Annotated in this window: 56 protein-coding genes (1 of these 56 only partly in view); 4 read left to right on the top strand and 52 right to left on the bottom strand. The window is 64.7% G+C overall.

The window, feature by feature from the left end:
* On the bottom strand, window positions 1–1859 hold the 5' portion of the coding sequence (gene glmS / locus LOC57_RS01255; RefSeq protein ID WP_227912821.1) for a glutamine--fructose-6-phosphate transaminase (isomerizing). Its footprint begins 28 nt before the window's first position; the window shows 1859 of its 1887 coding nt (coding positions 1–1859); it begins with the start codon at window positions 1857–1859; its stop codon lies beyond the left edge, outside the window.
* A 124-nt stretch (window positions 1860–1983) separates the two neighbouring features.
* Between glmS and coaA the strand changes: the two genes are divergently transcribed.
* On the top strand, window positions 1984–2964 hold the full coding sequence (gene coaA, locus LOC57_RS01260; RefSeq protein WP_442860699.1) for a type I pantothenate kinase: 981 nt from the start codon (window positions 1984–1986) through the stop codon (window positions 2962–2964).
* Between the two features lie 18 nt (window positions 2965–2982).
* Here the strand turns inward: coaA and glmM are convergent, their stop codons facing one another.
* From glmM to LOC57_RS01430, 35 genes are all read right to left on the bottom strand, one after another.
* On the bottom strand, window positions 2983–4347 hold the full coding sequence (gene glmM / locus LOC57_RS01265; protein WP_227912819.1) for a phosphoglucosamine mutase: 1365 nt from the start codon (window positions 4345–4347) through the stop codon (window positions 2983–2985).
* A gap of 341 nt (window positions 4348–4688) precedes the next feature.
* Window positions 4689–5186, bottom strand: coding sequence for a 30S ribosomal protein S9 (gene rpsI, locus LOC57_RS01270; RefSeq protein ID WP_227912818.1), 498 nt, complete (start codon window positions 5184–5186; stop codon window positions 4689–4691).
* 39 nt (window positions 5187–5225) lie between these two features.
* Complete coding sequence (rplM, locus tag LOC57_RS01275; RefSeq protein WP_146361130.1) at window positions 5226–5669, bottom strand: 50S ribosomal protein L13; 444 nt, start codon at window positions 5667–5669, stop codon at window positions 5226–5228.
* A gap of 306 nt (window positions 5670–5975) precedes the next feature.
* Window positions 5976–6905, bottom strand: coding sequence for a tRNA pseudouridine synthase A (locus LOC57_RS01280; RefSeq protein ID WP_227912817.1), 930 nt, complete (start codon window positions 6903–6905; stop codon window positions 5976–5978).
* A 38-nt stretch (window positions 6906–6943) separates the two neighbouring features.
* The gene (gene rplQ / locus LOC57_RS01285) at window positions 6944–7492 is read right to left on the bottom strand and encodes a 50S ribosomal protein L17 (RefSeq protein WP_229957665.1); all 549 of its coding nucleotides are present in this window, start codon (window positions 7490–7492) and stop codon (window positions 6944–6946) included.
* Window positions 7493–7557: 65 nt separating this feature from the next.
* A complete protein-coding gene (locus tag LOC57_RS01290; protein WP_227912815.1) occupies window positions 7558–8568 on the bottom strand; it encodes a DNA-directed RNA polymerase subunit alpha in 1011 nt (336 codons plus the stop codon).
* A gap of 181 nt (window positions 8569–8749) precedes the next feature.
* Window positions 8750–9151 carry a 30S ribosomal protein S11 gene (gene rpsK / locus LOC57_RS01295; protein WP_049829160.1) on the bottom strand — a complete coding sequence of 134 codons (402 nt, stop codon included), beginning with the start codon at window positions 9149–9151 and terminating at the stop codon, window positions 8750–8752.
* A 65-nt stretch (window positions 9152–9216) separates the two neighbouring features.
* A complete protein-coding gene (gene rpsM, locus LOC57_RS01300; RefSeq protein WP_146361124.1) occupies window positions 9217–9594 on the bottom strand; it encodes a 30S ribosomal protein S13 in 378 nt (125 codons plus the stop codon).
* A gap of 200 nt (window positions 9595–9794) precedes the next feature.
* A complete protein-coding gene (gene rpmJ / locus LOC57_RS01305) occupies window positions 9795–9908 on the bottom strand; it encodes a 50S ribosomal protein L36 (protein WP_012397712.1) in 114 nt (37 codons plus the stop codon).
* Window positions 9909–9992: 84 nt separating this feature from the next.
* Complete coding sequence (gene infA, locus LOC57_RS01310; protein WP_055239372.1) at window positions 9993–10214, bottom strand: translation initiation factor IF-1; 222 nt, start codon at window positions 10212–10214, stop codon at window positions 9993–9995.
* A gap of 283 nt (window positions 10215–10497) precedes the next feature.
* Window positions 10498–11322 (bottom strand): type I methionyl aminopeptidase, encoded by an 825-nt coding sequence (map, locus tag LOC57_RS01315; RefSeq protein ID WP_227912814.1) that lies wholly within the window; start codon window positions 11320–11322, stop codon window positions 10498–10500.
* A gap of 66 nt (window positions 11323–11388) precedes the next feature.
* The gene (locus LOC57_RS01320) at window positions 11389–11961 is read right to left on the bottom strand and encodes an adenylate kinase (protein ID WP_227912813.1); all 573 of its coding nucleotides are present in this window, start codon (window positions 11959–11961) and stop codon (window positions 11389–11391) included.
* Entirely contained in the window at window positions 11958–13268 is a 1311-nt protein-coding gene (gene secY / locus LOC57_RS01325; RefSeq protein WP_227925090.1) for a preprotein translocase subunit SecY, read from the bottom strand. The genes LOC57_RS01320 and secY overlap by 4 nt, the downstream gene beginning before the upstream one ends.
* A gap of 247 nt (window positions 13269–13515) precedes the next feature.
* Complete coding sequence (rplO, locus tag LOC57_RS01330; protein ID WP_227912811.1) at window positions 13516–13971, bottom strand: 50S ribosomal protein L15; 456 nt, start codon at window positions 13969–13971, stop codon at window positions 13516–13518.
* A gap of 1 nt (window position 13972) precedes the next feature.
* Window positions 13973–14185 (bottom strand): 50S ribosomal protein L30, encoded by a 213-nt coding sequence (gene rpmD, locus LOC57_RS01335; protein ID WP_227912959.1) that lies wholly within the window; start codon window positions 14183–14185, stop codon window positions 13973–13975.
* Window positions 14186–14187: 2 nt separating this feature from the next.
* Window positions 14188–14871, bottom strand: coding sequence for a 30S ribosomal protein S5 (rpsE, locus tag LOC57_RS01340; protein ID WP_227912810.1), 684 nt, complete (start codon window positions 14869–14871; stop codon window positions 14188–14190).
* Between the two features lie 29 nt (window positions 14872–14900).
* Complete coding sequence (gene rplR, locus LOC57_RS01345) at window positions 14901–15284, bottom strand: 50S ribosomal protein L18 (RefSeq protein ID WP_227912809.1); 384 nt, start codon at window positions 15282–15284, stop codon at window positions 14901–14903.
* A gap of 2 nt (window positions 15285–15286) precedes the next feature.
* Window positions 15287–15823 carry a 50S ribosomal protein L6 gene (gene rplF, locus LOC57_RS01350; protein WP_227912808.1) on the bottom strand — a complete coding sequence of 179 codons (537 nt, stop codon included), beginning with the start codon at window positions 15821–15823 and terminating at the stop codon, window positions 15287–15289.
* An 18-nt stretch (window positions 15824–15841) separates the two neighbouring features.
* Window positions 15842–16240, bottom strand: a complete 399-nt coding sequence (gene rpsH / locus LOC57_RS01355; protein WP_146361106.1) for a 30S ribosomal protein S8 — start codon at window positions 16238–16240, stop codon at window positions 15842–15844.
* 90 nt (window positions 16241–16330) lie between these two features.
* The gene (gene rplE, locus LOC57_RS01360; RefSeq protein ID WP_227912807.1) at window positions 16331–16900 is read right to left on the bottom strand and encodes a 50S ribosomal protein L5; all 570 of its coding nucleotides are present in this window, start codon (window positions 16898–16900) and stop codon (window positions 16331–16333) included.
* The gene (rplX, locus tag LOC57_RS01365) at window positions 16900–17259 is read right to left on the bottom strand and encodes a 50S ribosomal protein L24 (RefSeq protein ID WP_227912806.1); all 360 of its coding nucleotides are present in this window, start codon (window positions 17257–17259) and stop codon (window positions 16900–16902) included. Before rplX ends, rplE begins: the two co-directional genes overlap by 1 nt.
* A gap of 3 nt (window positions 17260–17262) precedes the next feature.
* Window positions 17263–17631 carry a 50S ribosomal protein L14 gene (gene rplN / locus LOC57_RS01370; protein ID WP_055239356.1) on the bottom strand — a complete coding sequence of 123 codons (369 nt, stop codon included), beginning with the start codon at window positions 17629–17631 and terminating at the stop codon, window positions 17263–17265.
* 390 nt (window positions 17632–18021) lie between these two features.
* Window positions 18022–18327, bottom strand: coding sequence for a 30S ribosomal protein S17 (gene rpsQ / locus LOC57_RS01375; protein WP_146361100.1), 306 nt, complete (start codon window positions 18325–18327; stop codon window positions 18022–18024).
* Window positions 18324–18653, bottom strand: coding sequence for a 50S ribosomal protein L29 (gene rpmC, locus LOC57_RS16405; protein ID WP_269437386.1), 330 nt, complete (start codon window positions 18651–18653; stop codon window positions 18324–18326). Before rpmC ends, rpsQ begins: the two co-directional genes overlap by 4 nt.
* 2 nt (window positions 18654–18655) lie before the next feature.
* A complete protein-coding gene (rplP, locus tag LOC57_RS01385) occupies window positions 18656–19072 on the bottom strand; it encodes a 50S ribosomal protein L16 (RefSeq protein ID WP_146361096.1) in 417 nt (138 codons plus the stop codon).
* A complete protein-coding gene (gene rpsC / locus LOC57_RS01390) occupies window positions 19073–19915 on the bottom strand; it encodes a 30S ribosomal protein S3 (RefSeq protein WP_227912805.1) in 843 nt (280 codons plus the stop codon). It abuts the gene before it with no gap.
* A complete protein-coding gene (gene rplV / locus LOC57_RS01395) occupies window positions 19916–20281 on the bottom strand; it encodes a 50S ribosomal protein L22 (RefSeq protein ID WP_227912804.1) in 366 nt (121 codons plus the stop codon). It abuts the gene before it with no gap.
* 38 nt (window positions 20282–20319) lie between these two features.
* Window positions 20320–20601: a 30S ribosomal protein S19 gene (gene rpsS, locus LOC57_RS01400; RefSeq protein WP_104052734.1), complete on the bottom strand. Its 282-nt coding sequence runs from the start codon at window positions 20599–20601 to the stop codon at window positions 20320–20322.
* 12 nt (window positions 20602–20613) lie between these two features.
* Window positions 20614–21453 (bottom strand): 50S ribosomal protein L2, encoded by an 840-nt coding sequence (gene rplB, locus LOC57_RS01405; protein WP_146361090.1) that lies wholly within the window; start codon window positions 21451–21453, stop codon window positions 20614–20616.
* Window positions 21454–21483: 30 nt separating this feature from the next.
* Window positions 21484–21789 carry a 50S ribosomal protein L23 gene (rplW, locus tag LOC57_RS01410; protein ID WP_066295939.1) on the bottom strand — a complete coding sequence of 102 codons (306 nt, stop codon included), beginning with the start codon at window positions 21787–21789 and terminating at the stop codon, window positions 21484–21486.
* Window positions 21786–22400, bottom strand: coding sequence for a 50S ribosomal protein L4 (rplD, locus tag LOC57_RS01415; RefSeq protein ID WP_227912803.1), 615 nt, complete (start codon window positions 22398–22400; stop codon window positions 21786–21788). Before rplD ends, rplW begins: the two co-directional genes overlap by 4 nt.
* A 4-nt stretch (window positions 22401–22404) precedes the next feature.
* Window positions 22405–23061, bottom strand: a complete 657-nt coding sequence (gene rplC, locus LOC57_RS01420; RefSeq protein WP_227912802.1) for a 50S ribosomal protein L3 — start codon at window positions 23059–23061, stop codon at window positions 22405–22407.
* 16 nt (window positions 23062–23077) lie between these two features.
* Window positions 23078–23386: a 30S ribosomal protein S10 gene (gene rpsJ / locus LOC57_RS01425; protein WP_146361073.1), complete on the bottom strand. Its 309-nt coding sequence runs from the start codon at window positions 23384–23386 to the stop codon at window positions 23078–23080.
* A gap of 591 nt (window positions 23387–23977) precedes the next feature.
* A complete protein-coding gene (locus LOC57_RS16410; protein WP_269437385.1) occupies window positions 23978–24109 on the bottom strand; it encodes a hypothetical protein in 132 nt (43 codons plus the stop codon).
* Window positions 24110–24141: 32 nt separating this feature from the next.
* Window positions 24142–28554, bottom strand: a complete 4413-nt coding sequence (locus LOC57_RS01430) for a hypothetical protein (protein ID WP_229957667.1) — start codon at window positions 28552–28554, stop codon at window positions 24142–24144.
* A gap of 765 nt (window positions 28555–29319) precedes the next feature.
* Here LOC57_RS01430 and aroA point away from each other — a divergent pair.
* From aroA to LOC57_RS01445, 3 genes are read left to right on the top strand one after another with little or no spacing between them, the layout of a single operon-like run.
* Entirely contained in the window at window positions 29320–32376 is a 3057-nt protein-coding gene (gene aroA, locus LOC57_RS01435; RefSeq protein ID WP_229957669.1) for a 3-phosphoshikimate 1-carboxyvinyltransferase, read from the top strand.
* A gap of 45 nt (window positions 32377–32421) precedes the next feature.
* Window positions 32422–33693 carry an acyl-CoA dehydrogenase family protein gene (locus LOC57_RS01440; RefSeq protein WP_229957671.1) on the top strand — a complete coding sequence of 424 codons (1272 nt, stop codon included), beginning with the start codon at window positions 32422–32424 and terminating at the stop codon, window positions 33691–33693.
* Window positions 33693–35741 carry an oxidoreductase gene (locus LOC57_RS01445; protein ID WP_229957673.1) on the top strand — a complete coding sequence of 683 codons (2049 nt, stop codon included), beginning with the start codon at window positions 33693–33695 and terminating at the stop codon, window positions 35739–35741. The genes LOC57_RS01440 and LOC57_RS01445 overlap by 1 nt, the downstream gene beginning before the upstream one ends.
* 50 nt (window positions 35742–35791) lie before the next feature.
* On the opposite strand, the gene tuf is transcribed toward LOC57_RS01445, so the two are convergent.
* The 16 genes from tuf to rpoB form a co-directional block, all read right to left on the bottom strand.
* Window positions 35792–36982 (bottom strand): elongation factor Tu, encoded by a 1191-nt coding sequence (tuf, locus tag LOC57_RS01450; RefSeq protein WP_227892319.1) that lies wholly within the window; start codon window positions 36980–36982, stop codon window positions 35792–35794.
* A 219-nt stretch (window positions 36983–37201) separates the two neighbouring features.
* Entirely contained in the window at window positions 37202–39316 is a 2115-nt protein-coding gene (gene fusA / locus LOC57_RS01455) for an elongation factor G (RefSeq protein WP_227912797.1), read from the bottom strand.
* 117 nt (window positions 39317–39433) lie between these two features.
* Window positions 39434–39904 carry a 30S ribosomal protein S7 gene (gene rpsG / locus LOC57_RS01460; protein WP_227903869.1) on the bottom strand — a complete coding sequence of 157 codons (471 nt, stop codon included), beginning with the start codon at window positions 39902–39904 and terminating at the stop codon, window positions 39434–39436.
* 1 nt (window position 39905) lies between these two features.
* On the bottom strand, window positions 39906–40280 hold the full coding sequence (gene rpsL, locus LOC57_RS01465) for a 30S ribosomal protein S12 (protein WP_104052742.1): 375 nt from the start codon (window positions 40278–40280) through the stop codon (window positions 39906–39908).
* A gap of 362 nt (window positions 40281–40642) precedes the next feature.
* Window positions 40643–41434: an IclR family transcriptional regulator domain-containing protein gene (locus LOC57_RS01470; RefSeq protein WP_227912796.1), complete on the bottom strand. Its 792-nt coding sequence runs from the start codon at window positions 41432–41434 to the stop codon at window positions 40643–40645.
* Window positions 41435–41454: 20 nt separating this feature from the next.
* A complete protein-coding gene (locus LOC57_RS01475) occupies window positions 41455–42111 on the bottom strand; it encodes a 3-oxoacid CoA-transferase subunit B (RefSeq protein ID WP_227912795.1) in 657 nt (218 codons plus the stop codon).
* A complete protein-coding gene (locus tag LOC57_RS01480) occupies window positions 42108–42791 on the bottom strand; it encodes a 3-oxoacid CoA-transferase subunit A (protein ID WP_229957675.1) in 684 nt (227 codons plus the stop codon). The genes LOC57_RS01475 and LOC57_RS01480 overlap by 4 nt, the downstream gene beginning before the upstream one ends.
* A 33-nt stretch (window positions 42792–42824) precedes the next feature.
* Entirely contained in the window at window positions 42825–44024 is a 1200-nt protein-coding gene (locus tag LOC57_RS01485; RefSeq protein WP_229957677.1) for a thiolase family protein, read from the bottom strand.
* Between the two features lie 76 nt (window positions 44025–44100).
* On the bottom strand, window positions 44101–44505 hold the full coding sequence (pcaC, locus tag LOC57_RS01490; protein WP_227912792.1) for a 4-carboxymuconolactone decarboxylase: 405 nt from the start codon (window positions 44503–44505) through the stop codon (window positions 44101–44103).
* Window positions 44506–44508: 3 nt separating this feature from the next.
* Complete coding sequence (locus tag LOC57_RS01495) at window positions 44509–45315, bottom strand: alpha/beta fold hydrolase (protein ID WP_229957679.1); 807 nt, start codon at window positions 45313–45315, stop codon at window positions 44509–44511.
* Complete coding sequence (locus LOC57_RS01500; protein WP_229957680.1) at window positions 45312–46748, bottom strand: lyase family protein; 1437 nt, start codon at window positions 46746–46748, stop codon at window positions 45312–45314. Before LOC57_RS01500 ends, LOC57_RS01495 begins: the two co-directional genes overlap by 4 nt.
* Window positions 46749–46750: 2 nt before the next feature.
* The gene (gene pcaG, locus LOC57_RS01505; protein WP_229957682.1) at window positions 46751–47317 is read right to left on the bottom strand and encodes a protocatechuate 3,4-dioxygenase subunit alpha; all 567 of its coding nucleotides are present in this window, start codon (window positions 47315–47317) and stop codon (window positions 46751–46753) included.
* A complete protein-coding gene (pcaH, locus tag LOC57_RS01510; RefSeq protein ID WP_229957683.1) occupies window positions 47317–48135 on the bottom strand; it encodes a protocatechuate 3,4-dioxygenase subunit beta in 819 nt (272 codons plus the stop codon). The genes pcaG and pcaH overlap by 1 nt, the downstream gene beginning before the upstream one ends.
* Window positions 48136–48260: 125 nt before the next feature.
* Entirely contained in the window at window positions 48261–49457 is a 1197-nt protein-coding gene (locus LOC57_RS01515) for a 4-hydroxybenzoate 3-monooxygenase (RefSeq protein WP_229957685.1), read from the bottom strand.
* Between the two features lie 161 nt (window positions 49458–49618).
* Window positions 49619–53509 (bottom strand): DNA-directed RNA polymerase subunit beta', encoded by a 3891-nt coding sequence (locus tag LOC57_RS01520; protein WP_227912786.1) that lies wholly within the window; start codon window positions 53507–53509, stop codon window positions 49619–49621.
* Window positions 53510–53697: 188 nt separating this feature from the next.
* Window positions 53698–57198, bottom strand: a complete 3501-nt coding sequence (gene rpoB, locus LOC57_RS01525) for a DNA-directed RNA polymerase subunit beta (protein WP_227912785.1) — start codon at window positions 57196–57198, stop codon at window positions 53698–53700.
* Window positions 57199–57671: the final 473 nt, after the last annotated feature.

Consider the following 57671-nt stretch of genomic DNA (forward strand, 5'->3'; position numbering starts at 1 on the left):
TTGCGCGGCTGGTCCACATCGAAGCCCTTGGCCGTGGCCAGTTCGCAGGCGAAGATCTGCAGCGGCACGGTGGTCAGCAGCGGAGCCAGCAGCGTGGGCGTTTCCGGCACGTAGAAGATGTGCTCGGCGTAGGCCTTGACCGCGTCGTCGCCCTCTTCGGCGATGACGATGGTCTTGGCGCCGCGGGCACGGATCTCCTGGATGTTGGAGACCACCTTCGCGTGCAGGGAGTCCCGTCCGCGGGGTGAGGGGACTACCACGAAAACGGGCTGGCCTTCCTCGATCAGGGCGATCGGACCGTGCTTGAGCTCACCGGCAGCGAATCCCTCGGCGTGGATGTACGCCAGTTCCTTCAGCTTCAGGGCGCCTTCCATGGCGACCGGGAAACCGACGTGCCGGCCGAGGAAGAGCACCGAACCGGTATCCGCCATCAGCTGCGCGAGGTCCTTGATCTGGCCGGAGTTGTCCAGCACCTGCTGGATCTTGTCCGGGATCTTGGCCAGGTCGGCCAGGATGTCCTTGATCTCGCCCTGGAACTTGTTGCCGCGGATCTGGGCCAGGTACAGGCCCAGCAGGTACGCCGCGGTGATCTGGGCCAGGAACGCCTTGGTCGATGCGACGGCAATTTCCGGTCCGGCGTGCGTGTAGAGCACGGCGTCGGATTCACGCGGAATGGTGGAGCCGTTGGTATTGCAGATGGCCAGGACCTTGGCGCCCTGTTCCTTCGCGTAGCGCACGGCCATGAGGGTATCCATGGTCTCGCCGGACTGGGAGATGGCCACGATCAGCGTGTTGGAGTCGACGATGGGGTCGCGGTAACGGAACTCGTGGCTGAGTTCCACCTCCACGGGGATCCTGCACCAGTGCTCGATGGCGTACTTGGCAACCTGCCCGGCGTAGGCAGAGGTGCCGCAGGCCAGGACCATGATCTTGTTGACGGCCTTCAGGTCCTCGGGGCTGACGCGCAGCTCGTCCAGGGTCAGGCGGCCGTCGGCGTCGGAACGTCCCAGCAGGGTGTCGCCGACTGCCTGCGGCTGGTCGTTGATTTCCTTCTCCATGAAGGAGTCGTAACCGCCCTTTTCAGCGGCTGCAGCGTCCCAGTTCACGTGGAACTCGGTGCCTTCGGCGGGCTTCCCGAAGAAATCGCTGATATCCACGGAGTCCGGCGTGATGGTCACAACCTGGTCCTGGCCCAGTTCAACGGCCCGGCGGGTGAAGTCAATGAAGCCGGACACATCCGAGCCCAGGAAGTTCTCACCCTCGCCCAGCCCGACGACGAGCGGGGAGTTGCGGCGGGCTGCCACCACGGTGCCGGGGGAATCGTTGTGCACTGCCAGCAGGGTGAAAGCGCCTTCCAGGCGCTGGCAGGCAAGCTGCATGGAACGGGTCAGGTCCCCGCCGCCCTCGCCGCGGTAGATCGAAGCGAGCAGTGCCGCCGCTACCTCGGTATCGGTTTCGGACACGAACACGGCGCCGGCGGCCAGCATCTCGGACTTGAGCTCGGCGAAGTTCTCGATGATCCCGTTGTGGATCACGGCCAGGCGGCCGTTGTCCGCCAGGTGGGGGTGCGCGTTTTCATCACTCGGGCCGCCGTGGGTGGCCCAGCGGGTGTGGCCGATTCCGGTGGTGGCGGCCGGCAGCGGAGCAGCCTCGAGTTCGGCCACCAGGTTGGCCAGCTTGCCGGACTTCTTGCGGTACTCAATGCCCAGGGGGGTCAGGACAGCTACGCCCGCCGAGTCATAGCCGCGGTATTCAAGCCGCCGCAGGCCTTCCATCACAACGTCGAGGGCCCCGTGGCCGGCAGTTTCAGTACCGCTTACGGCACCCGGGCGGCCTGCATATCCAATAATTCCACACATACCCATAAGAGTACCGGCAGGTGGTCGCAGTGCTGAAAACCCGGACGGGCTGCCCGCGCTGCGCGGCGGGATCCGCCGCCGCGGCCGTTTGGGAATGCAGGCGCTTCAGGGCAGAATTCCTAGGGTGACAGAACGCCATGCGAAGCCCTTTCCCGACCACTCCCCCGAGGGCAGTGTCACTCCCTTTGTTGAGCTGGACCGCAAAACCTGGTCACGGCTCTCACATGAGATCCGGTCCCCTCTGAACCAGGATGACATCCTGCGCCTGCGCGGGTTGGGCGACCAGCTGAACCTCGAGGAGATCCGCGAGGTCTACCTGCCCCTGTCCCGGCTGTTGAACCTTTACGTCGCGGCCGCCGGGCGCCTGCACAGCGCCACCACCACGTTCCTGGGTGAAAAGACCACGCGCACTCCCTTCGTGATCGGTGTCGCCGGGTCCGTGGCGGTGGGAAAGTCCACCACGGCGCGCGTGCTGCGCGAGATGCTGCGACGGTGGCCGGAGACGCCGAACGTGGAACTGATCACCACCGACGGTTTCCTCTATCCCAATGCGGAGTTGGAGCGCCGGGGGCTGATGCAGCGCAAGGGCTTCCCGGAGTCCTACGACCGCCGCCGGCTGCTGCGCTTTGTCAGTGCGGTGAAGAGCGGCGCCGAGGAGGTGCGGGCGCCGAAGTACTCGCACCTGACGTACGACATCGTGCCGGACGAGGAAGTGGTGGTTCGCCGCCCGGATGTGCTGATTGTCGAAGGCCTGAACGTCCTGGCACCGGCACGCACCCGGGCGGACGGGCGGGCGGGCCTGGCCCTGAGCGACTTCTTCGACTTTTCCATCTATGTGGACGCCCGCACGTCCTACATCGAGGAGTGGTACGTCCAGCGGTTCCAGTCGCTGCGCAGCGGGGCCTTCGCGGACCCGGCGTCGTACTTCCACCGGTACGCCGGGCTCACGGACGAGCAGGCCCGTGCCACCGCCCTGGACATCTGGAAGCGGATCAACGAACCGAACCTGGTGACAAACGTCCTGCCCACGAGGGGCCGCGCCCAGTTGGTACTGACCAAGGACGCGGACCACTCAGTGACGCGGATGCTGCTGCGTAAGACGTAGGTCCGGCGGGCCGGAAAGCTAGACGGCGGCGCCGGCGTTCAGCGCCAGGTTGGCTTCCACGGCATCGGCCAGGCGGCGGGCCGTTGCGGAGGCAGTGCCCGTGTCGGCCGCTTCCACCATGACCCGGACCACCGGCTCCGTGCCGGAGGGACGCAGCAGCACGCGGCCCGTCTCCCCCAGCTCTGCCTGCGCCTGGGCCACGGCCTGCCGGACGGGTTCATTGCTTTCGACGGCGGACTTGTCCACGCCCTTGACGTTGATTAGAACCTGCGGGAGCTTCTCCATGACGCCGGCCAACTGCTTCAGGGTGCGGCCCGTGCGTGCCACCTGGGCGGCCAGCTGCAGCCCGGTGAGCACGCCGTCGCCGGTGGTGGCGTATTCGGAGAAGATCACGTGTCCGGACTGCTCGCCGCCGAGGCTGTAACCGCCGCTGCGCATGCCTTCGAGCACGTAACGGTCGCCGACTCCGGTCTCGATAAGCGCGATGCCGGCTTCGCGCAGCGCCAGCTTCAAGCCCAGGTTGCTCATGACGGTGGCCACAAGGGCGTTGTCCTTGAGCTTGCCGGCTTCCTTCATGGCCACGGCCATGATGGCCATGATCTGGTCCCCGTCCACCACGTTTCCTTCGTGGTCAACTGCCAGGCAGCGGTCGGCGTCGCCGTCGTGGGCAATGCCCAGGTCCGCACCGTGCTCCACAACTGCGGCCTGCAGCTGCTCCAGGTGGGTGGAGCCGTAGCCGTCGTTGATGTTGAGGCCGTCCGGCTCTGCTCCGATAACCACTACCTCGGCCCCGGCGTCGGCGAAGACCTGCGGGGAGCAGCCGCTGGCGGCACCGTGCGCGCAGTCGAGGACAACTTTGAGACCTTCAATCCGGTTGGGCAGGGTCTGCAGCAGGTGGACCACGTAGCGGTCCTCGGCGTCGGCGAAGCGGTGGATGCGTCCCACTTCGCTGCCGGTGGGGCGCAGGCTGGGGCGGGACATTTCCGCCTCGATCTCGTCCTCGACGGCGTCATCCAGCTTCTGCCCGCCGCGGGCCAGGAACTTGATGCCGTTGTCGGGGGCGGCGTTGTGGGATGCGGAAATAACGACGCCGAAGTCGGCGCCGAGGTCCGCCACCAGGTACGCGGCGGCCGGGGTCGGCAGCACGCCTGCATCAAAGACGTCTACGCCCGAGCTGGCCAGCCCTGCCTCCATGGCAGCGGAAATGAAGTCACCGCTGATCCGCGGGTCGCGTGCGACCACTGCCACCGGACGCCGGCCCTCGCCCACGCGGCGGTGGCCGAGTACGACAGCGGCGGCCTGGGCGAGCCCCATGGCCACTTCGGCGGTGATCAGCCCATTGGCCAGTCCACGGACACCGTCCGTTCCAAACAATCTAGTCATTGCGTATCCTCAAGCAGGTTGTAGCCACAGCGGGTAGCCGCACACGGGCAACTTACTGCCCCATTCTGCCACCGGTGCGGTCCCGACTCCGAAACGGGCACCCCGATAGGGCCCCCGGCGCGGCTAAAAACACGCGTGGGGGTAATCCGCCCCACCTCTGCCGCGGGCTCCCGTGACGCACAAAAAGGCAGCCGCCGCAGCGACTGCCTTTTTGTGCAATAGAACCCTGACCGGCGCTTCTGTAACGAAGTGTTCCGGGCGCTTGTGGAGCCAAGCGCCAAAAAGCGCCGAGGGCCCCAAACTGCATTCGCTCCAGCGAATGCAGTTTGGGTAGGCGCTTTTTAGCGCTTGGAGTACTGCGGGGCCTTGCGGGCCTTCTTGAGACCGGCCTTCTTGCGCTCGATGACGCGGGCGTCACGAGTCAGGAAGCCTGCCTTCTTCAGGGCCGGGCGGTTGTTCTCGCGGTCGATCTCGTTCAGCGAGCGGGCAACGCCGAGGCGCAGCGCACCGGCCTGGCCGGAGGGGCCACCGCCGTGGATACGGGCGATGACGTCGTAGGCGCCTTCGAGGTCAAGAAGCTTGAACGGCTCGTTGACTTCCTGCTGGTGCAGCTTGTTCGGGAAGTAGTCTTCGAGCTCGCGGTCGTTGACGATCCACTTGCCGGTACCCGGGACAACGCGCACGCGGGCAATGGCCTGCTTGCGGCGTCCGACGGCGGAGCCGGGGACGGTCAGGGCGGGGCGTTCCTTGACTGCGGTCTGGACCGAGTCAGAGGATTCCGAGGTGTAGCTGGTGAGCTCCTCGGTGTTTTCATTCAGCTCTTCAGTGTTCTGAGCCACGATTCTCCTTGAATTAATTCTTTAGTTGGCGGGCCAGAACTACTGGGCGACCTGGGTGATTTCGAAGGTCTTGGGCTGCTGAGCGGCGTGCGGGTGCTCGGCACCGCGGTAGACCTTCAGCTTGCTGATCTGGTCAGCAGCCAGGGAATTCTTGGGCAGCATGCCGCGGATGGCCTTCTCAACTGCGCGCACCGGGTTCTTTTCCAGCAGTTCGGCGTAGTTGACGGAGGACAGGCCGCCCGGGTAACCCGAGTGGCGGTAGGCACGCTTCTGTTCGAGCTTGGCGCCGGTGAGGGCAACCTTCTCAGCGTTGATGATGATGACGAAATCGCCCATGTCCATGTGGGGAGCAAAGGTCGGCTTGTGCTTTCCGCGCAGCAGTGTTGCGGTCTGGCTGGCAAGACGGCCTAGGACAACGTCGGTGGCGTCAATGACGTGCCACTGGCGGTTGATGTCGCCGGGCTTCGGGGTGTACGTACGCACGGTGTTTGCCTTCGTTTCTTCTTCTTAGGTGGCGCGCTGGCCATGGTGCCATGGACAGTGCAGCTTCTCTATGCGTTACCGGATGGTCAGGTGAGGACTGAAGTAACCAGTGGTCCTGATATCTCGGCTATTTCCCCGGGGCCAGGTGGCTCTGCAACTGAGCCGCTCCCGTGGGCATAGGCCTATCGAGGTAGGACACGCACAACGACTATAAACAATAGCCTGCTTACGTAGGTTGGTCAAAAGCTGCCGCAGTGCCGGGATATGGGATTTGCCCTCATTTTACGACGGCTGCCCGCCGCGGCGCTATTCGCGGTGTGCCCGGGTCAGTTCCGCCCGGCCGGCGAGTTCCGCATCTGCCGGGTAGCGGACCTCTTCCAGGACCAGCGGATGGGGCGGCGCGAGGAGCGATTTCGAGTCCCGGATCCTGGCGGCGAGGCGGTCGGCGAGCCACTGCGGACGCCGCTCCCCCGATCCGACGAGCAGGGAGCCGCCTACCAGCGAGCGGACCATGTTGTGGCAGAACGCGTCCGCCTGTATGTGGGTGGTGATCACCCCGTCGGCGCCGCGGCTGAAACTGAACTCCTGCAGTTCACGGATGGTGGTGGAACCGGTGCGCGGCTTGCAGAAGGAAAGGAAGTCCCGGATCCCCAGTACCCCGTCCGCTGCTTGGTTCATCAACCCGATGTCCAGGGGTGCCTTGAACCAGAGGGTGGTGTGCCGTGACAGCGGGTCCCGGTTCTCGGGAAGGTCACATATCCGGTAGCTGTACCGCCGCCAGAGGGCCGAGAAACGGGCGTCGAATCCTGCCGGGGCCGGGACTGCCGACAGTACCTCCACGGCGCCGCCATGGGCATCTATTGCGCGCCGCTGCTGGCCGGCCTCCCGCGCCGCCATTGTCAGCTCCTTGTTCAGCACTCCGTGCAGCCTGCGCCGCAGGGAGACGCCCGGATCCAGGTCCCTTCCGCGGGCCAGTCCGTACCATTCCGCGGCAGTGAGATCGAAGTGCACCACCTGCCCGCGGGCATGCACGCCGGCGTCGGTCCGCCCCGCTACGGTAATACGGACCGGCCGGCGCAGCAGTACTGCCAGGGCATCCTCCACGAGGCCCTGAACGGTCCACAGGCCTGGCTGGGCGGCCCACCCGGAGAAGGGCGCCCCGTCATAGGCAAGGTCCATCCGGACGCGGAAAGGCCCGCCGTCCGGTTCAGGGAGGGCGGGCCTTTCAAGAGTCATAGCACCCATATTAAGGGCACCGGGACGTCAGCGAAGAATTACTTCTTCTCTTCGGTCTCCACGACTGCTTCGGGTGCTTCTTCGGAAACAACGACTGCCTCGTCAGCAGAATCGGCAGACTCTGCTGATTCAGCAGACTCAGCCGAATCGGCGGACTCTTCGACCGGAGCCGGAGCGGCTACGGCAGCTGCGGTGTTGGCCTCGGCCACAACCGACTGCTTGGCCGAAAGCGGTTCCAGGACCAGTTCGATGACAGCCATGGGAGCGTTATCGCCCTTGCGGTTGCCGATCTTGGTGATGCGGGTGTAACCGCCGTCGCGCTTCGCCACTGCCGGAGCAATATCGGTGAAGAGCTCGTGGACGATGCCCTTGTCGGAGATCAGGGCCAGGACGCGGCGGCGTGAGGACAGGTCCCCGCGCTTAGCGAACGTGATCAGGCGTTCTGCGTAGGGACGCAGACGCTTGGCCTTGGTCACCGTGGTGGTGATCTGCTTGTGCTCGAACAGCTGCGCGGCAAGGTTGGCCAGCATCAGGCGCTGGTGTGCCGGGCTGCCTCCGAGGCGCTTACCCTTGGTGGGTGTAGGCATTACATTTTCTCCTCAAACGGTGCCGTACGGTGCTTTCAAAGCCCGCCGGCAAGAATTTGCTTCAGTTAGAGCTCGTCGTCCGAGTATTCGGACTCGTCCTCTTCAATAGCTGCGGCACGGGCGGCCAGGTCGAACCCGGGAGGGGAATCCTTCAGGGACAGACCCAGTTCAACCAGCTTTGCCTTCACCTCATCGATGGACTTCGCGCCAAAGTTGCGGATGTCCATCAGGTCAGCCTCGGAGCGGGCAACGAGTTCACCCACCGTGTGGATGCCTTCGCGCTTGAGGCAGTTGTAAGAACGCACGGTCAGCTCGAGGTCTTCGATCGGCAGGGCCATGTCGGCTGCCAGTGCGGCATCCGTGGGGCTCGGGCCGATTTCGATACCTTCAGCGGCGGTGTTGAGTTCACGTGCCAGGCCGAACAGTTCAACCAGGGTGGTGCCGGCAGAGGCGACGGCGTCGCGCGGTGCAATGGCATCCTTGGTCTCAACGTCAACGATCAGGCGATCGAAGTCGGTGCGCTGTTCAACACGGGTGGCCTCCACGCGGAAGGTCACCTTCAGGACCGGCGAGTAAATGGAGTCGACCGGGATGCGGCCGATCTCCTGGTCACCGGACTTGTTCTGGCTGGCCGACACGTAGCCGCGGCCGCGCTCGATGGTCAGTTCGAGTTCGAACTTGCCCTTCGAGTTCAGGGTGGCGATGTGCAGGTCGGGGTTGTGGAACTCCACGCCGGCCGGCGGAGCGATGTCCGCAGCCGTCACCACGCCGGGGCCCTGCTTGCGCAGGTACGCCACAACGGGCTCGTCGTGCTCGGAGGAAACCGAGAGGTTCTTGACGTTCAGGATGATCTCAGTGACATCTTCCTTGACGCCGGGAACCGTCGTGAACTCGTGCAGCACGCCGTCAATCCGGATGCTGGTTACAGCGGCACCGGGGATGGAGGAGAGCAGGGTACGACGGAGGGAGTTACCGAGGGTGTAACCGAAACCGGGCTCCAGGGGTTCGATGATGAACCGTGAGCGGTTATCGGCTACGACTTCTTCAGTGAGGGTAGGGCGCTGTGCAATGAGCACTTGCATTTCCTTTCAGCGAGCATCCGCTATATGACGCAACACAAATGGTGGAAACGACGACGACGGGTCTTCCGCGGGCGTCTTGGACGGCTAACAGCCACGTGCCCGGGACCGGTGGGCCTCCGGCGGGCCGGCCACCGAAGTGGCCTGCCCGCCGGGGGAACCGGAACCGAATGACTGATTAGACGCGGCGGCGCTTCGGGGGACGGCAGCCGTTGTGCGCGCTCGGGGTGACGTCCTGAATGGAGCCAACCTCCAGGCCGGTGGCCTGCAGCGAACGGATGGCGGTCTCGCGACCGGAGCCCGGGCCCTTCACGAAGACGTCGACCTTGCGGACGCCGTGCTCCTGTGCGCGCTTTGCAGCGGCTTCAGCAGCCATCTGAGCAGCGAACGGGGTGGACTTACGGGAGCCCTTGAAGCCAACCTCACCGGCGGAAGCCCATGAGATAACAGCACCGGACGGGTCCGTGATGGACACGATGGTGTTGTTGAAGGTGCTCTTGATATGCGCCTGGCCGAGCGCGATATTCTTCTTATCCTTGCGACGCGGCTTGCGGACCGCTCCACGAGTCTTGGGGGGCATTACTTCTCCTACAAAGAGTTTGGTTTAGGTGGCCCGGATTCGGGCCGTGGCCGTAAGACCGCTGTTTAGCGGCCGGCCTTCTTCTTACCGGCAACGGTGCGCTTCGGGCCCTTGCGGGTACGAGCGTTGGTCTTCGTGCGCTGACCGTGGACGGGCATGCCACGACGGTGGCGGATACCCTGGTAGCTGCCGATCTCGACCTTGCGGCGGATGTCGGCGGCCACCTCACGGCGGAGGTCACCCTCAACCTTGAAGTTGCCCTCGATGTAGTCACGCAGCTGAACGAGTTCAGCGTCGGTGAGGTCCTTGACGCGAGTTTCCGGGCTGATGCCGGTCTCTGCAAGGGTCTGCTCTGCACGGGTCTTGCCCACGCCGTAGATGTAGGTAAGCGCAATCACTACCCGCTTTTCGCGGGGAATGTCAACGCCAGCGAGACGTGCCATATCGGCGGTTCTCCTTTGGTTATTACCGGAGGTCTGAAGCAGTGCGTCCCTGTTGCCAGGTCCCCGGCCTCCGTACCGGGGGTATGCGTCACGCGTATTGACGCTGCACTGCCATATTCAATTAACTACGCGTGGGCTGATCCCTGTGTAAGGGGCCCTCTTGCCGCTGCCCTTGCAGGCCTCGGCGGAAGAGCGGCTGATTAGCCCTGGCGCTGCTTGTGGCGCGGGTTCTCGCAGATCACCATGACTCGACCGTTACGGCGAATCACCTTGCACTTATCGCAGATCTGCTTGACGCTCGGCTGTACCTTCATGGTGTTCCTTTGCGTGGTTGCAGGGTTGAGCTTCAACGTGGGGCAGGCCGGCTGGGCCGGTCCGCCGTCCGTCTTTGCAGCGGTTTATTTGTAGCGGTAGACGATCCGACCCCGGGTGAGGTCGTACGGGCTAAGTTCCACTACAACGCGGTCTCCTGGGAGGATGCGAATGTAGTGTTGACGCATCTTTCCCGAGATGTGTGCGAGCACAATGTGGCCGTTGGCCAGCTCAACGCGGAACATCGCGTTGGGCAGGGCTTCGTTGACCGAGCCCTCGATCTCAATGACGCCGTCTTTCTTGGCCATATCCTCCGCTAACGTCTGTGCCCCCGGCCTGAGCCGGGAACGGTTTTCGATTGTGGTTCCCCTACCTGTTCCGCAGACCGCTTCCGCTGCACAGGGCATCGAGGGCGGGTATTCCGGGCACGAATGTAGAGACAACCAACAGATAACTCTACGGGAAGAGGACCCATAAGTTAAATCGCTCCACCTGTCCAGTCCGAATCCTGCCTGGACAGCCGATGCTCCCCTACGAGAGCAGGCCCCGTTCCAAACCGGAACGGGGCCTGCATGGGCAATGGATCGCCCGCTACGGGATGGGAACCGGAGTGACGCCGAGCGGCTCAAGCCTGGAGGCACCGCCGTCGGGCGCGGTCAGCACCCAAATACCCTTTTCGTGAATTGCCACGGAATGCTCCCACTGGCTGGACCGGCTGCCGTCTTCGGTGATTACGGTCCAGTCATCATCCAAGGTGCGGGTGGTGATCTTCCCGCGGACCAGCATCGGTTCGATGGCCAGGCACATTCCCGGGCGCAGCTTCGGACCGTTGTGGCCGGTGCGGTAGTTCAGCACATCCGGGGCCTGGTGCATTTCGGTGCCGATGCCGTGGCCGACATAGTCCTCCAGGATCCCCAGCCGCTTGCCGGGTACCCCGCTGACGTAGTCATCCACGGCTGCTCCGATATCCCCCACGAACCTGCCCTTGGCGGCTGCGGCGATGCCGTGCCACATGGCTTCCTCGGTGACGTCGGAGAGCCGCTGGTCCTCGGGGTCTGCGGTACCCACAATCACGGTGCGTGCCGAGTCCGAGTGCCACCCGCGGACCACGGCGCCGCCGTCGATGGAAATGATGTCGCCGTCCTGCAGCACCCGGTCCCCCGGGATGCCGTGGACAACTTCTTCGTTCACCGACGTGCAGACCGTGGCCGGGTAGTCGTGGTAGCCCAGGAAATTGGAGGTGGCTCCCTTTTCCCGCAGGACCCCCGCGAATACTGCGTCGATCTCGCGGGTACTCACGCCCACATCGGCGGCCTTGACGGCGGCGTCAAGCGCGGAGATCAGCACGAGGCCGGCTTCGCGCATGATGCGCATCTGTTCATTTGTCTTGTACTGGATCCGGGGCTGGCCGAACATGTGTCTTCTAACTTCCTAGCGGATAACTCTTTGGCGCTGCCTGGCATTCGCCACGTGCCGGATGTGTCAGCGCAGGTCCTTCAGCGCGTCCATGACCCGCTCCGTGACCTCGTCGATGGCGCCGAGGCCGTCCACGCGGGTGACGATCCCCCGGTCTTCGTAGCGGGCAACGACGTCGGCCGTCTGCTGCTTGTAGAGGTCCAGCCGGTGGCGGATGACGTCTTCGGTGTCATCGCTGCGGCCTTCAAGCTCGGCCCGCTTGAGCAGCCGCGCCACCAGTTCGTCGTCGTCGGCGGTCAGCAGCAGCACGGCGTCGAGCTTCTGGCCGTTGCCTGCCAGGATGTCGTCCAGTTCCTCGACCTGCGCCACAGTGCGCGGGTAACCGTCCAGCAGGAAACCGCGCTCGACGTCGTCCTCCTGCAGGCGGGTGCGGACCATGCCGTTGGTGACGCTGTCCGGGACGAAGTTTCCGGCGTCGATGAACTTCTTGGCTTCTACGCCCAGGGGCGTGAGCTCCTTGACGTGGGAGCGGAAGATGTCTCCGGTCGATATTGCCGTGACACCGAGGCGGTCCGATATCCGGGCGGCCTGAGTTCCTTTACCGGCCCCGGGAGGCCCGATAATGAGCATTCTTGTCATCGCAATAACCCTTCGTAGTGACGTTGCTGGAGCTGCGCGTCAATTTGCTTAACCGTTTCCAGTCCCACACCAACCATGATGAGGATTGACGTTCCGCCGAACGGGAAGTTCTGGTTGGCTCCAACAACGACCAGAGCAATCAGCGGGATCAGGGCGACAAAGCCCAGGTACAGGGCGCCGGGCAGCGTGATCCGGGAGAGCACGTACTGCAGGTACTCGGCGGTGGGGCGGCCGGCCCGGATGCCGGGGATGAAGCCGCCGTATTTCTTCATGTTCTCCGAAACCTCGTCCGGGTTGAACGTGATGGAGACGTAGAAGTACGTGAAGAAGACGATCAGGAGGAAGTAGACCGCCATGTAGAGCGGGTGCTCGCCGCTGACCAGGTGGTTGTTGATCCACACGACCCAGCCGGCAGGCGAGCCGGTGCTGGGGGTGTTGAACTGCGCGATCAGCGTGGGCAGGTACAGCATGGAGGACGCGAAGATCACGGGGATCACGCCGGCCATGTTGACCTTGATCGGAATGTAGGTGTTGGTGCCGCCCACTGTGCGCCGCCCGACCATGCGCTTGGCGTACTGCACCGGAATACGGCGCTGGGACTGCTCGACCAGGACCACCAGGGCCACTACGAGGATGCCGATGCCAAGCACGCCGAGGAACACGGTCCAGCCCTTGGACGTGATGATGGCGCCGAGGGCGCTGGGGAAGGACGCTGCGATGGAGGTGAAGATCAGCAGCGACATGCCGTTGCCCACGCCCTTCTCCGTGACCATTTCGCCCATCCACATGATGACGCCGGTTCCGGCGGTCAGGGTGATGATCAGCAGGAGGATCGTGACGATGCCCTGGTCAGGAATGATGTCGTACGGGCACTGGTTGCCAAACAGGGCACCCGTGCGCGCCAGGGAAACCACCGTGGTTGCGTTCAGCAAGCCAAGGGCGATGGTCAGGTAGCGGGTGTACTGCGTCAGCTTCGACTGGCCCTGGGCGCCTTCGTCATGCAGCGCCTGGAAGTGCGGAATGACCACGCGCAGCAGCTGCACGATGATGCTCGCCGTAATGTACGGCATGATCCCGAGCGCAAAGATGGAAACCTGCAGCAGGGCGCCGCCGCTAAAGAGGTTGACGAATTCATATATGCCACCCGAGGTGGCACCCAGATCCAAGCACTGCTGCACATTGCCGTAGTCAACACCCGGGGCCGGGATAAAAGCACCCATGCGGAAGATAGTGATGATACCCAGCGTAAACAACAGCTTGCGTCGCAGGTCTGGCGTCCGGAAAGCCCGGCCAATAGCGCTAAGCAAGCGTCCTCCTGAAGTTTGGAAAGTCCCATGCGGACTTGTGACAGAAACAGAGTCTAGCCGCTCCGACCCCGTACTGCGTTAACGGCGTACGGGGCGCGGTAGTTGCGTTAAACAGAACTGAACTCCCGGCGGACCGTTCGCCGGCCCGCCAGGAGTTCAGGGGTGAAACATGGGATCGTGCACCCCTCCCCTGCCGGCACGCTCGGTGCGTCCGGCCGGGGAGGGAAACAGGCCCGCCACGGAAGTCTTAGACCTCGGTGGTGGATCCGCCTGCTGCGGCGATCTTTTCTGCAGCGCTGGCGGAGAAGGCGTTGGCGGAGATATCAACCTTGACGGTGATATCGCCGGAGCCGAGAACCTTCACGGGCTGGTTCTTGCGAACCGCACCCTTGGCAACCAGTGCTTCGATGGTCACGGCGCCGCCTTCGGGGAACAGCTCCGAGATCTTGTCCAGGTTTACAACCTGGAACTCGACCCGGAACGGGTTCTTGAAGCCGCGCAGCTTCGGCAGGCGCATGTGCAGCGGAAGCTGCCCGCCTGCGAAACCGGCCTTGACCTGGTAGCGGGCAGCCGTACCCTTGGTACCGCGGCCTGCCGTCTTACCCTTGGAACCTTCACCGCGGCCAACGCGGGTCTTGGCCGTCTTGGCACCGGGTGCCGGACGCAGGTGGTGGACCTTCAGAGTCTTGATTTCTTCGGGCATGTTACTTCGCCTCCTCAACCTTCACGAGGTGCGGAACCGTGTTGATCATGCCAACGGTCACGGCGTCTGCAGTACGGACGACGGAGTCGCCGATGTGCTTCAGGCCCAGTGAACGCAGCGTGTCGCGCTGATTCTGCTTACCACCGATGGTGGACTTAATCTGAGTGATTTCGAGCCGCGCCGAGCTAACGGCGACGTTCTTCGGAGTCGTCATCATCAGGCACCTGCCTTCTGCATGTTGCGGAGCATTGCGGCCGGAACAACCTGGTCCAGCGGCAGGCCGCGGCGGGCTGCCACTGCCTGGGGCTCTTCGAGGCGCTTCAGCGCATCAACCGTGGCGTGCACGATGTTGATGGCGTTGGAGGATCCGAGCGACTTGGACAGAACGTCGTGGATTCCGGCGCATTCGAGGATGGCGCGGACCGGACCACCGGCGATAACGCCGGTACCCGGGGAAGCCGGACGCAGCAGGACTACGCCTGCAGCAGCTTCACCCTGGACGAGGTGCGGGACGGTTCCACCGATGCGCGGGACGCGGAAGAAGGACTTCTTGGCTTCTTCGACAGCCTTTGCGATAGCGGAGGGAACTTCCTTTGCCTTGCCGTAGCCAACGCCGACCATGCCGTTGCCGTCACCGACAACAACGAGGGCGGTGAAGCTGAAGCGACGGCCACCCTTGACCACCTTGGCAACGCGGTTGATGGTAACGACGCGTTCAATGAACTTGTCCTTATCATCGTTGCGTCCGCCGTCGCGGCCACCGCGGCCACCGCGTTCGCCGCGGCCTCCACGGTCGGAGCCGGAGCGCTGCTCGCCGCGACGTCCGCCGCGGCGGTCGTCGGTACCGGTTGCTGCGGCGTCCTTGGTCTCAGTTGCCTCAGCAGCTGTAGCTTCAGTCACCTGATTTTCCTTTTCCTTGTTTACCTCGGTCACAGTGCCAGCCCACCTTCACGTGCGCCGTCTGCAACTGCAGCAATGCGGCCGTGGTAGCGGTTACCACCGCGGTCAAAGACAACGGCTTCAACACCGGCGGCCTTGGACCGCTCAGCGACGAGTTCGCCAACGCGCTTGGCCTTGGCGGTCTTATCGCCTTCCAGTGCACGCAGATCCGCTTCCATGGTGGAGGCGGAAGCCACGGTTACGCCACGGGTGTCATCGACAACCTGGACGAAGATGTGGCGGGCAGAGCGGTTAACCACCAGGCGGGGACGGGCCCCGGTGCCGGAAATCCGCTTGCGGATACGCAGCTGGCGACGGCTGCGCAGGGCAGACTTGCTCTTGCTGTTTCGCTTCTTATTGATGCTGATGGCCATGGTTACTTACCAGCCTTTCCGACCTTGCGGCGGACAATCTCGCCGGCGTAACGAATACCCTTGCCCTTGTAGGGGTCGGGCTTACGCAGCTTGCGGATGTTGGCGGAAACCTCGCCCACCTGCTGCTTGTCGATACCGGACACGGTGACCTTCGTGGGGCCTACCACGGTAAGCGTGATGCCTTCCGGGGCCGTGACGGGAACCGGGTGGCTGTAGCCCAGGGCGAACTCGAGGTCCGCACCCTTTGCTACAACGCGGTAACCGGTACCAACGATTTCCAGGTCCTTCTTGTAGCCCTCGGTCACGCCGGTGATCATGTTGCTGATCAGCGTGCGGGTCAGGCCGTGGAGGGAGCGGGATTCACGCTCGTCGTTCGGTCGGACAACGGTGATGATGCCGTCTTCCAGGGAAGCCGTGATCGGGCTGGGCACAGTGTGGCTCAGCTCGCCCTTGGCGCCCTTGACGGACACAACGTTGCCGTTGATGGCGATATCTACTCCGGCAGGAACCGGGATGGGCAGACGTCCAATACGTGACATTTTTCTTTCCCTTCCCTGCTACCAGACGTAGGCGAGGACTTCCCCACCTACGCCCTTCTTGGCGGCCTGGCGGTCGGTCAGGAGACCTGACGACGTCGACAGGATTGCGATACCCAGGCCACCCAGCACGTGCGGCAGGTTGGTGGACTTCGCGTAAACGCGCAGACCGGGCTTGGAGATGCGGCGTACACCGGCGATGGAACGCTCGCGGTTCGGACCGAACTTGAGGTCCAGGGTCAGCTTCTTGCCGACCTCGGCTTCTTCTTCCTTCCAGCCGGCAATGTAGCCCTCGGCCTTCAGGATGTCAGCAACGCGCGCCTTGAGCTTGCTGTAGGGCATGGACACGGAATCGTGGTATGCCGAGTTTGCATTGCGCAGACGCGTGAGCATATCTGCGACAGGATCTGTCATTGTCATTTGGGCTCTTGCCCTCCCTCGTAACGGTTTCCTGCAGGAGTTCCGTGCGGCGTTGCCTCACGGGTGTCCGTCGGACCTGTTACGTAGTAATTAATCTTCGGATTTGAACGGGAAGCCGAGCGCCTTCAGCAGCGCGCGTCCCTCGTCATCGGTCTTTGCGGTGGTAACCACGGTGATGTCCATGCCGCGTACGCGGTCGATCTTGTCCTGATCGATTTCGTGGAACATCGACTGCTCGGTCAGACCGAACGTGTAGTTGCCGTTGCCGTCGAACTGCTTGCCGTTCAGGCCGCGGAAGTCACGGATACGGGGCAGGGCCAGGGTGACCAAGCGGTCTACGAATTCCCACATGCGGTCGCCGCGCAGGGTAACGTGCGCGCCGATCGGCATGCCTTCGCGCAGCTTGAACTGTGCGATGGACTTGCGTGCCTTGGTGACCTGGGGCTTCTGGCCCGTGATCTGGGTGAGGTCCCGGACCGCACCGTCAATGAGCTTGGAGTCCTTGGCGGCATCTCCAACACCCATGTTCACGACCACCTTGACGAGGCGGGGAACCTGGTTGACGTTTGAGTAGTTGAATTCGTCCTGCAGGGTCTGCTTGATCTCCGCTGCGTAGCGGGTCTTCAGACGGGGAACGATCTTGGTGACAGTCTCAGTCATTAGAGGTCCTTCCCAGAGCCCTTGGCCACGCGGATACGCACAGTGCGCTCACGGCCATTCTTTTCGACGGTTTCAGTGCGGAAGCCAACGCGGGTCGGCTTCTTGGTCTCCGGGTCGACGACTGCGACGTTGGAAACGTGGATCGGGGCTTCGACAACCTCGATGCCGCCGGTCTTGGAACCGCGGGAGGACTGGCCAACCTTGGTGTGCTTGGTGACGCGGTTGATGCCTTCAACGAGAACGCGGTTGCTCTCGGGGAAGACCTTCAGAACCTTGCCCTGCTTACCGCGGTCTCCGCCGCGCTCAGCCTTTGCACCGGTGATGACCTGAACGAGGTCACCCTTCTTGATCTTTGCCATGGACTACAGCACCTCCGGAGCCAGCGAAATGATCTTCATGAACTTCTTGTCGCGAAGTTCGCGGCCGACCGGGCCGAAGATACGGGTACCGCGGGGGTCGCCGTCGTTCTTCAAGATCACTGCAGCGTTCTCATCGAACTTGATGTAGGAACCGTCCTGGCGGCGGCGTTCCTTCTTGGTACGGACGATGACGGCCTTGACCACGTCGCCCTTTTTGACGTTGCCGCCGGGAATTGCATCCTTGACGGTGGCAACAATGGTGTCGCCAATGCCTGCGTAGCGACGGCCGGATCCACCGAGAACGCGGATGGTCAAGATTTCCTTGGCACCCGTGTTGTCGGCGACCTTCAGTCGCGACTCCTGCTGAATCACTTATTACTCCTGTCGTCGCGCCGGTTCTCAGTACTGAGCCTTGCGGAACGGATATGGGTGGACCCCGTAATACTGGTACTCAACGCCTGGCCGGCAGGCCGCACGCCAGTGCAGGCTGCCTTTACGGCGTCGAACAAGATTATCGGGCTTTTGTCTCATTCGGCGGTGAGGAAGCCGGGCCGGATCAGGCCCCAGATTCGGGCCGCACTCCGGACACACTTCCGCACCGCACAGACAAGATTTCAAGTTTATCGCGAAAAGGCCCCGGAAGCGAAATCGAAGACGATAACGCGGCCGGGGCCCCTCACGCTTGGACGGGGCCGGCGTGCCCTTGGTCCGCTGGGACCGAAGGACACACCGGCTGGCCGGCCGGTACTTCTTACTACTAGGTTACTTGGCCTTCTCGAGGATCTCGACCAGGCGCCACCGCTTGGTCGCAGACAGCGGCCGGGTCTCGGCGATCAGAACGAGGTCGCCGATGCCGGCGTCGTTCTGCTCGTCGTGGGCCTTGCGCTTGGAAGTCCGGCGAATAACCTTGCCGTAAAGGGCGTGCTTCACGCGGTCTTCAACCTCGACAACGATGGTCTTATCCATCTTGTCCGAGACCACGTAGCCGCGTGCGGTCTTCCGGTACCCGCGGGCATCGGCTCCGTTTGCGTCAGTTGTCACTGCTGCCTCATTCTTGTTTTCGCTCATTTGGCATCATCCTCAGCGACCTTGGCTTCAGATTCAGACTCAGTAGCCTTCTTCTTGGACTTCTTCGGTGCCTCGGGTGCTGCTTCCTCAACGGGAGCGGCAACCTCGGGACGAATGCCCAGCTCGCGCTCACGCAGCACCGTGTAGATGCGGGCGATATCGCGCTTGACTGCACGCAGACGACCGTGGTTTTCCAGCTGGCCGGTGGCCGACTGGAAGCGGAGGTTGAACAGCTCCTCCTTGGACTTGCGCAGTTCCTCGACGAGACGGTCCTTATCGAAGCCGTCCAGCTGCTCAGTTGTCAGCTCTTTTGATCCAACTGCCATTTCTATTCACCACCCTCGCGACGCACAATGCGTGCCTTCAACGGCAGCTTATGGATCGCCAGGCGCAGTGCCTCACGAGCTACCTCTTCAGAAACACCGGAGAGTTCGAACAGAACCCGGCCCGGCTTGACGTTTGCAACCCACCACTCCGGAGAACCCTTACCGGAACCCATGCGGGTTTCGGCCGGCTTCTTCGTCAGCGGACGGTCCGGATAAATGTTGATCCAGACCTTTCCGCCACGCTTGATGTGGCGTGTCATGGCAATACGCGCAGCTTCAATCTGGCGGTTGGTGACGTACGCAGGCGTCAGAGCCTGGATACCCCACTCGCCGAAGCTGACGGCGGTGCCGCCGGTTGCAGCGCCGGAGCGACCCGGGTGGTGCTGCTTACGGAACTTGACTCGACGTGGGATAAGCATTTAAGCCTGTCCTCCTTCTGCTGCGGGGGCAGCTGCCTCAGCGGCCGGAGCCTCTGCAGCAGGCGCGGCGGCCTTGTCGCCGCGGTCGTTGCGACGACGGCGGTCGCCGCCGCGGTCGCCACGGTCGGCTGCCGGGCCGCGGCCCGGACGGTCGTTGGAGCGTCCGCGGGACGGTGCAGCAGCCTGCTGTGCAGCCAGTTCCTTAGCGGTGACGTCGCCCTTGTAGATCCAAACCTTCACGCCAATGCGGCCGAAGGTGGTCTTGGCTTCGAAGAAGCCGTAGTCGATCTGCGCGCGGAGGGTGTGCAGGGGCACACGGCCTTCGCGGTAGAACTCCGAACGGCTCATTTCGGCGCCGCCCAGACGGCCGGAGCACTGGATACGGATACCCTTTGCACCTGCGCGCTGTGCGGACTGGATGGCCTTCTTCATCGCACGGCGGAAAGCCACGCGGGAAGAGAGCTGCTCAGCAACACCCTGGGCAACAAGCTGGGCTTCCATCTCGGGGTTCTTGACCTCGAGGATGTTCAGCTGAACCTGCTTGCCTGTGAGCTTTTCCAGCTCGCCGCGGATGCGGTCCGCTTCGGCGCCGCGGCGGCCGATCACGATGCCCGGACGTGCAGTGTGGATATCCACACGGACACGGTCACGGGTGCGCTCGATCTCAACCTTGGCGATGCCGGCGCGGTCCATGCCAGTGGACATCAGCTGACGGATCTTGATGTCCTCGCGGACGAAGTCCTTGTAACGCTGGCCCGGCTTGTTGCTGTCAGCAAACCAGTGCGATACGTGGTCAGTGGTGATGCCGAGTCGGAACCCGTGCGGGTTTACCTTCTGTCCCACTTAGCGTTCCTCCTCGTTCGTAGGGGTTGCGACTACCACGGTGACGTGGCTGGTCCGCTTGTTGATGCGGTAGGCGCGGCCCTGGGCCCGCGGCTGGAACCGCTTCATGGTGGGTCCTTCATCAACGAATGCTTCGCTGATGTAGAGGTCACCTTCGTCGAAGGCCACGCCGTCACGGTCCGCGAGGACTCGTGCATTGGCCATAGCCGACTGAACTACCTTGAATACCGGCTCCGAAGCTGCCTGGGGGGCAAACTTCAGAATTGCCAGAGCCTCATTCGCTTGCTTGCCACGAACAAGGTTGACGACGCGCCGGGCCTTCATAGGCGTTACGCGGATATGACGCGCAATTGCCTTGGCTTCCATTGCTTTCCTTCTCTCGTCTTCTGCCGAAAGAGCAGCGCCTAGCGGCGCTTGCCCTTGCGGTCGTCCTTCACATGGCCGCGGAATGTCCGCGTCAGAGCGAATTCGCCGAGCTTGTGCCCGACCATCGACTCGGTGACAAACACCGGAATGTGCTTACGTCCATCGTGTACGGCGATCGTGTGCCCGAGCATGTCGGGGATGATCATCGAACGGCGGGACCACGTCTTGATGACGTTCTTGGTGCCCTTTTCGTTTTCGGCCGCTACCTTAAGGAACAGGTGCTGGTCGACGAAGGGGCCTTTCTTCAGGCTGCGTGGCATGTTTCCAGGCTCCTATCGCTTGTTCTTGCCGGAACGACGGCGACGCACAATGAGGTTGTCGCTCTCTTTATTGGGGCGGCGGGTACGGCCTTCGCGCTTACCATTCGGGTTGACCGGGTGGCGTCCACCGGAGGTCTTACCTTCACCACCACCGTGCGGGTGGTCAACCGGGTTCATGGCGACACCGCGGACGGTCGGGCGAACGCCCTTCCAGCGCATACGGCCGGCCTTGCCCCAGTTGATGTTGGACTGCTCGGCGTTGCCGACCTCGCCAATCGTGGCGCGGCAGCGGACGTCAACGTTGCGGATTTCACCGGAGGGCAGACGCAGCTGGGCGAAGCGGCCTTCCTTGGCAACGAGCTGAACAGAAGCACCGGCGGAGCGGGCCATCTTGGCACCGCCGCCCGGACGCAGTTCAACGGCGTGGATGGTGGTACCCACGGGGATGTTGCGCAGCGGCAGGTTGTTGCCGGGCTTGATGTCAGCCCCGGCGCCGGCCTCTACGAAGTCGCCCTGCTTGAGCTTGTTCGGAGCAATGATGTAACGCTTGGTGCCATCAACGTAGTGCAGCAGCGCAATGCGGGCGGTACGGTTCGGATCGTATTCGATCTCGGCAACGCGAGCGTTGACGCCGTCCTTGTCGTGGCGACGGAAGTCGATCAGACGGTACTGACGCTTGTGTCCACCACCCTTGTGCCTGGTCGTGATCTTACCGGTGTTGTTACGGCCGCCCTTCTTGGGCAGCGGACGTACCAACGACTTTTCCGGCGTTGACCGCGTGATTTCGGTGAAGTCGGCTACGCTCGAGCCGCGACGGCCCGGGGTAGTCGGCTTGTATTTACGGATTCCCATTATTTATTCCTCGTTAAAGTGGTCTCCGCCCTAGCTGAGCGGACCGCCGAAGATGTCGATTGTGCCGTCCTTGAGGGTGACAATTGCGCGCTTGGTGCTCTTGCGCTGTCCCCATCCGAACTTGGTGCGCTTACGCTTACCGGCACGGTTGATGGTGTTGATCGAGTCGACCTTGACGGAGAAAATCTTCTCCACGGCCAGCTTGATCTCGGTCTTGTTCGAGCGGGGGTCGACCAGGAAGGTGTACTTACCTTCGTCGATCAGGCCGTAGCTCTTTTCCGAGACGACGGGTGCAAGCACTACGTCGCGCGGGTCCTTAGCGGTGGTCGCGCTCACTTGGCGTCCTCCTTGACAGTGTTCTTGCCGACGAACTCGTCGTAGGCAGCCTTGGTGAAGACCACGTCGTCGGAAACCAGCACGTCGTAGGTGTTCAGCTGATCTACGTAGATCACGTGAACTTCCGGGACGTTGCGCACGGACAGTGCAGCAACATCGTTGGCGCGCTCGATAACAACGAGCAGGTTCTTGCGGTCGGAAACCGAACGCAGGGCGCTCAGTGCGTCCTTGGTGGAAGGCTTGGTGCCTTCAACCAGGGATTCGAGGACGTGGATACGGCCGTTGCGTGCCCGGTCAGACAGGGCGCCGCGCAGTGCAGCAGCCTTCATCTTCTTGGGGGTGCGCTGGCTGTAGTCGCGGGGCGTCGGTCCGTGGACAACGCCGCCACCGGTCATGTGAGGCGCACGGATCGAGCCCTGGCGAGCCCGGCCGGTGCCCTTCTGCTTGAAGGGCTTGCGGCCTGCACCGCTAACCTCGGCGCGGGTCTTCGTCTTGTGCGTACCCTGGCGGGCGGCTGCAAGCTGAGCAACTACCACCTGGTGGAGCAGCGGTACGTTCGTCTGAACGTCGAAGATCTCTGCGGGGAATTCAACAGTGGTTTCGTTAGCCATGAGACTAAGCTCCCTTCACGGCGGTGCGTACGAGGACGACCTGGCCGCGGGCGCCGGGAACGGCACCCTTGATCAGCAGGAGCGACTTCTCGGCGTCCACACCGTGAACCGTGAGGTTCATGGTGGTGTGCTTGACAGCGCCCATGCGGCCTGCCATCCGAACGCCCTTGAAGACGCGTCCCGGGGTGGATGCGCCACCGATGGAACCCGGCTTACGGTGGTTCTTGTGTGCACCGTGGGAGGCACCGACGCCGTGGAAGCCGTGACGCTTCATGACACCGGCAAAGCCCTTGCCCTTGGAGGTTCCGGTGACGTCGACCTTCTGGCCGGCTTCGAAAATCTCAACGGAGAGTTCCTGGCCCAGCTCGTAGGTGTCGGCATCTGCGGTACGCAGTTCAACTACGTGGCGGCGCGGCGTGACGCCGGCCTTTTCAAAGTGGCCGGCCAGCGGCTTGGTCACCTTGCGCGGATCGATCTGGCCGTAGCCGATCTGAACGGCGGTGTAGCCGTCCTTTTCCGCGCTGCGCAGCTGCGTGATGACGTTGGAGTCAGCCTGGACGACGGTAACGGGGATGAGCTTGTTGTTCTCGTCCCAGACCTGGGTCATGCCGAGCTTGGTGCCCAGCAGTCCCTTTACCTGGCGTGTAAGTGAAGTAGACATATTATCCGCTCCCCCCCTACAGCTTGATTTCGATGTTCACGTCTGCAGGCAGGTCAAGACGCATAAGCGAGTCAACGGCCTTAGGCGTGGGGTCAATGATGTCGATCAGGCGCTTGTGCGTGCGCATTTCAAAGTGCTCGCGGCTGTCCTTGTACTTGTGCGGCGAACGGATAACAACGTAAACGTTCTTTTCCGTGGGCAGCGGCACGGGGCCTACTACCGTTGCGCCTGCACGCGTGACCGTCTCAACGATCTTCCGTGCTGATACGTCGATGACCTCGTGGTCGTACGACTTCAGCCGGATGCGGATTTTTTGTCCCGCCATGGCGTCGTGCCTCTTTCTTCGAGTAATGCTCTCTGTACAGTTTTTGCGCCGAACTGCCTTACGGCCTGGCACCCCTCCAACAGACTGAATCCGGATGAATCCGGGTTCCTCACCCTGTCGAGGCTCCGACCCCCGCGCTCGGGCGTGTCGCGGTGTTGAGACCGACGACCCCGAGAAAGAATAGGGGCGGGTTATATATGGGCTCTTCCCCTGAAGGATCCGACCCTGCACCAGGCATTATCCTGGCCGGGACGCAATCTCACCACTGCCTGTTTCCTGCAGTTCAGCAGGAGCAAGGGCGCGTGTGGGCACAAAAGCGCTTGAACAACTTCTCTAGTCTGCCAGACTTGGGCACGGATGGCCAATCAGGCACCGCACCTACGACAAGGCAATGCCGGTGTAGCGGCATACCTTGCACTATCTGGCTGCTGCCGCCCGGGCCTGAGGTTTCCCTGCCCGAGGTTTCCAAGGGCCGATGTTTCCAAAGGGCCAGTGTTTCCAAAGGGCCAGCGGAGCGTCAACTTCCAACAGTCTAACCCAGGCGCCGCGGCTCCCTGAAACGGTGTCCGTGGCAGGCCGCATCTCCTGGACTCAGGGCATGCCGTCCCGGTTGGACCGGCGGATCCGCTTGGTGCGGTCGATTTCGGAACGGAAGTTCTTCCGGGTCCAGCCCACACCGGCGGCGACGGCTGCCGCAATGACCAAAAGAATGAGAAGTTCCATCCTCCGAGCCTAGCGGAGGATGGAACTTCGTGTCAGAGGGTGCGCCCACCCGCGCCCGGGGCTTCCGGGGCTTGGCTGTCCGGGTCCGGACCGTTTTCCGGCAGTGGCGGTGCCGGGGGCGCCCCGGGCGCCGGCTGCGTCCAGGGCGCCGGCTGCGTCCAGGGCGCCGCCTGCATCGTCCCCGAAGAGGGCGCTCCTCCCGGCGCCGGCTGCATAAGCCCCGGGCCCGCAGCTCCCCCGGCTGGTGCAATTGGGTCCGAGTGATGCGTTCGGTTCTGCTCCGTGCCGTCGGCGTCGGATCGGACACGGGTGAGCCGCCATACAGCCAGCGCGATCAGTCCGACACCCAGCAGTGCCAGCAGGAGGAAGGTATAGCCGCGCAGGTACCACAGCACGGCCAGCACCACACCTGCCGCTCCCCACATGGTGAACAGCCGCCGGCTGGCCAGCAGTCCGAAGGCGAGCAGGCCGGCATGGGCCACCAGTGCCCACAGCTGCTTGCCTCCGCCTCCGCTGATGACGGTGAGCAACCCGCTCGCGGAGAGGATGGCGGCAGAAACCGTCAGGAAGGCCGTTCCGCGCTGTTCGCGCCTTCGCAGGAACTCGTAACCGGCCATCGCGGCCAGTACGCACGCCCAGTACTGCACGGACCAGAAGACGTTCACCCCGCCCAGCACCAGCCAGCTAATCCGCTGAACCGCCAAGGCAGTGAGGACGGCTCCTCCCTGCATTGCCTGTTCGCGCCACTGCCGGGGAAGCTCCGGGAGTGCCAGGGCCGCGGCCGCGATGACGGTCACGGACCCCGCCACGGCAGTTGAATCCGACGCCATGGCGGGAACTGCGGCCATCGCAGCGACTAGTGCAGAGGCACAACCCATGATCCGACGCCTCAGCAACTGAGGTGAACCGGAACCGGCGCCGGGCACCTGCACGGCACTGTCCGGTGCGCTTTCGCCGCGGGGGTCCCAGCTGCGTCCTGCCGGAAGGAACGCACGAAGCAGCTGAAGCAGGGCAGCTGCCGCCCAGGCGGCAGCGAGGAACCTGTACCCGGCCGCCCCAAGACCTTTGGAGTAACTGTCCCCCACTGCAGCCGACAGGCATAGTGCCGCGGCGAACAGGAGCGGCGGGGTTCCCAATGCTGCCCATGGCTGTGCCCGGCTGTAGGACAGGACCAGGCACACTGCCCCGCCCATGGCGAAGCCAGCGGATGCGAGGAACGCGTTTCCGGTGGCCCCGGCGGTGAACAGGACGGCAGCCGCGTACCCCGCCGACGCAGCCAGCAGCGGCATCCTGGTATCCGCGTGCCAGGACCGCCGGGTCTCTCCCCACAGCGCTGCCGCACCGAGGGCGAGCAGAACCAGGCCTGCGGCTTCCGAGCTGAGCACCGGTTCGGGCAGCAAGCCCTTCTCCGCCACATCAGGCAGGCCGGAAAGGACCAGCGGCAACGCCCCCAGCGCCAGGGCTGCCGGATAGAGTATCCATCCAGAGCGTGCTTCGGAAGCCCGGTGCCGCCGGGCGAAGGCAGGTACCGCTGCGGCCAGGAGCAGCAGCAGCAGAACTGCCGCCACGTCCCGGCGGGCTTCCGTGCCAGTGTGCAGGGCGTAAAAACCGGGTGCCAGGACCAGCAGGGCCAAGCTGATCCACAGTGATGTTTCGGAGTAGCCGCCGCCGTCAAGGCGTCGGTGCAGCGCCGTTCGCACCAGGTGCTGCGCCGCCGTTGCTGCCGCTCCTGCTGCCACCAAGCCGTGCGCATCGGCACCAAGGTCCGCAACCGCCAATACGGCCAAGACGATCAGCAGTCCCTGAACCGCCAGCAGGTACAAGCCCCGGTTCGGCTGCCTGCGGTTCACTGCAAGACCGGCGGCATAGGCCAGGCCGGCCAGGACCAGCAGTTCGTAGCCGCGCAGGCCCAGGAGCCCGGCACCCACGGCAGCCGCCGCGGCAAACCCGGCTGGTGCAGCCGGCTCGAACCTGTCCGGGACCAACAGCGAAGCAGCTGCGTTGGCGGCAAGGGCCGCCCACAGCAAGGCAAGGCTCCAGGCCGCAGGGCCTTCCACGCCGCGTGACGCAGCCGCGGCAAGGACTGCGATGAGGGCAGCGGCAGTGATCAATTCCGCAGCCAGCGGCAGCGGCCGCCCCCGGCGGAGGCGGACGGCGGCAGCCACCTGCGTAAACACTGCGACCGCAGCAGCGCAGGCGATCAGGAACAGCAAGCTGCCCGGGTCGCCGGTCCCCCGCGGCAGCAGGGCATACGCCCCGGGCACCGCCGCGGATGCGGCGAGGCCGCCCCACCGGCCGGCGCCGGCCAGTCCCATCGGCTCTATGCGGGCGGCAAACAGGGTCCGCAGCAGGTGCAGCACACCGATGCTCACCGCGAGGGCAGCGAAGATCCGGTGCACATTTCCGGTCACATCCGCAGCCACCAGCCCGGAGAGGACAACAACCAGGGCCTGCGCAGCCAGCAGGTGGGCCCCTCGCAACGGCGGGCGGCGTGGCGTGACCGGGGGGCGCTGCCAGTGCGAAGAAATCCTGGCGAACAGCACAACGCAGTACGCCAGTGCGGCTGCCGTCAGCAGTTCGTAGCCCCGCAGTCCCAGGACGCCCGCCCCGATAAGGGCCGCCGAGAGGAAACCTGCCGGGCCGGCAGCGAGGTACCGCCCCCTCGGGTGCAGTACCGAGGTCAGAACGTTTGCGGCTACCAGTACCCACAGGCCGGCCAAAGCGAGCCCCGGGTCCTCGGCCCCGCGCAGGCCGCAGGCGAGCAGCACAGTTCCAGCCGCGGCTGACAAGGCTGTTATACCCGGCCGGTATTCCGGTTTCCCCTGCCGGAGGCGCAGCACCGTCATTACTTGATTCGCTGCCAGGGCCGCGGCCGTTCCGGCGAGGGCCCAGGCACCCGGATCTGCTCCAACGGACTCTGCCAGGGATGCCAGGAGCACCAGAGGCACCAGCAGGACTGCGGCTGCGCGTGCCGCGAGGACAAACACCGCTCTCCGACCGGGGCCGCTGCGTACTGCGCGGATGACCAGGTAGGCAGTGAGGGCTGCGGTAACCAGCACTGCCGGCCACAGGGATACCCGGGGCTCCACAGCCGTGGGAACCAGCACCAGAAGCACTGGGACGGCAACCCCGAACTCCAGCACCCCGCCAACCTTCCAGCCGGCGGCAAGGTAGGCCAGCAGAACCACAAGGGCCGTACCGGCGAACACAGCCATGTTCCCACCCCACATGCCAAAGGCGTAGGCCAGGCCTGCCAGCACCGCTGCTCCGGCCTGAACCGCCAACAGCACCGCAACATCCACGCGGAAAAAGCGCCCGGCCGACTGCTGCACTGTCCGTGCCGGCTTTTTAACCAGGCTGACCGAAGCGGCCCCGGGAGTATCCCCACCGGACAGCTCAGGCAGGCTTCCGCCCTGGCCACCCACGGCCCCTGCGGTTTGGGGAGCGCCGGTTTCGCTGCTGCGGTGCCGCCTGGCCTCGTCCTCATTGTCCAGCGGCAGGCCCGCTGCCCTGGATGCGGCTTGCATCAGTGCAGCGGCGCCGTAAACCGGACGCCGCAGCAGGACGCCCGCCAGTTGGGCCAGGACCTGTACGGCAAAGGCCAGCAACGTGGCTTGGCCGCTGTCGGTGAATGAGTAGAACAAGGCTGTGAGCCCCACGGTGCCCGCAGCACGCAGTCCGTAGCTGTTTACCAGCATGTGGCGGTCCGGGCCCTGCCACAGCATGACCGCGTAGTAACAGGCGAAGGCGAGGAAGAGGACTGCCAGCTGCGCGGCTCCCAGATCATCTGAAATCCAGGCTGAGGCAACCGCGGTGGCCGGTACGAGGTAGCGGTGGGAGCGGACAAAGGCGTCCAGATAAAGGTTGTTCAACCATTTGGGGCGGCGGACTGCCGCGAGGCTGATCAGGGTCGCGAGGATGACCGTAGACAGGAAATACCAAACAATTCCCCAGCGGAGGGCGGCACCGGAGGCCAATCCCGAAGACAACAGGAACGTGAGCGCCAGGTAGGCCACCACCCGGCTTTCGATCTTTGCTGCGGCATAGGCGAAGGCGGCGGTTCCGGCAACGGAAGTGAACAGCCAGGCGGCCGGGCCGTCATGGAGGACGAGGTTGAACAGCGCCAGTCCCACAACCGGTATCAGTGCCAGTCCGGTACCGGTGAAGGCGACGGCTGCCGGACGGAGCCGCCGGCTGCGGGCATGGATCACCAGTCCCGAGACGTAAAACAGTGCTGTCACCGCAACCACGCCGGAGAAGCGCGCCTGCTCGGGTATGGCCAGGCCGATAAACAGGGCGGCAGCTGCCACCAGCAACAGGCTGGCGGAGTACAGCGTGATGTTGATGTTCCGCAGGTCCCGGCGGCGTTTCTCCTCGCGGAGTTCAGCCTCGGTCTTGGCCCGCGGCGGTTCTGGCGCCGGCACCGCGGGCGGTGCCGGCGGCATGCCCTGTCCCCGCCGCGCAACCAAGGACGGATCGGCTGCGATAGATGCCGCACTGGCGCCGGCCGGAACCGGCGCCGCTGACTGCAGCACCGAATGAGCAGACTGGGCAAGATTCACCTTGGCAGAGTTAGCCGGAGCAGAGTTAGCCGGAGCAGAGTTCGGTGGCGCAAAAGCCGGTGGAGCGGCCGTCACGTGCGGTTCTGCATGGTCGCCGGCAGTGGTCTGGGCCGCTTGTGGAGCGTGCGCTGCTTGTGCCGCAGCGCTTGCGTAGCCGGCCCGGTACCCCTCGTCATAGATCTGGTCCGGTGGCGGCAAGGGCCTGCCCATACTGTCCATTCCGCGCGCTGCCTTGCGGCCCGCTGAACGGCCTATGAAATAGCTGGCTGTGATTGCAGCCAGGAAAAGCAGGAAGACCCCCATCGATCTGCTTCCTTCCGGTGTTTGTGCTCCAGCCGGTATTGGCTCTTGCCTATCCTAGGGTGACGGCGCTCACTTCCCCGGCAAGGGGCGCTCCCGTGGACAAAGGACCTGCATCCCGGTCCGTCGCCGCTGTGTGGAGGAGAGGTCCCGTCCGGCCGCTTCCGCCCCGCCCGGCCTGGCCGGGCCACCCGTTTCCACCGCTGATCCCTACCGCAGCGCAGCCGATTCGCTTCACGGCGGAACCGGACCGCGGGAGGCTGTTCCGACCCGGATACCAAGCTGGTAGCGTCGGCGCACGAGGGGTGGCAGGGGTAGGCACGCAGACAACAGGAAGGCCGTGCGGCCATGTATCTTTCGGTCCTCGGAACGCACGCCGGCATCAGCGGCACAGTGCAGGTTCCCAACTCCAAGTACCACGCCCACCGCGCCCTGATCCTGGCCTCGCTGGCATCCGGCAGCAGCAGGATTTCCGGTCTCACGGATGCCCGGCACGTGCAGTACACAGTGGCCATGCTGCGCCAGCTGGGCACCGGCATTGAGATCGAGGGCGACACATTCGTGGTGCACGGGGGAGCCTACCGGCCGCAGCGGGACACCGTATCGGCGGGGAGTTCGGGAACTACCTTGTACTTCATGGTGGGGCTGGCTGCGCTGGCCGGGCGGGACGTCACAGTGACGGGCCAGAAGTACTTCCAGCGCCGGCCCATCGGGGCACTGCTCGCCGCCCTGCGCGACATGGGCCTGGATGTTTCCTCCACCAATGATTGTCCGCCGATACGGGTCCGCAGCGGCCGCCCGCACGGCGGTGAAGTGCACATCCCCGGAACCCTGTCCCAATGGGTCTCCGGCCTGCTGCTGCTGGCCCCGTTCGCCCGCACGGAAACGACGGTGTTCGTGGACGGCGCTCAGAATGAAAGCAGCTACATAGAGCTGACGATCGCCATGATGCGGCAATTCGGACTGCAGGTCGACGCCGATCCGGACTTCCGGCGTTTTCGGATTCCGCCCAACCAGCAGGCGGTACCCGCGGATCTGCGCATGCCGCCGGACATCGGGTCGGCCGCCTTCGGCGTCGCCGCGGCCGCGCTCCATCCCGCAGACATCACGCTGGCCGGGTTGTCCTCCGCCTCCTCCTCCGGTTCCGACCACCCGGAAGCGGACTTCCTTGACCTGGCGCGTTCCATGGGGGTGCCCCTGGAGCTGGATCCTGCCGCCGGCGCAGTCCGTATCCGGCACGGCGGGCTGCGGCTGCAACCGGTGGAGGTGGACTGCCGCCGCGTACCGGATATGCTTCCGATCCTCTCGGTCATGGCCTGTTTCACCGGCGGCCGCAGCGTCTTCCACCACGTTGACCACGTGCGGATGAAGGAATCAGACCGGGTAGCTGCCATGCTGCAGCTGAACGCGATGGGCGCAGACCTCAGCGTGGAAGGTTCTTCCCTGGTGATCCGCGGTGTGCGCGGCCTGAACGGGTCGGACCTTTCCTCCTTTAACGACCACCGCGTCCTGATGTCCCTTGCCGTTGCAGCCTCCGCAGCAGAGGGCCGCAGCACCCTCACATATCCCAATGCGTATCGGATTTCCTACCCGGAGTACCTGGCCGCCATGACTGCCTTCGGACTGCGCATGGAGGTGCAGGACGGAGTCATCCGCCGTGCGCGCCTGGCCCGTCCGGCGCGCACGGCCCGCGGCAGCAGTGCCCGGACCATCGCCACCCCGGCCGCTGTGGAGGCCGCCGCTGCAGTCACCGGGCCGGATTGGGTGCGCAGGTGGGCTGCGGAACGTCCCAGCGAGACGGCGGTGGTCGACGGCGGTGCCAAGGGATCAGGGCACTTGACCTGGTCGGAGCTGGACACGGCAGCCGACCGTACCGCCGCAGCGCTGCTGGAGCTGGGGGTACAGCCGGGAGACCGCGTGGCCTTCCAGCTGCCCAACTGCAGTGAATTCGTGATTCTCACTGTGGCCTCCCTGCGCATCGGCGCGGTGGCGGCGCCGCTGATGCCCATCTTCCGCGAACGCGAAGTGGCCTTGGCACTGCAGCGTGCACACGCCCGCGTATTCGTCACCCTGCAGGAATTCCGCGGCCGCCGGCCCGCTGCGGAGCTGGCCGGACTGGTCGGGCAACCCGCCCCGGCCGGACCGGAACCGGGCCTGCCCGTGCGGGACGTGCTGGTACTGCGCGCTCCGGGCAGCGCGGATCCCCTCCCCAAGGTCCACGGCGGGCCGCGGTTCAGTGACTGGCACCAGACCCTGGCACAGGCCCGGCCCGATCCCGGCACCCTCTCCCGGTACTCCCCCACGGCGCGCGACGCCGCGCAGCTGCTGTTCACGTCCGGCACCTCCGGCGAGCCCAAGGGCGTTGTGCACCGGCACGGAACGCTGAGCCGGGCCGCAGCCATGGAAGCGGCGCACCTGCGCCTGACCAGTGACGACGCAGTGTTCATCCCCTCGCCCCTGGCGCACCAGACCGGCTTCCTGTACGGCATGTGGCTGTCCTTTGTCCTGGGCTGCCCGCAGATCCTGCAGCCGGTCTGGGACGCGGGACGTGCCCTGCAGCTGATGCACGGCTGGCGCGCCACGTTTGTGCAGGCTGCCACCCCGTTCCTCACGGACCTGGTGCAGGCAGTGGACGCCGGGGCAACAGCTCCGCCCAGCCTGCGCATTTTCGTCAGCACCGGTGCCGCCGTGCCGCGCTATTTGGCCGAACGGGCCACACGCGTGCTGGGTGCCGGGATCTGCGGGGCCTTCGGCACCACTGAAACCTGTTTGGGCACGTTGGCCGCGCCGCAGGACGAACCCGCGAAGGTATGGGGAACCGACGGCCGTCCCCTGGCCGGAGTAAGAACCAGGATTGTTGACGATGACGGCCGGCTGCTTCCGGCCGGTGTCGAAGGAAACTTCGAACTGAGCAGCCCCACGGTCTTTGACGGCTACCTCGACCGCCCGGACCTGACCAAGGAAGTCTTTACCGAAGACGGCTGGTACCGGACCGGCGACACTGCCGTAATGGACAGCGCCGGGTACCTGCGCGTCACCGGCCGGGTCCGGGACATCATCAACCGCGGGGGCGAGAAGATCCCGGTGGCTGAGATTGAGCAACTGCTGTTCCGGCACCCGTCTGTGCTGGACATTGCGCTGGCGGCCATGCCGGACGCACGGCTGGGCGAACGGGCCTGTGCCTTCGTGGTGCCGGTTCCAGGAGCTCCCCTGAGCCTGGCTGACCTCACCGTCTTCCTGGACCGGCACCAGGTGTCCAAGCATTACTGGCCCGAACGCCTGGAGCTGATGGATGCGATACCGCGCAATGCCGTGGGCAAAGTCCAGAAATTCCTCCTGCGGGACATGGCCCGGAACTTCGCCCCGGCAGGCGGGAACGGCCGGGACCCCTCCGTCTCCGGCTGAAGCACCCGGCAAATCAGTGCCTCCCCAACCAGCAATATGAGCGTTATGAGTGAATCGGAGTCCACAGTGACCAGCACAGCCATCACCGCAGACGGACGGGGCAGCAGCGTCCCGGATTCGGAATACCGGGACCTGCTTTCAGCCGTGACCACCTGGGTGGAAGGCCCCGGTGAAGCATGGGCGGAGCGCATCGAGTCCACCGGGCGGGTGCCCGATGCGCTGTGGAAGGAACTGCGGGAAGCAGGTTTCCTCTCCCTTGCGGCACCGGCGGACCTGGGCGGGCGGGGCGTGAGCTTCGTCCAGTGGATGGGATTGATGGAAGTCTTCTCCCGTTCGCACGCCTCCATCCGGATGATCGTGCACGTGGTTAACGGCACCTGGCGGGCCATGAACCCGCATGCCAGCGAACCGCAGCGGGAAAAATACCTGCGTCCCGCCGTCGCCGGCGACCTGGTGGTCGCCTTCACGCTCACCGAGCCCGGCAACGGCACCGGCGCCGACATCACCTCCAGTGTGCGGCGGGAGGGCGACACGTACTATCTCACCGGCCGCAAGCACCTGATCACCTTCGGCGTGCGCTGCGACTACTGGCTGTTGTTCGCCCGGCTCGCCGGCACCACCGGGCGGGACGGCACCGTCGCCCTGCTGGTGGACCGGCATGCCCCCGGCACCATGGTGGAGGACACTTCGGAAACCATGGGCGTGCGGGGCACCGACCATGCCTCCCTGTCTTTCACCGACACACCGGTTCCGGTGGCAAACCGGCTGGGCGCGGAAGGCGACGGGCTGGCCGTGGCCCTGGGCGGCTTCCTGACCCCCAGCCGCATCTCGGTGGCCATGAGCTGCGTGGGCCTGGCCCGGCGCGCCCAGGAGCTTGCAGTCGCCTATGCCCTGGAACGCACCACTTTCGGCCAGCCGCTGGCTGCCCGGCAGGCCGTCGCCTTCGCCCTGGCTGAAAACGCCGCCGACATCGAAGCCGCTCGGGCCCTGACCATGACGGCGGCACAAGCCTGGCAGGACGGCAGCGAGTCTGCCCCCTCGCTGTCCTCCATGGCCAAGCTCACCGCGGTGGACATGCTCACCCGGGTCACGGACAAGGCCCTGCAGGTGCACGGCGGCATCGGCTACTGGAAGAGCATGCCCATTGAACGGGTCTACCGGGACGCCCGTGCCCAGCGGTTCGAAGAAGGAACCAACGAGATCCAGAAGACCGTGATTGCCCGCGACCTGTTCCGCCGCGCGCAGGCACCGGCTGCCGACGACGGCGTCGCGGCCGCCGTCCCCGATCCCGCAGCATCACCGGCCGCCCTGCGCTAATGCCCGCTGCCCGCGTGCCGGAAGTGTCCCTCATCAGGGTCTTCTCCCCCGTTTCCATTGGTTCGCTGCTCCTGCCGCACCGGATAGTGATGGGCTCCATGCACCTGAACAGGGAGGACGACGCCGGTTCCCTCGCAGCGTTCTACCGGGAACGTGCAGCGGGCGGTGCCGCGCTGATCGTGACGGGCGGCGCTGCGGTTAACCGAACGGGTGCCGGCGGCCCCAATTACCTGCTGATCAACGAGCCGGAAGCCGCTGCGGTGCTGGCACCGGTGCTCGACGCCGTCCATGAAGCAGGCGGGCGGCTGGCCCTCCAGCTCTTCCACGCCGGGCGGTACGCCTTCGAATCCACCTACGGACTGCGCCCGGCCGCCCCGTCACAGGTATTCTCCGGTTTCTCCCGGACCATGCCCGCAGAGATGACCGGACCGCAGATCGAGGACACGCTCGCCGACTTCGCTGCCGCAGCGGCCCGGGCCCGGGAACTCGGATTCGATGCGGTGGAGATCATGGGGTCCGAAGGCTACCTGATCAACCAGTTTGCCTCGCCCCTGACCAACCTGCGCCGGGACCGCTGGGGCGGCGATCCTGTGCGGCGGCAGGCCTTCCCGCTGGCGGTGCTGCAGTCGGTGCGCTCCGCCGTCGGCAGCACCTTCCCGGTGATTTTCCGCACCTCGGGCGCCGACTTCGTGGAGGGCTCCAGCAGCATCGGAGAGTCGGCTGACTTGGCCGTTGAGCTGGCCCGGGCCGGAGCCGACGCCCTCAACATCGGCATTGGCTGGCACGAATCCACCGTGCCGTCCGTGCAGGCGATGGTTCCCCACGGCCACTGGATGGGGATTGCCGGCGGCATCCGGGCAGCCCTGGCCGCAGCCGACGTGCCGGTACCGGTGATTGGCAGCAACCGGATCAACTCACTGCCGCTGGCAGAACAGGCGCTTGCTGCCGGCCACGCCGACCTGGTCTCCATGGCGCGGCCGTTCCTCGCCGACCCGGACATCGTGGCGAAGTCCCGGCGCGGAGATGCGCGGCTGGTGAACACCTGCATCGCCTGCAATGAAGCCTGCATTGACCGCTCGCTGGGTGCCGACCCGGTCTCCTGCCTGGTCAACCCGAGGGCCGGGCGGGAGAACTACTTCCCGCTGCTCCGCCGGCGGGAACTCCGAAACAGTGCCGCGGTGGCCGTAGTGGGTGCGGGACCGGCAGGGATGCAGGCAGCAGCCACCTTGGCGGACGCCGGGCACCGGGTGGACCTCTATGAGGAAGCAGACGGCATCGGCGGGCAGTTCCGGCTGGCCGGCCAGGTGCCGGGGAAAGCGGACTTCCTGCAGACCATCCGCTACTTCGGCAACGAACTACCGCGGCTGGGTGTCCGGATCAGGTGCGGGACCGCCCCCACGGCCCCGGTCTTGGCCGGCTACGCGCACGTCCTGCTGGCAACCGGTGTGCGTCCGCGGCCGGTACCGCTGCCCCGTACCGGAAACATCCCCGTACTGGACTACCGCCGTGCCTTTGCCGACGCTGAGCTGCTCGGCAACCGGGTGGTGGTTATCGGGGCAGGCGGAATCGGCGTCGACCTGGCCCGACTTCTGGTGGAGTACGCCGGGACCGGACCCCGCCGGGTCACCATCCTGCGCCGCGGCGCGCGTGTCGGTGCGGGCATCGGCCCGTCAACCCGCTGGGCAGTCCTGCAGGAACTGCGGGAAGCGGGGGTGCGCACCATGGCCCACACCGTTCCCCTGGAACTGCGCTCCGGCGGGCTCCTGGTCCGGGACGAGGCGGGAAACCGGACAGTGCTGCCGGCCGACGCCGTCGTCCTGGCCGCCGGACAGGTGCCGCACAACCCGCTGCAGGGGCACCTCGAGGCGGCCGGTGCACCGTTTACCGTTATCGGCGGGGCACGTGACGCGTCGGGGCTCAACGCCGTGCGTGCCTTCGAACAGGGACTGGCCGCAGCCACGGATCTTATCCGGTCCCTGGCCCGCACCCCGGCGGCGTCCGGAGTTGAAACCCCCGGGTTTAAACGCAGCAGGACCCCGCTGCCATAAGCAACGGGGCCCTGCTAAGAACCGAAAAGGTTCAGGCTAGAACATCAAAATTACTTGATGATCTTGGTGACGCGGCCTGATCCAACGGTGCGGCCGCCTTCGCGGATAGCGAAGCCGAGGCCCTCTTCCATAGCGATCGGCTGGATGAGCTCAACGGTCATCTCAGTGTTATCGCCGGGCATAACCATTTCAGTGCCCTCGGGGAGGGTGATGACGCCGGTTACGTCCGTGGTACGGAAGTAGAACTGCGGGCGGTAGTTCGAGTAGAACGGGTTGTGGCGTCCGCCTTCATCCTTGGACAGGATGTAGACGTTGGCCTCGAAATCGGTGTGCGGGGTAATGGAACCCGGCTTCACGATGACCTGGCCACGCTCTACGTCTTCGCGCTTGATGCCGCGGAGCAGCAGGCCACAGTTCTCGCCGGCCCATGCTTCGTCAAGCTGCTTGTGGAACATCTCGATACCGGTAACCGTGGTCTTCTGGACCGGACGGATGCCGACGATCTCGACCTCGGAGTTGATGGCGAGGGTACCGCGCTCGGCGCGGCCCGTGACAACGGTTCCACGACCGGTGATCGTGAAGACGTCCTCGATCGGCATCAGGAACGGCTTGTCCTTGTCGCGGATCGGGTCCGGCACGTTGTTGTCAACGGCGTCCATCAGCTCTTCGACGGAAGCAACCCACTTGGGGTCGCCTTCCAGGGCCTTCAGGCCCGAAACGCGGACGACGGGAGCGTTGTCCCCGTCGAATTCCTGGGAGCTCAGCAGTTCGCGAACTTCCATTTCCACGAGGTCGAGCAGTTCTTCGTCGTCAACCATGTCGGACTTGTTCAGTGCGACCAGCAGGTAGGGAACGCCCACCTGGCGGGCGAGCAGAACGTGCTCGCGGGTCTGGGCCATCGGACCGTCGGTAGCGGCAACCACGAGGATTGCGCCGTCCATCTGAGCTGCACCAGTGATCATGTTCTTGATGTAGTCAGCGTGGCCGGGAGCGTCTACGTGTGCGTAGTGGCGCTTCTCGGTCTGGTACTCGATGTGCGAGATGTTGATGGTGATACCGCGCTGGCGCTCTTCAGGTGCAGAGTCGATAGCAGCGAAATCGCGCTTTTCGTTCAGATCAGGGTACTTGTCAGCAAGCACCTTCGAAATGGCAGCGGTCAACGTGGTCTTGCCATGGTCAACGTGACCAATGGTGCCGATGTTGACGTGCGGCTTAGTCCGCTCGAACTTTGCCTTCGCCACGGGTTCCTCCTAGAGAGTTAGAAGACTCAATCTCCAGCCGCGCTTTTCGCAACTGAAACTGATGTAAGTCTACTGGGGGCTGTTTATTTGATGAAATTGCCGATTTCCGCAGCAGCCTGGCGAGGCCGCTCAGTTTGGCTATGCGCCCGGTCCGGGCCGAAACCCGGACCGGGCACACACGGCGGGTGTCCCGGCGTAAACCGTTCCACCCTCCAAGTTTTACTCGCCGCGCGTCTTCTGGATGATCTCGTCGGCAACTGCCTTCGGGACCTCGGCGTAGCTGTTGAAGGACATGGAGTACACGGCGCGGCCCTGGGTCTTGGACCGCAGGTCGCCGATGTAACCGAACATGCCGGACAGCGGGACGTGCGCCCGGATGACCTTTACGCCGGCTGCATCTTCCATGGACTGCATCTGGCCGCGGCGGGAGTTGATGTCACCGATGACTTCACCCATGTATTCCTCAGGGGTGCGGACTTCTACATCCATCAGCGGTTCCAGCAGGACCGGGTTGGCCATCCGTGCAGCTTCCTTGAAGGCCTGGCGTCCGGCAATCTTGAACGCCATTTCCGAGGAGTCGACGTCGTGGTACGCGCCGTCAAGCAGCGTGGCCTTGATGCCGACAACCGGGTAACCGGCGAGCACACCGTCAGTGAGGGCGCTCTGGATACCCTGGTCAACGGAGGGGATGTATTCGCGCGGAACACGACCACCGGTGACCTTGTTCTCGAATTCGTAGAACGTGCCGTCGGAAGTATCCAGCGGCTCGATCGCGATCTGGATCTTTGCGAACTGACCCGAACCACCGGTCTGCTTCTTGTGCGTGTAGTCGTGCTTGGCGACTGCACGGCGGATGGTCTCGCGGTAAGCCACCTGGGGCTTGCCCACGTTGGCCTCCACGCGGAACTCGCGGCGCATGCGGTCCACCAGGATGTCCAGGTGGAGCTCGCCCATGCCGGCGATGATCGTCTGACCTGTGTCTTCGTCGAGGGAGACCTGGAAGGTCGGGTCCTCTTCGGAGAGCTTCTGGATGGCCGTGGAGAGCTTCTCCTGGTCACCCTTGGTCTTCGGCTCGATGGCCACGGAAATCACGGGCTCCGGGAAGCTCATGGATTCCAGCACGATCGGGTCCTGCAGGTCGCACAGGGTATCGCCCGTGGTCGTATCCTTCAGGCCGATAGCGGCGTAAATGTGGCCCGTCGTGATTTCCTCGACCGGGTTTTCCTTGTTGGCGTGCATCTGGAAGAGCTTTCCGATGCGCTCCTTCTTCTGCTTGGTCGCGTTCATGACCTGGGCGCCGGAAGCAGCGTGACCGGAGTACACGCGGATGTAGGTCAGGCGGCCGAAGAACGGGTGCGTGACAACCTTGAAAGCCAGGGCGGAGAACGGAGCGTTGGCATCAGCGGCGCGCTCGAGGATGACCTCTTCGTCGCGGATGTCGTGGCCCTTGATGTTCGGCACGTCCAGCGGGCTGGGCAGGTAGTCGACGACGGCGTCCAGCATCGGCTGCACACCGCGGTTCTTGAAGGCAGAGCCGCACAGAACCGGGTAGACCTCGGAGTTGATGGTCAGCTTGCGGATGCCGGCCTTCAGCTCCGCAATGCTGATCTCTTCGCCTTCGAGGTACTTGTTCATCAGTTCGTCGCTGGCTTCAGCAACGGTCTCGACCAGCTGTGCGCGGTACTCTTCGGCCTTTTCCTGCAGGTCTGCGGGGATCGGCTCGATTTCGTACTTGGCGCCCATGGTCACGTCACCCTTGGCGTCGCCGCGCCAGGTCAGGGCACGCATTTCGATGAGGTCAACGACGCCCTCGAATTCGCTCTCGGAGCCGATCGGCAGCTGGAGAACCAGCGGCTTGGCGCCCAGGCGGTTGATGATCGTGTCTACGGTGAAGTAGAAGTCAGCGCCCAGCTTGTCCATCTTGTTGACGAAGCAGATGCGCGGCACATCGTACTTATCGGCCTGACGCCAAACAGTCTCGGACTGCGGCTCAACGCCTTCCTTGCCGTCGAAGACAGCGACGGCGCCGTCGAGGACGCGCAGGGACCGCTCAACCTCGACAGTGAAGTCAACGTGACCCGGGGTGTCGATGATGTTGATCTGGTTGTTGTCCCAGTAACACGTGGTAGCTGCGGAGGTAATGGTGATACCCCGCTCCTGCTCCTGTGCCATCCAGTCCATGGTGGACGCACCGTCGTGGGTCTCGCCAATCTTGTGGTTGACACCCGTGTAGAACAGGATGCGCTCGGTTGTAGTCGTCTTGCCGGCATCAATGTGGGCCATGATGCCGATGTTGCGGACCTTGTTCAGGTCGGTAAGCACGTCAAGTGCCACGGTTTCTCCCTATATTTGGTGTTTGCCGGTTCGACTGCGTTTATCTGCTTCGGGCCCCGCACCCCGCCTAAGCGGAATGCAGGGCCTCGAAGGAGGGGCCGCCGTCGGCCAGGCTTTTTACCAGCGGTAGTGCGCGAAGGCCTTGTTGGACTCAGCCATCTTGTGGGTGTCCTCGCGGCGCTTCACAGCTGCACCGAGACCGTTGGAAGCGTCCAGGATTTCGTTGCGGAGACGCTCGGTCATGGTCTTCTCGCGGCGGGCCTTCGAGTAGCCAACCAGCCAGCGCAGGGCCAGTGCGGTTGCACGGCCCGGCTTGACCTCAACGGGAACCTGGTAGGTGGCGCCGCCAACGCGGCGGGACTTAACCTCAAGGCTGGGCTTGATGTTGTCCATGGCCTTCTTCAGGGCTGCAACCGGATCCTGTCCGGTCTTCTCCTGAGCGCCTGCAAGTGCACCGTAGACGATGCGCTCTGCGGTGGACTTCTTGCCGTCGATCAGAACCTTGTTGATCAGCTGCGTGACCAGCGGGGAGCCGTAGACGGGATCCAGTACGAGCGGCCGCTTGGGGGCCGGACCCTTGCGGGGCATATTACTTCTTCTCCATCTTCGCGCCGTAGCGGCTGCGAGCCTGCTTGCGGTTCTTGACACCCTGGGTATCGAGGGCACCGCGGACAATCTTGTAGCGGACACCGGGAAGGTCCTTCACACGGCCGCCGCGCACCAGCACGATGGAGTGTTCCTGAAGGTTGTGACCCACACCGGGGATGTAAGCGGTTACTTCGATGCCGCCGTTGAGGCGGACACGTGCAACCTTACGCAGAGCCGAGTTCGGCTTCTTCGGGGTGGTGGTGTAAACGCGGGTGCAGACACCACGGCGCATCGGGCTGCCCTGGAGGGCAGGAGCCTTGGTCTTGGAGACCTTGGGTGAGCGGCCCTTGCGGACCAGCTGCTGAATCGTAGGCACTTTCGTGTTCTCCGTTTTTTCTCGAGATAATTCTCTGGTTGCCCCGCCCCGCTGCCGGCTGAAACCAACCAGGGGGCGACGCGCTTAAAGTCGTTGCCGCAATGCCCCGAGAAGTTCCGATACTCTCGCCGAAAGCGACCGTAGGCGTGCAAAAGTGTGGCATTCGTTGCGCAAGAAGCCCGCAACCCGGAAACAGGCCCGCCCATTCCTTCCGGAATGCATTCCTCCGAGTATCTCACCACGGAGGGCACGCGAGCGGCCTTCATCCACTGCCACACAAACAATTGGCTTTCAGTCTAGCAGACTTAAGCGGAGCCGGACGAAAGTGCGGCAGGGATCACATTCTGCTTGGCCCTGTCCCGCTAGCTTTGCGCCGCCAGGGCGGCCGTAATGGTGGCCGACGCCTGCTGCAGGTGCGGCACAACCCTGGCCGCTGCTTCCTCCAGTGTAGGCGCTTCGGTTCCGAGGCCTGCCTGCATGGAGGTGTTCAGCGCAGCCAGCACCTGCCCGCGGGGGTCGAATATCGGTACGGCCACCGAGCGCAGGCCCTGCTCCAGTTCCTGGTCCACAATGGCCCAGCCCTGTTCCCGCACCCGGGCAACCATACTCCGGAGCCGGTCCGGATCGGTCACCGTCCGGTCAGTCAGCGGCCGCAGCTCAACCGTGGCCAGGTACTCTTCGAACCGGTCCCCGGACAGGCCGGCCAGCAGCACCCGCCCCATGGAGGTGGCGTAGGCCGGAAACCTGGTGCCCACGCTGATGCCCACGGTCATCAGCCGGCGGGTGTGGATTCGGGCTATGTACACAATCTCGTTGCCGTCCAGGATGGAGGCGGAGGTGGACTCCGAAATCGCCCGTGAAAGGTCCTCCAGGACCGGTTGGGCCAGCTGGGGAAGGGACTGGCCCGACAGGTAGGAATACCCCAACTGCAGCACCAGCGCCGTCAGCTCGAAGGTCCGCCCGTCGGTCCGCACATAGCCGAGCTCCACCAGGGTGAGCAGGAAACGGCGGGCCGTGGCACGGGTCAGGCCCGTCCGGCGCGAGACGTCGCTGAGCGTCATCTGCACGTGCTCGGCGTCGAACGCGCGGATCACCTGCAGGCCCCGGGCCAGGGACTGGACGTACTGGTCGCTGGCCGGTGCGGTCCCGCTCATTTATCCCCCATGGTGTAGGCCTAGCTGCCGGCGTTGCCGCGAATCAGCTCAATGTCCATTGCTGCGGCCAGTTCCTCGAAGGTGGTGCCGAAGGTCTCGCGGACGTGGACCCCGTCTTCCTTCAGCAGGAAGACCGCCTCATTAGTGTAGACGCGCGTGACACAGCCGACGCCGGTCAGCGGGTAGCTGCATTCCTTCACCAGCTTGCTCGCACCGTCCCTGGTGAACAGGTTCATCATGACGTAGACGTCCTTGGCCCCGGTGGCCAGGTCCATGGCGCCGCCGACGGCGGGGATGGCGTCCGGCGCCCCGGTATGCCAGTTGGCCAAGTCACCGGAGGCAGATACCTGGAAGGCGCCAAGGACGCACACATCCAGGTGGCCGCCGCGCATGACGGCGAAGGAGTCGGCGTGGTGGAAGTAGGAGGCGCCGGGCAGTTCGGTCACCGGAATCTTGCCGGCGTTGATCAGGTCCGGGTCCACCTCGTCACCGTGCGCCTGGGGTCCCATGCCGAGCATGCCGTTCTCGGTGTGCAGGGTGATGTTCTGCTCCGGCTTCAAAAAGTCCGACACCAGGGTGGGCTGTCCGATGCCCAGGTTCACGAAGGACCCCGGGGCGATGTCCGCAGCTACAAGGGCTGCCAGGGCGTTTTTGTCCAGCTTTTCCGTGGTGCTCATGCTGCGGCCGGTGCTTCCTCCCGGTCCACGCGGACCAGGGTGTTGACGTAGATTCCCGGGGTCACGACGGTCTCGGGGTCTATCTGCCCGGTGTCCACTATCTCGCGGACCTGCACCATGGCGTGCTTCGCCGCCGCAGCCATGATCGGACCGAAGTTCCGTGCGGTCTTGCGGTACACGAGGTTGCCGGCGCGGTCCGCCCGCAGGGCCTTGACCAGGGCAAAGTCGGCATGAAGCGGCGTTTCGAAGACGTAGCCGCGGCCGTCGATCATCCGGGTTTCCTTGCCTTCGGCCAGCGGCGTGCCGAAGGCCGTGGGCGTGAAGAAACCGCCGATGCCGGCGCCGGCGGCCCGGATGCGTTCGGCCAGGTTGCCCTGCGGCACCAGTTCCAGTTCAATCTCCCCGGCCCGGTATCGGGCGTCGAAGATCTGCGAGTCGGACTGCCGGGGGAAGGAGCACACGATCTTCTTCACCCGCCCGGCGCCGATGAGCGCTGCCAGGCCCTGCTCCCCGTTGCCGGCGTTGTTGTTCACGACGGTCAGGTTGGCTGCTCCCTGGCGCAGCAGCGCTTCGATCAGTTCCACGGGCTGCCCGGCACGGCCGAACCCGCCGATCATCACGGTGGCGCCGTCGTGTATGGGCGCCACGGCCTCATCTGCGTCCTGGACTATCTTGAGCACGGTGTCTTCCTTACGGTTGAGCGGCGGGGCGGGTCAATTGGCGTTTTCCAGCACGACGGCGAGGCCTTGGCCGACGCCGATGCAGATGGCGGCCACGCCCCAGCGTTCCCCGGATTCCTGCAGCCGGCGGGCCAAGGTGCCCAGGATGCGGGCGCCGGAAGCCCCCAACGGGTGCCCGATCGCTACCGCACCGCCCCAGGCGTTGACGATCCCGGGGTCCACGTCCCACGCATCCAGGCATGCCAGGGACTGGGCGGCAAAGGCCTCGTTCAGTTCCACGGCGCCAACATCGCCCCAGCTGATGCCGGCGCGTTTCAGTGCGGTGTTGGCTGCTTCCACCGGTGCGTAGCCGAAGAACTGCGGTTCATTGGCGGCGGCGCCGCGGCCTGCGATGCGGGCCAGCGGCGCCAGCCCCAGGATCCCGGCCGCACTTTCGCTGCCCACCCAGGCCGCGGAGGCGCCGTCGTTCAGGGGCGAGGCGTTGCCGGCGGTCACTGTGCCGCCGGACGCGTCGTCGGACGCCGGGCGGAAGACAGTGCGCAGGGTCGCGAGCTTCTCCGTGGTGGACCCTGCGCGGATGCTTTCATCCCTGGCCAAGTCCACGCCATCGACGGCGACGGTCAGGTTCGCGTACTTGCCCTCGTCCCATGCCCGGGCCGCCGAGGCATGGGAGGCGGCGGCGAATTCGTCCTGCCGTTCGCGGGTGATGCCGTACTTCTCCCGAAGCTGCTCGGTGGCCTCGCCCAGGGACACCGTCCATTCCTTCGGCATGGCCGGGTTGACCAGGCGCCAGCCCAAGGTCGTGGAGGCAAGGGCGGCGTCACCGGCGGGATACGGCAACTCGTTCTTGGGCAACACCCAGGGGGCGCGGCTCATGGACTCCACGCCGCCGATGAGCATCAGGTCCGCCTCCGAGGTGTTGATCTGGCGGGAGGCAATCATTGCCGCATCCAGCGAGGACCCGCAGAGCCGGTTGACGGTGGTGCCCGGAATGGAGGTCGGCAGTCCCGCCAGCAGGGCCGCCATGCGCGCAACGTTGCGGTTTTCCTCACCCGCGCCGTTGGCATTGCCGAAGACCACTTCATCGATCCGTTCCGGGTCCAGTTCCGGTGCCCGGGAGACGGCTGCCCGGATCACCTGGGCGGCCAGGTCATCGGGGCGGACGCCGGCGAGGGCGCCGCCGAATTTCCCGAAAGGGGTACGGACTGCGTCGTAGATATATGCCTGGTTCACCGGTGCTCCTTTGAAACGTGCTGCGAAGAAACTGGAATCGGAACGTTCGGACTGTTGGGTCTGGCTCGTTGCGCGGCTACGCCTCGGCGTCGATGTCCCGGAACACGCCCTGCGCCGTCTTGAACGCCGAGTTGGCTGCCGGGACGCCGCAGTAGATGGCGGACTGCAGCACAATCTCCTTGATCTCGTCGCGGCTGAGGCCGTTGCGCAGGGCCGCCCTGACGTGCATGGCGAACTCCTCCAAGTGGCCGTGCGCGATCAGGGCGGTGAGGGTGACGGCGCTGCGCATAGTGCGCGGCAGGCCCGGCCGGGTCCAGATGGTGCCCCACGCGTACTGGGTGATCAGGTCCTGGAAGTCGGCGGTGAACCCGTCCTTGCCGGCGTTGGCACGGTCCACGTGCTCGGGGCCGAGGACTTCCCGTCGGACGGCCATGCCCTCGTTGTACACGTCCTGCCGGCTCTTGTCTCCGTCTGCGATCACGGGCTAGATCCCTTCCAGGTACTGGGCGCCGAAGAAGTCCTTCAGCAGCTGCGCGGTTTGGGCCGGCTGTTCGGCCGGGACCAGGTGGGCGGCCTCGTTGACGACGGCGGCTGTGCCGTTGGTGACACGGTCCGCGATCAGGTCTGCAAACGAGGGCGGCGTGACGGCGTCTTCGGCGCCGGCGACGGCGAGCACCGGCACCGTGATGTCCGGCAGGCGTTCGCGGACGTCGAAGTTGGCGAGAGCGGAGCAGCAGTAAGCGTAGGAGAACCGGTCTGCATCCTGCAGCGAGTGCAGCAGGGCTGCGGCGGCGGCTGGTTCGCGCTCCATGAAGCCGGGCGCGAACCAGCGCTGTGCGGACCCCGTGATTTGCGTGGGGGTGCCCTGGGCGCGCACGGTGTCCGCACGCTCTTCCCAGCCCTCGGCGTCGCCAATCTTGGCACCCGAACACATCACGGCTAGCCCGTCGAACAGGTCGCCGTGGTCCAGGCCCAGCTGCAGTCCCACGGCGCCACCCAGGGACACGCCGGCGTAAAACACCGGGACGCCGGCGGCAATGTCCCCGGAACGGCGGGCACCGCGGACGAGGTCCGCGACGGCCGCCGCCAGGTCGTCGATGCTGAAGCCGTCCCCTGCGGCGGGGCTGGCGCCGTGGCCGGGAAGATCCCAGCCGATAACCGTAAAGGTGTCAAGGGCTGCTGCCGCCCGGTTCCATAGCGGCAGGGCTGTCGTTCCCAGCGAAGGCCCGGCGATCAGCACGGGAGCACCGGGCCCGGTGAGGCGGGTTGCCTTGATGGCGGGGATGCTCATGCGCTCGGCTTTCCGGGGTAGGCGGCGGTGATCCGTTCAATCAGCGCTGCCGCCTCCCCAAGGTATTGGGCGGGGTCGAGGAGGGACAACAGGTCCGCGTCGGAGAGCACCTGCACCGGCACGACGCCGCGCAGCAGCTTTTCGAAGGGCTCCCCGGAGCTGAGCGAGGCGGCAACTGCCTCGGAGATTATCTCCTTGCCGCTTCCCGGCTTGCCGTTGCGCTCCATGTGGTCATCGAGCAGCGGCGCCGCAACGGCCATGATCTTCTCGCTGACCACCAGCGGCCCGGCACTGTCCAGGTTCCGAGCCAGCGCCCCGGTGTGCACCTGCAGCCCCTCGGCCAGTTCAGCCAGGTGGGCTGCCGCTCCCCCGGCCAGGCGCAGCATGGAGCGCAGGGCCTGCCACTCCACGTGCCAGGACCCGCTGGGACGCTCGTCGTCTGCTGCCGCCGCGGCGGCCTGCAGCTGCACCCCGTGGCCAGGCGCGGCCAGCGCGGCGCTGCGGATCAGGACGGACAGGACCGGGTTCTGCTTCTGCGGCATGGCCGAGGAACCGCCGCGCCCGGCGGCACGGGGTTCGGATACCTCGCCGATCTCGGGGCGGCTGAGCAGCAGGACGTCGTTGGCCATTTTCCCGGCGGCAGCGGTGAAGTCCTGCAGGGCGTTGCCCAGGGCGGTGACGGGAAGCCGGTTGGTCTGCCACGGCGCCACGGGGTGGGACAGCCCGAGCGCGTCAGCAAGGCGTTCGGTGAGGTCGAAACTGCTGATCCGTCCACCTTCGGGCTGTGCGCCGGCAGCCGCCGTGGTGAGGGCAGCGAGGGTACCCGAGGCACCGCCCCACTGCAGGGGCAGGGCAGCGGCCGCGGTGCGCAGGTTCGTGGTGGCCTGCCCGACGCCGTGCAGCCACTGGGCGGCGCGCAGGCCGAAGGTTGACGGCGTCGAATGCTGGGTCAGGGTCCGGGCCACGCACAGCGTTGCGGCATGCTCCCGGGCCAGGTTTCCCAGCGCTGCGGCGGCGCGGTCCGCGTCGGCCGCAATGACGTCCAGTGCGCGGCGGGACATCAGCATCAGCGCGGTGTCCATAACGTCCTGGCTGGTGGCGCCGCGGTGGACTGCGGCGGCCGCTGCAGCTCCCCCCGGCCCGGACCGCACCCGTGCGCGCAGGTCGGCCAGCAGCGGTATTACCGGGTTCCCGCCGCCCTGGGCACGCACGGCCAGGGACGCGGCGTCGTACTGGGACGCGTCACTTGCCTCGGCCACCGCTTCGGGAGCGGAGGGGCCGGCCAGGCCGGCGGCGGCCAGCACCCGCACCCATTCCAGTTCAACATCCAGGAGGGTTTGGAGCAGCTGCCGGTCTCCGGTCAGCTCCGCCGCGGGCGTCCCTGCCCAGGCCGGCGCGAGCAGCCCGTAGTCGGCGCTCTGTGCAGCATCCATGCCTAGGCTCCCGGGTAGGTCAGGAAAACGGTTTCATTCTCGCCCTGGAGGCTGACGTCCCAGCGCAGCCCGCCGTCCGCTTCACGGGTGGCAATGAGCGTACGCCGGCGCTCCTCGGGGAGCGAGGACAGCAGGGAGTCGCGGGCCAGGGCCGCTTCATCGTCCGGCAGGTACATCCGCGTGTGCAGCTTGTTCAGAAGGCCGCGGGCAAAAATGACAACGGAAATAAAGGGCGCGGAGCCTGTCTCGGCAGGACCGGGATTCACCGTGGTGAATGTGTAGTTTCCGGCATTGTCCACCGCCGTGCGTCCCCAGCCGGTGAAGGTGTACCCGTCACGGACGAGCGAACCTGCCCGCTGCGCAATGTTGCCCGCGGCGTCGGCCTGCCAGATTTCCAGCAGGGCGTCGGGAACGGGGTCCCCTGCGCCGTCCGTGACCGTGCCCTGCAGCCGCACACTGCCGGGCATGCCCGGCGCCGCCAGCTGGTTGTCCTTCGCGAAAGGGAGGGCATAGCCGTAGAACGGCCCGATAGTCTGCCCGGGCGTGGCAGTCAGCTTCTTCTCGCTCATTACTGTGCGTCCTCGTCTTCCATCCACGTGCGGTTGCTGCCGCTGAGCACAATGTCCCAGTTATAGCCGGTAGCCCATTCGTGGGCGGTGATGTTGTGGTCATACGTTGCCACCAGCCGGTCCCGGGCCAACTGGTCGGTAATGGACTGGTAGATCGGGTCCAGCGCAAAGAGCGGATCGCCGGGGAAGTACATTTGGGTGATCATCCGCTGGGTGAAGTCGGTGCCGAAGAGCGAGAAATGGATGTGCGCCGGCCGCCAGGCGTTGTGGTGGTTTTTCCACGGGTAAGGTCCGGGCTTGATGGTGGTGAACTCGTAGAACCCGTCATCCGTGGTGAGGCAGCGGCCCACACCGGTGAAGTTCGGATCCAGCGGCGCCGGGTGCTGGTCCCGTTTGTGGATGTAGCGTCCGGCGGAGTTGGCCTGCCATATTTCCACCAGCTGGTTCCGCACCGGCCGGCCGTCGCCGTCGAGGATGCGGCCGCGCACGATGATCCGCTCCCCCATGGGCTCGCCGTTATGCTGGATGGTCAGGTCACTCTCCAGCGCGTGGACGTCCTGATGCCCGAAGGCCGGGGACCACAGTTCAATGGTTTCCGGATCCACATGGCGGGGATCCTTGGTGGGGTGGCGCAGGAGGGAACTGCGGTAGGGAGAGAAGTCCACGCGGGGTTGGGTTTCCTCCGCGGCGCCGTCGTCCAGCGTTTTGCCGTAGGCCGCGTGGATACTGCCGATCTCGGCCGAGATTTGGTCCTGGGTGGCCTCTGCAGCGTCCGGTTTTTCAACGACATGGCTGTTCGAGAAAAGATCCTCTTCCATTTCCATGGTTTTCCTTTCGGTGGAACGCACCGTCGCGCTCCGGCTATTCTCCAAGCATCCACGTGGTGGGGACCACACTACACTGCCTGTTCACTTCAAGTACAGGTGTTCGCAATGCGAACGGGTTAGGCGTTGGGCCAGCCGGTGTACGCCTCGGCGAGATAGGCGCTGCCGTGCCGGGAGCCGACGACGCCGCCCAGTTCACCGAGCGCACGCTTGCGTTCGAACGGGCCGGCGTCAGCCCGCGTGTGCAGCATGGACGTCATCCAGTAGCTGAAGTTCTGCGCCCGCCATACCCGCTGCAGGGCCTTGTCACTGTAGCCCTCCAGCAGATCCCGCGAGCCGGTTGCGTAGAAGGAATCGACGGCTTCGAAGAGGACCCGGACATCGGCCAGGGCCAGATTAAGCCCCTTGGCACCGGTGGGCGGGACAGTGTGTCCGGCGTCGCCGGCAAGGAAAAGGTTCCCGTACCGCAGCGGTTCGCAGACGTAGCTGCGGAACTTCAGCACGGACTTGTCGAAAATGGATCCGCGCTGCAGCCCAAAACCGTCCGGGCCGTCTACCCGTGCCTGCAGTTCATCCCAGATCTGCTCTTCGCTCCATGCCGCCGGATCCTCGTCCGGATCACACTGGAAATACATCCGCTGCACGGTGTCCGAACGCTGGCTGATCAACGCGAACCCGCGGTCGGAGTTGGCATAGACCAGCTCCGGGGCGCTGGGCGGAGCAGCGGTAAGGATTCCGAACCAGGCGAAGGGGTACTCGATGAAGTTGTCCGTGCGTGCCTCGGCGGGAATGGAGCGCCTGCAGATCCCGCCGGAGCCGTCGGAGCCAACCAGGATGTCGCAGTGGATCTCGTACCCGGTCCCCGCCGCATCGGTGAAGCGGATCTTGGGGACGTCCGTGGCCAGGTCCGCTACGGCGGTGTCAGAGACGCCGTACCGGACGTCGCCGTTGTCCCGGGCCCGGGCCGCCGCCAGGTCGGTGAAGACCTCGTTCTGCGGGTACAGCCAGACGGACTCCCCCACCAGGTCCTCGAAGTCGAGGCGGTGGCTTTCGCCGCCGAAGCGCAGGTCGATGCCCTCGTGCCGGGTGCCCTTATCCAGGACCCCGCTGCCGACGCCCGTCTCGGTAAGCATCCGGACGCTGCCGTGTTCCAGGATGCCGGCCCGGTGGGTGGTGCGGATGGTTTCGTGGTCCCGTTTCTCCACCACTATGGAGTCGATGCCGGAGGTGGAGAGCAGATGCGAGAGCATCAGCCCGGCCGGGCCTGCGCCCACTATGCCGACCTGCGTCTTGAGGATAGTGCGCCCTGCGCCCATTGATTACTCCCTTGGAATCTTGTAGCGGACACTACCTCCAAGTGTGGCTGCCGGCACACGGGAGAGCCAAAGTGGCTCCCCCGTACAGCGCCGTTCCGGGTTAAACGCGGCAGGTCCCGCACCCTTGAGGGTGCGGGACCTGCCGTTAGTGCGCGCTTTCCTTAGCGGAAGTCGCTGCCCATGTCGTAGTCATCCAGCGGGATGGCATGGAACTCGGGGCTTAGGCCGCCGTCGACTCCGGCGTAGTCGAAGTCGCTGAAGGCGCTCGGGCCGGTGAACAGGTTGGCCTTTGCTTCTTCGGTCGGCTCGACAGTGACCTCGGTGTAACGGGGCAGGCCCGTTCCGGCCGGGATCAGCTTACCGATGATGACGTTCTCCTTGAGGCCGAGCAGCGGATCGCTCTTGCCTTCCATGGCGGCCTGCGTCAGGACGCGGGTCGTTTCCTGGAAGGAAGCTGCGGACAGCCAGGACTCGGTGGCCAGGGAGGCCTTGGTGATACCCATCAGTTCCGGACGGCCCGAAGCAGGCTTCTTGCCTTCCGAAACCACGCGGCGGTTCTCGCTTTCGAAGCGGCGGCGTTCGGTCAGCTCACCCGGGAGCAGATCGGAGTCGCCGGACTCGATCACGGTCACGCGGCGCAGCATCTGGCGGACAATGACCTCGACGTGCTTGTCGTGGATGCCCACACCCTGGCTGCGGTACACGCGCTGGACTTCGTCCACCAGGAACTCCTGTGCCTTGCGCGGGCCGAGGATACGGAGGATCTGCTTGGGATCCACCGCACCGAAGACCAGCTGCTGGCCAACCTCGACGTGGTCGCCGTCGGCAACCAGCAGGCGGGCACGGCGCAGGACCGGGTACGCGATTTCCTCGGAGCCGTCATCGGGAGTGACAACCAGACGCATCTGGCGGTCGGTCTCTTCGATGGTGACCCGGCCCGCGGTCTCGGAGATCGGAGCAACGCCCTTGGGGGTACGTGCTTCGAAGAGCTCCTGGATACGGGGCAGACCCTGGGTGATGTCCTCAGCGGAAGCAACACCACCGGTGTGGAAGGTACGCATGGTCAGCTGGGTACCCGGCTCACCAATGGACTGTGCGGCGATGATGCCCACGGCCTCGCCGATGTCCACGGTCTTACCCGTGGCCAGGGAGCGGCCGTAGCAAAGGGCACAGGTACCGACGGCGGACTCACAGGTGAGTACGGAGCGGACCTTGATGTCGGTGACACCGGCTTCGAACAGCTTCGCGATCAGCACGTCGCCAACATCGTCGCCGCCCTTGGCCAGGACGTTGCCCTGGTCATCGGTGACGTCGGTGGCCAGCGTACGGGCGTAGGCCGAGTTCTCGACCTCTTCGTGCAGCTGCAGTTCGCCGTTGGCATCCGGAACCGCGATGGTCACGTTCAGGCCGCGCTCGGTACCGCAGTCTTCCTCGCGGACAATAACGTCCTGGGAAACGTCCACCAGGCGACGGGTCAGGTAACCCGAGTTGGCGGTACGAAGGGCGGTATCGGCAAGACCCTTACGGGCACCGTGGGTGGCGATGAAGTACTCCAGCACCGACAGGCCCTCACGGTAGGAGGACTTGATCGGGCGGGGGATGATCTCACCCTTAGGGTTAGCCACCAGGCCGCGGATACCGGCGATCTGCCGGACCTGCAGCCAGTTACCACGGGCACCGGAGGACACCATGCGGTTGATGTTGTTGAATTCGGGCATGTTCGCCCGCATTGCAGCAGCAACCTCGTTGGTGGCCTTGTTCCAGATGTCGATCAGTTCCTGGCGGCGCTCGTCTTCAGCGATCAGGCCCTTGCCGTACTGGCTTTCAACCTTGGCGGCCTGGGCTTCGTAGCCTTCCATAATGGCCGGCTTGTCGATCGGAGCCGCGATGTCGGAGATGGCGACGGTAACGCCCGAGCGGGTGGCCCAGTAGAAACCGGCGTCCTTCAGGTTGTCCAGCGTGGCAGCCGTGACGACCTTCGGGTACCGCTCGGCGAGATCGTTGACGATCGCGGAGAGCTGGCCCTTGTCCGCAACTTCCGGCACCCACGGGTAATCCGCAGGCAGCGTCTGGTTGAAGATGACCTGTCCGAGGGAGGTTTCGATGAGGGCAGGAGTGCCCTCTTCCCAACCTTCCGGAGCGGGCTGGCTTGCGCTGGGGACAAAGCCGTCAACACGCATCTTCACCAGCGAGTTCAGGTGCAGCTCGCCCATGTCGAAGGCCATGATGGCTTCCGACATCGAACCGAACACACGGCCTTCGCCAACAGCACCGGGGCGCTTGGTGGTGAGGTGGTGCAGGCCGATGATCATATCCTGCGAGGGCAGGGTGACCGGGCGGCCGTCGGACGGCTTCAGGATGTTGTTCGAGGACAGCATGAGGATGCGTGCTTCAGCCTGGGCTTCGGGGCTCAGCGGCAGGTGCACTGCCATCTGGTCACCGTCGAAGTCAGCGTTGAAGGCGCCGCAGACCAGCGGGTGCAGCTGAAGGGCCTTGCCTTCAACAAGCTGCGGCTCGAAGGCCTGGATGCCGAGGCGGTGCAGGGTGGGTGCACGGTTGAGCAGCACCGGGTGTTCGGTGATGATCTCTTCCAGTACGTCCCAGACCTGCGGACGGAAACGCTCGACCATGCGCTTGGCGCTCTTGATGTTCTGGGCGTGGTTGAGGTCAACGAGGCGCTTCATCACGAACGGCTTGAAGAGCTCCAGGGCCATCTGCTTGGGCAGACCGCACTGGTGCAGCTTCAGCTGCGGGCCAACCACGATGACGGAACGGCCGGAGTAGTCAACGCGCTTACCCAGCAGGTTCTGGCGGAAGCGGCCCTGCTTGCCCTTGAGCATGTCGGACAGCGACTTCAGCGGACGGTTGCCCGGTCCGGTGACCGGACGGCCGCGGCGGCCGTTGTCGAACAGGGAGTCAACAGCTTCCTGGAGCATGCGCTTTTCGTTGTTCACGATGATCTCGGGGGCACCGAGATCCAGCAGGCGCTTCAGGCGGTTGTTGCGGTTGATCACGCGGCGGTACAGGTCGTTGAGGTCGGACGTCGCGAAACGGCCGCCGTCGAGCTGGACCATCGGGCGCAGTTCCGGCGGGATGACCGGGACGGCGTCCAGGACCATGCCCAGCGGGCTGTTGGAGGTGGTCAGGAATGCGTTGACAACCTTCAGGCGCTTCAGGGCACGCGTCTTGCGCTGGCCCTTGCCGTTCTGGATGATGTCGCGCAGGTTCTCCGACTCGGCCTGCATGTCGAAGTCTTCAAGACGCTTCTTGATGGCTTCGGCACCCATGGAGCCTTCGAAGTACAGGCCGTAGCGGTCCCGCAGTTCGCGGTAGAGGCCTTCGTCGCCTTCCAGGTCGCCGACCTTGAGGTTCTTGAACCGGTCCCAGACCTGCTCGAGGCGCTCGATGTTGTTGTCGGCATCGCGGCGGACCTTGGCCATCTGGCGGTCGGCGGAGTCGCGGGCCTTCTTCTTGTCGGCAGCCTTGGCGCCTTCGCCTTCCAGGCGGGCAAGCTCGCCTTCGAGGTCCTTGGCGATGGCAGCGATGTCGGAGTCGCGCTGGTCGACGAGGTGCTTGCGCTCCAGGTCGTGCTCGGCCTGCAGGTTCGGCAGTTCGGCGTGGCGGTTCTCTTCGTCAACCGAGGTAATCATGTAGGCAGCGAAGTAGATGACCTTCTCGAGGTCCTTCGGTGCCAGGTCCAGCAGGTAGCCCAGGCGGGAGGGAACGCCCTTGAAGTACCAGATGTGGGTCACGGGAGCGGCGAGCTCGATGTGGCCCATCCGCTCGCGGCGGACCTTGGCACGGGTAACCTCGACGCCGCAGCGCTCACAGATGATGCCCTTGAAGCGCACGCGCTTGTACTTGCCGCAGTAGCATTCCCAGTCACGGGACGGACCGAAGATCTTTTCGCAGAAAAGACCGTCCTTCTCCGGCTTCAGGGTTCGGTAGTTGATGGTTTCCGGCTTCTTGACTTCGCCGTAAGACCAGCCACGGATTTCATCCGCGGTGGCAAGGCCGATTCGCATGAGGCCGAACGTGGAATCGTTGGACATGGGTCCCTGTTCTCTCTTGTTCTCTAAATCTGAATGTCTCGGGTGCGGAAAAGACTGAAGGTGACCCACCCTGCGTCCGCCGGACGGTTCGGGTTAGGCGGCTTTAATATTCCTGCGAGCTCTGCGAGCAAGGAATTTCGTTGCCGCCGTTCCGAACCGCCCGACGAACTCCCGGGCGGATCTACCAGCTAAACCTCTTCGACGGAGCTGGGCTCTGCGCGGGACAGATCGATACCCAGTTCCTCCGCGGCCCGGAAGACTTCTTCATCCGAGTCACGCATTTCAATCGTGTTGCCTTCGGTGGAGAGGACTTCCACGTTCAAGCAGAGCGACTGCATTTCCTTGATCAGGACCTTGAACGATTCCGGAACACCGGGCTCCGGGATGTTTTCGCCCTTGACGATGGCTTCGTAGACCTTCACGCGGCCATGGATGTCATCGGACTTGATCGTGAGCAGTTCCTGCAGCGTGTAGGCGGCGCCGTACGCCTCCAGGGCCCAGACTTCCATTTCACCGAAGCGCTGGCCGCCGAACTGTGCCTTACCACCCAGCGGCTGCTGCGTGATCATGGAGTACGGCCCGGTGGAACGTGCGTGGATCTTGTCGTCCACCAGGTGGTGCAGCTTCAGGATGTACATGTAGCCGACCGAGATCGGGTCCGGGAACGGCTGGCCGGAGCGGCCGTCGTACATCCGGGCCTTGCCCGAGGCGCCGATCAGGCGGTTGCCGTCACGGGTCACGTTGGTGGAGTCGAGCAGGTTGACGATCTCATCCTCGCTCGCGCCGTCGAACACCGGAGTGGCAACCGTGGTGGGGCCGGTCTCGCGGGGCAGGTTCGGCAGGTCCTTGACCCAGTCCGGCTCGCCCTCGATCTTCCAGCCCTGCTTGGCAGCCCAGCCCAGGTGGATTTCCAGGACCTGGCCAACGTTCATTCGACCCGGAACACCAAGCGGGTTCAGGATGATGTCGACCGGGGTTCCGTCTTCCATGAACGGCATGTCTTCGATCGGGAGGATCTTGGAGATGACGCCCTTGTTGCCGTGGCGGCCGGCCAGCTTGTCGCCGTCCGTGATCTTGCGCTTGTGCGCCACGTAGACGCGGACCAGCTGGTTCACGCCCGGGGGCAGCTCGTCGTCGTTGTCGCGGTCGAAGATACGCACGCCGATGACGGTTCCGGACTCGCCGTGGGGAACCTTCAGGGAGGTGTCGCGTACTTCGCGGCTCTTCTCGCCGAAGATGGCGCGCAGCAGGCGCTCTTCGGGGGTCAGTTCCGTTTCGCCCTTCGGGGTGACGCGGCCAACCAGGATGTCGCCGGCTTCAACCTCTGCACCGATGTGGATGATGCCGCGCTCGTCGAGCTGGGACAGCACCTCTTCGGAGACGTTGGGGATGTCGCGGGTGATTTCCTCGGCACCAAGCTTGGTGTCGCGGGCGTCAACCTCGTGCTCCTCAATGTGGATGGAGGTCAGGACATCGTCGGAGACCATGCGCTGGGACAGGATGATGGCATCTTCGTAGTTGTGGCCTTCCCATGACATGAATGCCACGAGCAGGTTCTTACCAAGGGCCAGTTCACCCTGGTCCGTTGCGGGACCGTCGGCGATGATGCTGTTGACCTCGACCCGGGCGCCTTCGGAGACCAGCACGCGCTGGTTGTAGGCGTTGCCCTGGTTGGAGCGCTCGAACTTCATGATCGGGTAGCTGGTCTCGGTGCCGTCGTCGTTCATGACGGTAACGAGGTCAGCGGAAACCTCGGTGACAACACCGGGCTTCTTGGCGGTCACGGAGTCGCCGGCGTCAACTGCGGTGTACTTCTCCATGCCGGTGCCCACAACGGGGCGCTCGGAACGGAGCAGCGGCACAGCCTGGCGCTGCATGTTCGCACCCATGAGGGCGCGGTTGGCGTCGTCGTGCTCCAGGAACGGAATCAGGGCCGTGGCCACCGACACCATCTGGCGCGGGGAGACGTCCATGTACTCGACCTCGTCGGGCTCGACCAGGACGGGCTCGCCGGAACCGCCGCGGGCACGGACGAGGACCAGGTCCTCTTCGAAGTGCTGATCGGCGCGCAGCGGAGCGTTTGCCTGGGCAATGGTGCGCTCAACTTCGTCATCGGCGGTCAGGTAGTCGACCTTGTCGGTGACGACGCCGTTCTCCACCTTGCGGTACGGAGTCTCGATGAAGCCGAAGGCGTTGATGCGGCCGTAGGAAGCCAGCGAACCGATCAGGCCGATGTTCGGGCCTTCAGGGGTTTCGATGGGGCACATGCGGCCGTAGTGGGACGGGTGGACGTCTCGGACTTCCATGCCTGCACGGTCACGGGACAGACCACCCGGGCCCAGCGCGGACAGGCGGCGCTTGTGCGTCAGTCCGGCAAGCGGGTTGTTCTGGTCCATGAACTGCGAGAGCTGGGACGTTCCGAAGAACTCCTTGATGGCAGCCACAACGGGACGGATGTTGATCAGGGTCTGCGGCGTGATGGCCTCGACGTCCTGGGTGGTCATCCGTTCGCGGACCACACGCTCCATGCGGGACAGGCCCGTACGGATCTGGTTCTCGATCAGTTCGCCGACGGCGCGGATGCGGCGGTTGCCGAAGTGGTCGATGTCGTCGACCTCCACGCGGATGTCGACGTCGCTGCCGTCGCGCTTGCCCGGAACGGTCTTCTCACCGGCGTGCAGTGCCACCAGGAACTTGATCATGGCGACAATGTCGTCATTGTTCAGGACCGATGCGTCGGAGTCCGTCAGGGGCTTGTCGATGCCCAGCTTGCGGTTGATCTTGTAACGGCCAACCTTGGCCAGGTCGTAGCGCTTCGGGTTGAAGTACAGGTTTTCCAGCAGCGTCTTTGCAGCCTCGACCGTGGGCGGCTCGCCCGGACGCAGCTTGCGGTAGATGTCCAGCAGGGCATCTTCCTGGGTTTCCGTGGGGTCCTTTTCCAGGGTGGCACGGATGGAGTCGTACTCGCCGAAGGTCTCGAGGATCTGGCCTTCGGTCCAGCCCAGCGCCTTCAGCAGCACGGTGACGGACTGCTTGCGCTTGCGGTCCAGGCGGACACCCACCTGGTCGCGCTTGTCGATTTCCAGTTCGAACCATGCACCGCGGGAAGGAATGATCTTCGCGGTGTAGATGTCCTTGTCACTGGTCTTGTCCGCGGTGCGCTCGAAGTAGGCACCCGGGGAACGGACCAGCTGGGAAACAACGACACGCTCGGTGCCGTTGATGACGAACGTTCCCTTGTCAGTCATGAGGGGGAAGTCGCCCATGAACACGGTCTGCTGCTTGATTTCGCCCGTGTTGTTGTTCATGAACTCGGCCTTCACGTACAGCGGAGCCGAGTACGTAGCGTCCCGGTCCTTGCACTCGGCCATGGTGTACTTCGGGTCGGCGAACTCCGGCTCCGAGAAGCTCAGGGACATGGTGCCCTGGAAGTCTTCGATCGGGGAGATTTCCTCGAAGATGTCAGCCAGACCGGAGGTGGTGGCAATACCCTGTTCGCCGGTCTCCCGTGCCTTTTCCACGCGCGCCTTCCAGCGCTCGTTGCCGACGAGCCAGTCAAAGCTGTCTGTCTGCAGGGCAAGAAGATTGGGAACGTCAAGCGGTTCGTGAATCTTTGCGAATGAAATCCGGGAAGCTGCGTTCTCCGGATTAGTAGCGGTTTCGTTATTAGAGGTGCTCGAGGCGACCAAGAGGGATCCTTCCACAGACCTTCAGGCGTGTTTCGCGCTTCCTCCCCTGCACTGCACGGACCGAGTCCGTGTGCGTCCCGGTGTCCGGCAAAGGGCACATCCGAGGGTTACGGATACTGCCCGGCACGGAACATAGCCCACCGCTATATGAAGGCTGAAGGTTAACAGGAGGAAGCAAATATCCACTATAGGGCATTATGGGCATACAAGTCTACCCGGTTTCGTCAAGCCTGCTGCACTCAACCCGTGTCGGATGGCACCGGGAGCGCAATCCCGGCTGCAACCTCGCGTAGGACCCCGCTTAGGATCCCGTGTATTCGGGGAGTAACAGGCAATAACCGTCCGGAACAGACCAATAGCAATCCAACAACAGTCGGTAACAGACAATCGGTAACCGACAATCGGTAACAGACGAGACACCGGCGCACCGTTCACGCATCGGATACAGATACCTTACCGCAAGATTCCCCGAA

Origin of the sequence: Arthrobacter sp. zg-Y750, assembly GCF_020907365.1 — a bacterium.
In the GTDB taxonomy this organism is placed as follows: Bacteria; Actinomycetota; Actinomycetes; order Actinomycetales; family Micrococcaceae; genus Arthrobacter_B.

Bases quoted from the DNA above. Each gene is read 5' to 3' on its own strand.
- map (WP_227912814.1), bottom strand. From the start codon at position 11,322: ATGTTCGGCCAGCCCCGGATCCAGTACAAGACAAATGAACAGATGCGC.
- rplV (WP_227912804.1), bottom strand. From the start codon at position 20,281: ATGGAAGCCAAGGCAATTGCGCGTCATATCCGCGTAACGCCTATGAAG.
- rpsK (WP_049829160.1), bottom strand. From the start codon at position 9,151: ATGCCCCCCAAGACTCGTGGAGCGGTCCGCAAGCCGCGTCGCAAGGAT.
- rplO (WP_227912811.1), bottom strand. From the start codon at position 13,971: ATGCCCGAAGAAATCAAGACTCTGAAGGTCCACCACCTGCGTCCGGCA.
- LOC57_RS01430 (WP_229957667.1), bottom strand. From the start codon at position 28,554: ATGCCGCCGGCACCGCCCGCGGTGCCGGCGCCAGAACCGCCGCGGGCC.
- rpsH (WP_146361106.1), bottom strand. From the start codon at position 16,240: ATGACAATGACAGATCCTGTCGCAGATATGCTCACGCGTCTGCGCAAT.
- infA (WP_055239372.1), bottom strand. From the start codon at position 10,214: ATGGCCAAGAAAGACGGCGTCATTGAGATCGAGGGCTCGGTCAACGAA.
- LOC57_RS01495 (WP_229957679.1), bottom strand. From the start codon at position 45,315: ATGAGCATCCCCGCCATCAAGGCAACCCGCCTCACCGGGCCCGGTGCT.
- rplX (WP_227912806.1), bottom strand. From the start codon at position 17,259: ATGGCAAAGATCAAGAAGGGTGACCTCGTTCAGGTCATCACCGGTGCA.
- rpsG (WP_227903869.1), bottom strand. From the start codon at position 39,904: ATGCCCCGCAAGGGTCCGGCCCCCAAGCGGCCGCTCGTACTGGATCCC.
- LOC57_RS01515 (WP_229957685.1), bottom strand. From the start codon at position 49,457: ATGGGCGCAGGGCGCACTATCCTCAAGACGCAGGTCGGCATAGTGGGC.
- glmM (WP_227912819.1), bottom strand. From the start codon at position 4,347: ATGACTAGATTGTTTGGAACGGACGGTGTCCGTGGACTGGCCAATGGG.
- LOC57_RS01280 (WP_227912817.1), bottom strand. From the start codon at position 6,905: ATGACTCTTGAAAGGCCCGCCCTCCCTGAACCGGACGGCGGGCCTTTC.
- rplB (WP_146361090.1), bottom strand. From the start codon at position 21,453: ATGGGAATCCGTAAATACAAGCCGACTACCCCGGGCCGTCGCGGCTCG.
- LOC57_RS01500 (WP_229957680.1), bottom strand. From the start codon at position 46,748: ATGGATGCTGCACAGAGCGCCGACTACGGGCTGCTCGCGCCGGCCTGG.
- rpsQ (WP_146361100.1), bottom strand. From the start codon at position 18,327: ATGAGCGAAAACAAGAATGAGGCAGCAGTGACAACTGACGCAAACGGA.
- LOC57_RS01445 (WP_229957673.1), top strand. From the start codon at position 33,693: ATGCCCGCTGCCCGCGTGCCGGAAGTGTCCCTCATCAGGGTCTTCTCC.
- rplQ (WP_229957665.1), bottom strand. From the start codon at position 7,492: ATGCCTACACCCACCAAGGGTAAGCGCCTCGGAGGCAGCCCGGCACAC.
- rpsS (WP_104052734.1), bottom strand. From the start codon at position 20,601: ATGCCACGCAGCCTGAAGAAAGGCCCCTTCGTCGACCAGCACCTGTTC.
- LOC57_RS01475 (WP_227912795.1), bottom strand. From the start codon at position 42,111: ATGAGCACCACGGAAAAGCTGGACAAAAACGCCCTGGCAGCCCTTGTA.
- rplD (WP_227912803.1), bottom strand. From the start codon at position 22,400: ATGGCTAACGAAACCACTGTTGAATTCCCCGCAGAGATCTTCGACGTT.
- rplC (WP_227912802.1), bottom strand. From the start codon at position 23,061: ATGTCTACTTCACTTACACGCCAGGTAAAGGGACTGCTGGGCACCAAG.
- rplR (WP_227912809.1), bottom strand. From the start codon at position 15,284: ATGGCCATCAGCATCAATAAGAAGCGAAACAGCAAGAGCAAGTCTGCC.
- rplP (WP_146361096.1), bottom strand. From the start codon at position 19,072: ATGCTTATCCCACGTCGAGTCAAGTTCCGTAAGCAGCACCACCCGGGT.
- rpmJ (WP_012397712.1), bottom strand. From the start codon at position 9,908: ATGAAGGTACAGCCGAGCGTCAAGCAGATCTGCGATAAGTGCAAGGTG.
- rpsM (WP_146361124.1), bottom strand. From the start codon at position 9,594: ATGGCACGTCTCGCTGGCGTTGACATTCCCCGCGAAAAGCGGGTAGTG.
- LOC57_RS01320 (WP_227912813.1), bottom strand. From the start codon at position 11,961: ATGACAAGAATGCTCATTATCGGGCCTCCCGGGGCCGGTAAAGGAACT.
- rplE (WP_227912807.1), bottom strand. From the start codon at position 16,900: ATGACTGAGACTGTCACCAAGATCGTTCCCCGTCTGAAGACCCGCTAC.
- LOC57_RS01520 (WP_227912786.1), bottom strand. From the start codon at position 53,509: ATGTCCAACGATTCCACGTTCGGCCTCATGCGAATCGGCCTTGCCACC.
- LOC57_RS16410 (WP_269437385.1), bottom strand. From the start codon at position 24,109: ATGGAACTTCTCATTCTTTTGGTCATTGCGGCAGCCGTCGCCGCCGGT.
- LOC57_RS01470 (WP_227912796.1), bottom strand. From the start codon at position 41,434: ATGAGCGGGACCGCACCGGCCAGCGACCAGTACGTCCAGTCCCTGGCC.
- aroA (WP_229957669.1), top strand. From the start codon at position 29,320: ATGTATCTTTCGGTCCTCGGAACGCACGCCGGCATCAGCGGCACAGTG.
- rpmC (WP_269437386.1), bottom strand. From the start codon at position 18,653: ATGGCAGTTGGATCAAAAGAGCTGACAACTGAGCAGCTGGACGGCTTC.
- rpmD (WP_227912959.1), bottom strand. From the start codon at position 14,185: ATGACGACTCCGAAGAACGTCGCCGTTAGCTCGGCGCGGCTCGAAATC.
- rplF (WP_227912808.1), bottom strand. From the start codon at position 15,823: ATGTCACGTATTGGACGTCTGCCCATCCCGGTTCCTGCCGGAGTAGAT.
- LOC57_RS01440 (WP_229957671.1), top strand. From the start codon at position 32,422: ATGAGTGAATCGGAGTCCACAGTGACCAGCACAGCCATCACCGCAGAC.
- pcaG (WP_229957682.1), bottom strand. From the start codon at position 47,317: ATGAGCGAGAAGAAGCTGACTGCCACGCCCGGGCAGACTATCGGGCCG.
- rpsJ (WP_146361073.1), bottom strand. From the start codon at position 23,386: ATGGCGGGACAAAAAATCCGCATCCGGCTGAAGTCGTACGACCACGAG.
- pcaH (WP_229957683.1), bottom strand. From the start codon at position 48,135: ATGGAAGAGGATCTTTTCTCGAACAGCCATGTCGTTGAAAAACCGGAC.